This is a genomic window from Pokkaliibacter sp. MBI-7, assembly GCF_029846635.1.
Lineage (GTDB): Bacteria > Pseudomonadota > Gammaproteobacteria > Pseudomonadales > Balneatricaceae > Pokkaliibacter.
In genome coordinates this window covers 1017460-1074947 of record NZ_JARVTG010000002.1, presented here as the reverse complement: position 1 = coordinate 1074947, position 57488 = coordinate 1017460, and the positions used below count along the sequence as shown (strand labels likewise).

At 55.6% G+C, this 57488-nt stretch carries 52 protein-coding genes (2 of these 52 only partly in view); 26 read left to right on the top strand and 26 right to left on the bottom strand.

Annotated features, from left to right (window positions below):
* The 3 genes from serS to kdgR all read left to right on the top strand — a co-directional run.
* Positions 1-561 carry the end of a serine--tRNA ligase gene (gene serS / locus QCD60_RS24615; RefSeq protein ID WP_279789394.1) on the top strand. 714 nt of this gene lie to the left of the window's left edge, so only the last 561 of its 1275 coding nucleotides appear in the window; its start codon lies beyond the left edge, outside the window; it ends in the stop codon at positions 559-561.
* A gap of 193 nt (positions 562-754) precedes the next feature.
* The gene (locus QCD60_RS24610) at positions 755-1723 is read left to right on the top strand and encodes a sugar kinase (protein WP_279789392.1); all 969 of its coding nucleotides are present in this window, start codon (positions 755-757) and stop codon (positions 1721-1723) included.
* A 129-nt stretch (positions 1724-1852) separates the two neighbouring features.
* Positions 1853-2638 carry a DNA-binding transcriptional regulator KdgR gene (gene kdgR, locus QCD60_RS24605; RefSeq protein ID WP_279789390.1) on the top strand — a complete coding sequence of 262 codons (786 nt, stop codon included), beginning with the start codon at positions 1853-1855 and terminating at the stop codon, positions 2636-2638.
* Positions 2639-2698: 60 nt separating this feature from the next.
* Here kdgR and mmuM read toward each other — a convergent pair whose 3' ends face one another.
* From mmuM to sctW, 14 genes are all read right to left on the bottom strand, one after another.
* Entirely contained in the window at positions 2699-3649 is a 951-nt protein-coding gene (gene mmuM, locus QCD60_RS24600; RefSeq protein ID WP_279789388.1) for a homocysteine S-methyltransferase, read from the bottom strand.
* A 119-nt stretch (positions 3650-3768) separates the two neighbouring features.
* Positions 3769-4866 (bottom strand): type III secretion system export apparatus subunit SctU, encoded by a 1098-nt coding sequence (gene sctU / locus QCD60_RS24595; protein WP_279789386.1) that lies wholly within the window; start codon positions 4864-4866, stop codon positions 3769-3771.
* A gap of 36 nt (positions 4867-4902) precedes the next feature.
* Positions 4903-5697 (bottom strand): type III secretion system export apparatus subunit SctT, encoded by a 795-nt coding sequence (gene sctT, locus QCD60_RS24590; RefSeq protein WP_279789383.1) that lies wholly within the window; start codon positions 5695-5697, stop codon positions 4903-4905.
* A gap of 1 nt (position 5698) precedes the next feature.
* A complete protein-coding gene (gene sctS / locus QCD60_RS24585; RefSeq protein ID WP_104154002.1) occupies positions 5699-5959 on the bottom strand; it encodes a type III secretion system export apparatus subunit SctS in 261 nt (86 codons plus the stop codon).
* Positions 5960-5986: 27 nt separating this feature from the next.
* Complete coding sequence (gene sctR / locus QCD60_RS24580) at positions 5987-6643, bottom strand: type III secretion system export apparatus subunit SctR (RefSeq protein WP_279789380.1); 657 nt, start codon at positions 6641-6643, stop codon at positions 5987-5989.
* Entirely contained in the window at positions 6643-7695 is a 1053-nt protein-coding gene (locus QCD60_RS24575; RefSeq protein WP_279789378.1) for a FliM/FliN family flagellar motor switch protein, read from the bottom strand. Before QCD60_RS24575 ends, sctR begins: the two co-directional genes overlap by 1 nt.
* Entirely contained in the window at positions 7685-8212 is a 528-nt protein-coding gene (locus QCD60_RS24570) for a type III secretion system HrpP C-terminal domain-containing protein (RefSeq protein WP_279789376.1), read from the bottom strand. Before QCD60_RS24570 ends, QCD60_RS24575 begins: the two co-directional genes overlap by 11 nt.
* On the bottom strand, positions 8209-8676 hold the full coding sequence (locus QCD60_RS24565) for a hypothetical protein (RefSeq protein WP_279789374.1): 468 nt from the start codon (positions 8674-8676) through the stop codon (positions 8209-8211). The genes QCD60_RS24570 and QCD60_RS24565 overlap by 4 nt, the downstream gene beginning before the upstream one ends.
* Positions 8663-10018, bottom strand: coding sequence for a FliI/YscN family ATPase (locus tag QCD60_RS24560; protein WP_279789372.1), 1356 nt, complete (start codon positions 10016-10018; stop codon positions 8663-8665). Before QCD60_RS24560 ends, QCD60_RS24565 begins: the two co-directional genes overlap by 14 nt.
* A complete protein-coding gene (locus QCD60_RS24555; protein ID WP_279789370.1) occupies positions 10018-10902 on the bottom strand; it encodes an FHA domain-containing protein in 885 nt (294 codons plus the stop codon). The genes QCD60_RS24560 and QCD60_RS24555 overlap by 1 nt, the downstream gene beginning before the upstream one ends.
* 79 nt (positions 10903-10981) lie before the next feature.
* Positions 10982-12133 carry a GGDEF domain-containing protein gene (locus QCD60_RS24550; protein WP_279789368.1) on the bottom strand — a complete coding sequence of 384 codons (1152 nt, stop codon included), beginning with the start codon at positions 12131-12133 and terminating at the stop codon, positions 10982-10984.
* A 22-nt stretch (positions 12134-12155) separates the two neighbouring features.
* Positions 12156-14243 carry a type III secretion system export apparatus subunit SctV gene (gene sctV / locus QCD60_RS24545; protein ID WP_279789366.1) on the bottom strand — a complete coding sequence of 696 codons (2088 nt, stop codon included), beginning with the start codon at positions 14241-14243 and terminating at the stop codon, positions 12156-12158.
* A gap of 61 nt (positions 14244-14304) precedes the next feature.
* Positions 14305-14928 (bottom strand): GNAT family N-acetyltransferase, encoded by a 624-nt coding sequence (locus tag QCD60_RS24540; protein ID WP_279789364.1) that lies wholly within the window; start codon positions 14926-14928, stop codon positions 14305-14307.
* 32 nt (positions 14929-14960) lie between these two features.
* Complete coding sequence (gene sctW / locus QCD60_RS24535) at positions 14961-16088, bottom strand: type III secretion system gatekeeper subunit SctW (protein WP_279789362.1); 1128 nt, start codon at positions 16086-16088, stop codon at positions 14961-14963.
* Positions 16089-16253: 165 nt separating this feature from the next.
* On the opposite strand from sctW, the gene QCD60_RS24530 reads away from it, so the two are divergent.
* The 5 genes from QCD60_RS24530 (at position 16254) to QCD60_RS24510 (ending at position 21755) form a co-directional block, all read left to right on the top strand.
* Positions 16254-17996 carry a GGDEF domain-containing protein gene (locus QCD60_RS24530; protein ID WP_279789360.1) on the top strand — a complete coding sequence of 581 codons (1743 nt, stop codon included), beginning with the start codon at positions 16254-16256 and terminating at the stop codon, positions 17994-17996.
* 245 nt (positions 17997-18241) lie between these two features.
* Positions 18242-19357 (top strand): ABC transporter substrate-binding protein, encoded by a 1116-nt coding sequence (locus tag QCD60_RS24525; protein ID WP_347950256.1) that lies wholly within the window; start codon positions 18242-18244, stop codon positions 19355-19357.
* 26 nt (positions 19358-19383) lie between these two features.
* Complete coding sequence (locus QCD60_RS24520; RefSeq protein ID WP_279789358.1) at positions 19384-20436, top strand: iron ABC transporter permease; 1053 nt, start codon at positions 19384-19386, stop codon at positions 20434-20436.
* Between the two features lies 1 nt (position 20437).
* A complete protein-coding gene (locus QCD60_RS24515; RefSeq protein ID WP_279789356.1) occupies positions 20438-21274 on the top strand; it encodes an ABC transporter ATP-binding protein in 837 nt (278 codons plus the stop codon).
* Positions 21275-21284: 10 nt separating this feature from the next.
* Entirely contained in the window at positions 21285-21755 is a 471-nt protein-coding gene (locus QCD60_RS24510) for a pseudoazurin (protein ID WP_279789355.1), read from the top strand.
* Between the two features lie 315 nt (positions 21756-22070).
* On the opposite strand, the gene QCD60_RS24505 is transcribed toward QCD60_RS24510, so the two are convergent.
* A complete protein-coding gene (locus QCD60_RS24505) occupies positions 22071-22448 on the bottom strand; it encodes a hypothetical protein (protein WP_279789353.1) in 378 nt (125 codons plus the stop codon).
* Between the two features lie 281 nt (positions 22449-22729).
* A complete protein-coding gene (locus tag QCD60_RS24500; RefSeq protein WP_279789352.1) occupies positions 22730-23650 on the bottom strand; it encodes a hypothetical protein in 921 nt (306 codons plus the stop codon).
* A 92-nt stretch (positions 23651-23742) separates the two neighbouring features.
* Here QCD60_RS24500 and QCD60_RS24495 point away from each other — a divergent pair, with 92 nt between their 5' ends.
* Positions 23743-24675 carry an IS5 family transposase gene (locus tag QCD60_RS24495; protein ID WP_279781211.1) on the top strand — a complete coding sequence of 311 codons (933 nt, stop codon included), beginning with the start codon at positions 23743-23745 and terminating at the stop codon, positions 24673-24675.
* Positions 24676-25010: 335 nt separating this feature from the next.
* On the opposite strand, the gene QCD60_RS24490 is transcribed toward QCD60_RS24495, so the two are convergent.
* The 3 genes from QCD60_RS24490 to QCD60_RS24480 form a co-directional block, all read right to left on the bottom strand.
* Positions 25011-25646 (bottom strand): response regulator transcription factor, encoded by a 636-nt coding sequence (locus QCD60_RS24490; RefSeq protein WP_279789350.1) that lies wholly within the window; start codon positions 25644-25646, stop codon positions 25011-25013.
* Entirely contained in the window at positions 25618-27918 is a 2301-nt protein-coding gene (locus QCD60_RS24485) for a PAS domain S-box protein (RefSeq protein WP_279789348.1), read from the bottom strand. Before QCD60_RS24485 ends, QCD60_RS24490 begins: the two co-directional genes overlap by 29 nt.
* A 247-nt stretch (positions 27919-28165) precedes the next feature.
* Positions 28166-28765: a hypothetical protein gene (locus QCD60_RS24480; protein WP_279789346.1), complete on the bottom strand. Its 600-nt coding sequence runs from the start codon at positions 28763-28765 to the stop codon at positions 28166-28168.
* A 249-nt stretch (positions 28766-29014) separates the two neighbouring features.
* Here QCD60_RS24480 and QCD60_RS24475 point away from each other — a divergent pair, with 249 nt between their 5' ends.
* The 11 genes from QCD60_RS24475 (at position 29015) to QCD60_RS24425 (ending at position 36979) form a co-directional block, all read left to right on the top strand.
* Positions 29015-29248, top strand: a complete 234-nt coding sequence (locus QCD60_RS24475) for a hypothetical protein (RefSeq protein ID WP_279789344.1) — start codon at positions 29015-29017, stop codon at positions 29246-29248.
* Between the two features lie 144 nt (positions 29249-29392).
* Positions 29393-30583: a hypothetical protein gene (locus QCD60_RS24470; RefSeq protein ID WP_279789342.1), complete on the top strand. Its 1191-nt coding sequence runs from the start codon at positions 29393-29395 to the stop codon at positions 30581-30583.
* An 85-nt stretch (positions 30584-30668) separates the two neighbouring features.
* Positions 30669-31049 (top strand): type III secretion system inner rod subunit SctI, encoded by a 381-nt coding sequence (gene sctI / locus QCD60_RS24465; RefSeq protein WP_279789340.1) that lies wholly within the window; start codon positions 30669-30671, stop codon positions 31047-31049.
* A gap of 53 nt (positions 31050-31102) precedes the next feature.
* On the top strand, positions 31103-31894 hold the full coding sequence (gene sctJ / locus QCD60_RS24460) for a type III secretion inner membrane ring lipoprotein SctJ (RefSeq protein WP_279789339.1): 792 nt from the start codon (positions 31103-31105) through the stop codon (positions 31892-31894).
* A gap of 42 nt (positions 31895-31936) precedes the next feature.
* Positions 31937-32545, top strand: a complete 609-nt coding sequence (locus QCD60_RS24455; protein ID WP_279789337.1) for a hypothetical protein — start codon at positions 31937-31939, stop codon at positions 32543-32545.
* A gap of 60 nt (positions 32546-32605) precedes the next feature.
* The gene (gene sctL / locus QCD60_RS24450) at positions 32606-33244 is read left to right on the top strand and encodes a type III secretion system stator protein SctL (protein ID WP_279789335.1); all 639 of its coding nucleotides are present in this window, start codon (positions 32606-32608) and stop codon (positions 33242-33244) included.
* A 175-nt stretch (positions 33245-33419) separates the two neighbouring features.
* Positions 33420-33641, top strand: a complete 222-nt coding sequence (locus QCD60_RS24445; protein WP_104153981.1) for a serine kinase — start codon at positions 33420-33422, stop codon at positions 33639-33641.
* 10 nt (positions 33642-33651) lie between these two features.
* Positions 33652-34116, top strand: coding sequence for a hypothetical protein (locus QCD60_RS24440; RefSeq protein WP_279789331.1), 465 nt, complete (start codon positions 33652-33654; stop codon positions 34114-34116).
* A gap of 105 nt (positions 34117-34221) precedes the next feature.
* Positions 34222-36312 carry a type III secretion system outer membrane ring subunit SctC gene (sctC, locus tag QCD60_RS24435; RefSeq protein WP_279789330.1) on the top strand — a complete coding sequence of 697 codons (2091 nt, stop codon included), beginning with the start codon at positions 34222-34224 and terminating at the stop codon, positions 36310-36312.
* 10 nt (positions 36313-36322) lie between these two features.
* Positions 36323-36517 carry an HrpT family type III secretion system protein gene (gene hrpT, locus QCD60_RS24430; protein WP_104153978.1) on the top strand — a complete coding sequence of 65 codons (195 nt, stop codon included), beginning with the start codon at positions 36323-36325 and terminating at the stop codon, positions 36515-36517.
* Positions 36518-36625: 108 nt separating this feature from the next.
* On the top strand, positions 36626-36979 hold the full coding sequence (locus QCD60_RS24425; RefSeq protein WP_279789327.1) for a hypothetical protein: 354 nt from the start codon (positions 36626-36628) through the stop codon (positions 36977-36979).
* A 132-nt stretch (positions 36980-37111) separates the two neighbouring features.
* Here QCD60_RS24425 and QCD60_RS24420 read toward each other — a convergent pair whose 3' ends face one another.
* The gene (locus tag QCD60_RS24420; RefSeq protein ID WP_279789324.1) at positions 37112-37534 is read right to left on the bottom strand and encodes a type III secretion system chaperone; all 423 of its coding nucleotides are present in this window, start codon (positions 37532-37534) and stop codon (positions 37112-37114) included.
* 123 nt (positions 37535-37657) lie between these two features.
* Entirely contained in the window at positions 37658-38047 is a 390-nt protein-coding gene (locus QCD60_RS24415) for a hypothetical protein (RefSeq protein WP_279789322.1), read from the bottom strand.
* Between the two features lie 407 nt (positions 38048-38454).
* On the opposite strand from QCD60_RS24415, the gene QCD60_RS24410 reads away from it, so the two are divergent.
* The 6 genes from QCD60_RS24410 to proX all read left to right on the top strand — a co-directional run bounded on the left by QCD60_RS24410 (position 38455) and on the right by proX (position 48634).
* Positions 38455-42858 (top strand): PilC/PilY family type IV pilus protein, encoded by a 4404-nt coding sequence (locus tag QCD60_RS24410; protein WP_279789320.1) that lies wholly within the window; start codon positions 38455-38457, stop codon positions 42856-42858.
* 166 nt (positions 42859-43024) lie between these two features.
* Positions 43025-44242 carry a hypothetical protein gene (locus QCD60_RS24405; RefSeq protein WP_279789318.1) on the top strand — a complete coding sequence of 406 codons (1218 nt, stop codon included), beginning with the start codon at positions 43025-43027 and terminating at the stop codon, positions 44240-44242.
* Between the two features lie 16 nt (positions 44243-44258).
* Positions 44259-44702, top strand: coding sequence for a hypothetical protein (locus tag QCD60_RS24400; protein WP_279789316.1), 444 nt, complete (start codon positions 44259-44261; stop codon positions 44700-44702).
* Positions 44692-46278, top strand: coding sequence for a sensor domain-containing diguanylate cyclase (locus QCD60_RS24395; protein WP_279789314.1), 1587 nt, complete (start codon positions 44692-44694; stop codon positions 46276-46278). The genes QCD60_RS24400 and QCD60_RS24395 overlap by 11 nt, the downstream gene beginning before the upstream one ends.
* Positions 46279-46377: 99 nt before the next feature.
* On the top strand, positions 46378-46845 hold the full coding sequence (gene bfr, locus QCD60_RS24390; protein WP_279789312.1) for a bacterioferritin: 468 nt from the start codon (positions 46378-46380) through the stop codon (positions 46843-46845).
* A 748-nt stretch (positions 46846-47593) separates the two neighbouring features.
* The gene (gene proX, locus QCD60_RS24385) at positions 47594-48634 is read left to right on the top strand and encodes a glycine betaine/L-proline ABC transporter substrate-binding protein ProX (RefSeq protein ID WP_279789310.1); all 1041 of its coding nucleotides are present in this window, start codon (positions 47594-47596) and stop codon (positions 48632-48634) included.
* A 234-nt stretch (positions 48635-48868) separates the two neighbouring features.
* On the opposite strand, the gene QCD60_RS24380 is transcribed toward proX, so the two are convergent.
* The 5 genes from QCD60_RS24380 to QCD60_RS24360 all read right to left on the bottom strand — a co-directional run.
* A complete protein-coding gene (locus QCD60_RS24380; protein WP_279789308.1) occupies positions 48869-49435 on the bottom strand; it encodes a hypothetical protein in 567 nt (188 codons plus the stop codon).
* A gap of 10 nt (positions 49436-49445) precedes the next feature.
* On the bottom strand, positions 49446-50267 hold the full coding sequence (locus tag QCD60_RS24375; RefSeq protein ID WP_279789306.1) for a PilW family protein: 822 nt from the start codon (positions 50265-50267) through the stop codon (positions 49446-49448).
* Positions 50264-50761, bottom strand: coding sequence for a type IV pilus modification protein PilV (pilV, locus tag QCD60_RS24370; protein WP_279789304.1), 498 nt, complete (start codon positions 50759-50761; stop codon positions 50264-50266). Before pilV ends, QCD60_RS24375 begins: the two co-directional genes overlap by 4 nt.
* Positions 50762-51041: 280 nt before the next feature.
* Complete coding sequence (locus QCD60_RS24365) at positions 51042-53270, bottom strand: methyl-accepting chemotaxis protein (protein ID WP_279789302.1); 2229 nt, start codon at positions 53268-53270, stop codon at positions 51042-51044.
* Between the two features lie 320 nt (positions 53271-53590).
* On the bottom strand, positions 53591-57488 hold the 3' portion of the coding sequence (locus tag QCD60_RS24360; protein WP_279789300.1) for an AvrE-family type 3 secretion system effector. It continues 1571 nt past the right edge of the window; the window shows 3898 of its 5469 coding nt (coding positions 1572-5469); the start codon falls outside the window, past its right edge; the stop codon is at positions 53591-53593.

Here is a 57488-nt window from a genome sequence, read left to right as displayed (position 1 = left end):
GCACGTGATGAAATCATCAATGCCGCAGAGCTGCCAGTGCGTCTGACTGCCCATACTCCTTGTTTCCGCAGTGAAGCGGGAGCCTATGGTAAGGACACACGTGGCATGATTCGCCAGCACCAGTTCGAGAAAGTGGAAATGGTGCAGATGGTCGAGCCTGGCAAATCCTTCGAAGCACTGGAGGAAATGACAGGGCATGCGGAGAAGATTCTGCAGCTGCTAGGTTTGCCCTACCGGGTCATCATCCTCTGTGGGGGAGACATGACTTTCGGGTCTGCGAAGACCTATGATCTGGAAGTCTGGCTACCTGGGCAGCAGAAGTATCGCGAGATCTCCTCCTGCTCCAATATGACTGACTTCCAGGCCCGTCGTATGCAGGCCCGCTGGCGCAATCCCGAAACTGGCAAACCCGAGCTGCTGCATACTCTGAATGGTTCAGGTTTGGCCGTTGGGCGAACGCTGGTGGCGATTCTGGAAAACTACCAGCAAAATGATGGCAGTGTCGTTATTCCAGAAGTGCTGCAACCCTATATGGGCGGTTTGAAAGTACTGAGTATCTGATCAGTCGGGTCAGTACCTGAAGTGAAGAAGGGCAAAATGGTGACATTCTGCCCTTTTTTGTTTTCTGACATTGGCATAGACCCTGATCGGTTATTAGTTCAAAAAAATAAAAAGCTGTTTTGAATAATTTGACACTACTTTCTTGTGTTTGCAGAATGACTCCACTCTAACTGAAGTGGACAGGCCAACAACAATGTCTTCAGCCCAACGTTCTGCTCGTTGCTCATCAGGCGATAACCCGCTGCAAGTAGCCATTATTGGCGAGTGCATGATTGAGTTACGCCATACTGAAACAGGTATTGTTGAAGGGTTTGGTGGCGACACCCTTAACACTGCGGTTTACCTCATGCGTAGCGCACAGCAGCAGCTTGGAGTCAGTTACGTCACTGCTCTGGGTACGGATGGCTTCAGCGACAATATGCTGGCTGCATGGCAGCAGGAAGGTATCGATACTTCCCTGATTCAACGTTTTGACAACAAGTTGCCCGGACTTTACGTCATTGAGACAGATCCCAATGGTGAGCGTCGCTTCCACTACTGGCGCAATGATGCCGCAGCACGTTACTGGCTTGATACTGCTGAGACAAATGCCATTCTTGAAGCGCTGATGAAGATGGATGTGCTGTATCTGAGTGGTATTAGCCTGGCCATTCTGGCACCAGTGGCGCGACAAAAGCTGATTGATGTACTGATCAGTTATCGCTCCCAGGGTGGTAAGGTGATTTTTGATAACAACTACCGACCACGTTTATGGGAGAGCCCTGAAGTAACAAAGCACTGGTATCAGCAGATGTTGCAGGCAACTGACATTGCCTTCCTTACTTTGGACGACGAAGACATGCTCTGGGGTCCGCTTCCGGTGGCTGACGTCATCTCTCGAACACAGGCTGCGGGAGTAACAGAGGTCGTGATCAAGCGCGGAGCAGAGTCTTGTCTGGTGATGTCGGATGGACAGTTGTATGAAGTCCCAGCAGTAAGGGTTTTGCCGCAGCAGGTTGTTGATACCACGGCTGCCGGTGACTCCTTCAGTGCGGGCTATCTGGCAGCCCGGCTTTGTGATGATTCTGTTGAGCAGGCAGCAGCAGCAGGCCATCGTCTGGCCTCGACCGTAATTCAACACCGTGGTGCGATTATTCCCATGCAGTCGATGCCTCAGGTTTGAAGCCGCGCTCATGATCTACGCTGGGGGGCATATTTATCGAAGCCCCTCCGACATTTTCTTTCCTGTCATTCTGAATATACTGAAAGGCCGTTCTACAAATATTAAAACTTGGCGAGGTGCGGCCGGACTATGAGCAATCCTGATACCCAACCGGATTCCGTTTCTTCCGTGATGAAAGTCTTTGGCATCCTGCAGGCTCTGGGCGACGAACACGAGATTGGTATCACCGAGCTGTCGCAACGTGTATTGATGTCCAAGAGCACGGTCTACCGTTTTCTGCAGACGATGAAATCGCTGGGCTACGTCAGTCAGGACGGCGACAACGACAAGTACTCCCTCACACTGAAGTTATTTGAGCTGGGAGCCAAGGCGCTCCAGCATGTTGACTTGATCAGGATCGCTGACAAGCAGATGCGACAGCTGTCTGGATTGACCAGAGAAACCATTCATCTGGGCGCCTTTGAAGACGACAGCATTGTCTATATCCATAAAATCGACAGCCAGTATCATCTGCGCATGCATTCACGTATCGGTCGACGCAATCCGCTACACAGTACGGCGATCGGCAAGGTGTTAATGGCATGGCGTGATCGTGAAGAGGCTCTGGCTATATTGCGCCGCTGTGAGCTGCGTACTTTTACAGCGAATACCATTACTGACCTGTCCCAATTGCAGTTGGTGCTGGATACCGTGAAAGCTCAGGGCTTTGCTGAAGATCGGGAGGAGATGGAGGAGGGCGTCTACTGTATTGCTGTGCCGATATTTGACCGCTTTGGTCATATTACAGCCGCACTGAGTATCTCCTTTCCGGCAGTGCGTTTTAATGACGCTCAACAGGCAGAGTATGTGGCTATGCTGCATGGTGCAGCGAAGGCGATCTGTATTGAGTCGGGTTTTACCGGCTATCCGTTCTGAATATAGCGTAGATCAACAGTTTACCGGCAGTCGCTGGCTAAGCGGCTGCCGGTACTATTTTCAGGGCTGGCGGGCCCAGTGAGCCACTGCACGGATATCTGCGGGAGATGTACGGCAGCATCCACCAATTAGTGATGCGCCGCATTGATGCCACTGCTGTGCCTGTTCGGCAAACTGTTCTGCGTTGGCTGGCCCATGCCAGCATTTGTTTTCCGGGTCATAACTCTCACCGGAATTGGGATACACCATGACTGGCTTACTGGTAGCGGCCCGCGCAGCCTTCACTAACGCAGGGATGAACTGCGGTGCTGTGCAGTTGATACCTACCGCCGCTATTTGTTCAGCACTTTCCAGTGCGGCAACGCAGTTACTCAAAAGCTCACCTTCACTATTATGTGCTTCGTCCTTGCAGCTGAAGCTGATCCAGGCGGCAATGCCGGGGAACTCAGGCATCAAGCGGGCGATAGCCTGTGCTTCGGTGAGGCAGGGGATGGTTTCGCAGGCAAGCAGGTCTGCTCCGGCATCTACCAGCACTTGCATGCGTGGACGATGGAACGCCATAAGCTCTTCTTCAGATTTCCCATAATGTCCCCGGTATTCTGAGCCGTCTGCCAGCATGGCACCATAAGGGCCTACGGAAGCTGCGACCAGTGGACGAGGGCGTGATGCTTGCTGCTCAGCTGAAAGACTATTCCAGAATTCATCGCGTGCTTCAGCCGCCAGAGCGATGGCCTTTGCCATCAGTTCGCTGGCTTGCTCTGCATTCAGGCCACGCTTGGCAAAACCTTCAAAGGTAGCCTGATAGCTGGCAGTCGTAGCCACATCGGCCCCCGCTGCAAAGTAATCGGAATGCACGGCTTTGATCAGCTCGGGCTGCTCCATCAACACTTTGGCAGACCATAAGGAATCGTTCAGATTGCAACCGCGTGCTTCTAGCTCGGTAGCCAAGGCACCATCAAGAATCATTACAGGATATTGCGCCAGAATGGCCGCGATAGGGTTTGCAGACATAACCACCACACCTGAGGCATCGCCTCATCACAGAGTGACACGTACGTCGAGTTTGCTGACGTACTGAAAGAGTGCTGCAGACTACCACAGCTTGCTGTTGTTGTGAGGCTGGAGCTGGCCTAGAGCACTTCAAGATCAGGAATATGCAGTATGCCGTCCTCCATGGCGTCTTCATCCAGCTCCCGAATGACCTGATAGATACGTGCGACATAGCGCAGTGTTTCGCGCGGAATATATCGCCCTGTATCTTCGCGGTATAGCGTTCGGGCCAGCCAGACAAAGCGGATAACAGGAATGTTTCTGGCCTTGGCCTCCTCGATCAGTGCCAGTGCATCGTCATCCATACCTTTACAGACAATGCGTGGCAGTGGCGTCGTTTCGGCGTGATAGTACAGACCGACAGCAAAGTGGGTAGGATTGACCACCAGCGCATCGGCATCTTCCAGTTTGGGCTGCGGCTTGGGCGCCGGACCGCCCCCCATGGCAATCTCCCGGGCTACCTGCCGGCGGTGGCCTTTGGTATGAGGGTCACCTTCGGAGTTCTTGTGCTCCTGTTTGATGTCATCCTTGCTCATCATCAGGCCCTTGATATGGAAGTACTTCTGCATGCCAAAATCGATGGCTGCCAGTACCAGCAGTACCATCAGACAGGTACGTTCAATCTTGATAAACAGCAGCGTGATGCCATGCCAGGTAGTATTGAGATCGGTCAGTGGCAGCTTGATCAGCGTCTGGAGCGCTGGTTTCAACAGCAGATAGAGGATGAAAGTCAACGCCACCGCCTTGACTACACTATTGAACAACTCAAACAGCTTTTTGCCGGAGAACATATTCTTCAGCTGGGTAAAAGGATTGAGCTTGTTGAAGTCGAGCTTGAGGGCTTCAGGCGCGAACAAAAAGCCAAACTGCATCCAGCCGCCTATCAGTCGCATGATCACCGCAATACCCAGCACCACGATCATCATGGAAGCCGCTATCGTCATGCATTGCACCACTACGGCTTTGGCGGCATAGCCAAAAGGTTGCTGCAGCAATGTAAGTGGGATAGCGACCAGATTTTCCATATTGCTCATGCCGGACTCTACCGAAGCGAGCACTACTTCCAGTAACGCTGCAGCAATCAGCAGCTTGGGCACATCCTGACTCTGACCGACCTGGCCTTTCTTCCGCGAGTCCTGCAGTTTTTTGTGGGTGGGTTTTTCTGTCTTTTCGCTCATGGCGTGACTCCGTTATCGGCTCTCAGAGCCACCTGCTCAGGGCGTGGAGAACAGCAACTGCAAAGTATGCTTGAAGCCGACCAGCTGCAGATTACGCTCGCTGGCCAGATAGAACAGTGTCGGCATATAGATGATCAGAAACCCCATGCCAATCAGGCACTTGAGTGGCATAGAAAGCACAAAGGCCTGTAGTTGGGGGCTGTACAGGCTGAGAATCGCCATGCCGAATTCAATAAACAGTAGCAGGGCGACCAGAGGGGCGGCATACAGCACCATGTCGGAAAAGGTCGTGGAGAGGATATCCAGATAGACATCCATACCGTCGGCTGCGGGGGCTGGAAACCACTGGGTTGGCGGCCACACCAGATAGCTGTCCCAGATGACCTGCAGGAGGGTGAGAAAGCTGCCTGACAGCACCATCATCACAATCAGTGTCTGTTTGAACAAAAAGCCTAACGGCGTGAAGTCCTGACCGAGGCTGGGATTGAGCTGCCCGCCCATCAGAGCGCCACGCTGGTTATCAAACAGGGCCCCGACTGATTCAAACAGCCAGAAAGGCATCGACAGCAGAATGCCGAGCAGCATGCCGAGCACGGCTTCCTTGAAGTACAGGGCAAATATCGTCCACCACGAATGGTCGGTGGGCAGTGCAGCATGAATGCCGGGGGATACCATCAGCGCCAGAATGACGACTACGGCATAGCGCATCATGCCTTTTAGTTCATGAAAGGAAAAAATCGGCACCAGCAACAGACAGGGGTACAGTCTGGCCATGGCCAGCGTGATAGCCAGAATCCAGTCATTGAGATGCAGAATCCCTTTGAAAACCATGTCAGCGCCCGGTGGTGGCGATCAGATTGAACATCTGTGTGGTGAACTGAATGATTTCCACCCCCAGCCAGCGCCCGGTCAGCGCCAGGGTAATGCCTACGGCAACCAGCTTGATGGCAAACGGTAGCGTCTGGTCCTGCACCTGCATCAGTGCCTGCAACAGTGACACGATGACGCCAACCAGCACCGCCACCAGCAGGGGCGGGGCAGACAGCATCACCACCAGCACCATGCCTTGTTTGAACAGCGTCAGCGCATCCAACGGCGGCTCCTTCTCGTCAAATTGTCGTTAAGACACATAGGTATAGAACAGACCATCGAGCAGGCGGCCCCAGCCATCCACCAGAACAAACAGCAAGATCTTCAGGGGTAGCGAGATGGTCATCGGCGATACCATCTGCATGCCTAACGCCAGCAGGAGGTTAGAGACGATCAGATCAATGACGATAAAGGGGATATAAATCAGGAAGCCTATCTCCAGACCCGCCTGCAGCTCCGACAGCATAAAGGCAGGAATGGTTATCAGCAGGTCATCCTTGGTGACTTTCTCTGACATCTCTTTTGGCCAGAGTTGCACGGTGTTGCCGATCAGATGGGTCTGCACATCCGGGTTGGAGTTCCGCGCCATAAACTGTTGCAAGGGGCCGATCAGGTGGTTGACGCTGCTCTGCATCTTGTCCAGAGAGCTGAAGTCAGGCGGTGTTTCCTTGATCTTGACGCTGATGTCCTTGAACACCGGCGCCATGACAAACAGGGTGGCGGCCAGCGCGATACCGTAGATGGCCATGTTTGGCGGCACCTGCTGTACACCCATGGCATTGCGTGTGATCAATAGCACCATGGATATCTTCAGAAAGGCACTGCAGACGATCAGCAGGATGGGGAGCAGCGAGAGTGCGCCGAGAAAAAGCGCAAAAATCAGCGGATCGACCTGTCCCAGATTCATCAGAACGCTTCCGGTTCAGCATCGTCAGTCGACATTCCCGGCAGTAATACACTGCTGATCTGCACTCCCAGGCGGCCTTCCACCTCGACCAGCTCACCCCGGGCGACGGGTTGCTGACGATGATAAAGGGTGGCATGGCCTAGCGGTTCACCGGTCGCTATCAGTACGTTGCCTACCTGCAGCTGGCCAAGCTCTTTCAGTGTCATGGCGATCTGCCCTGCCTGCAGGGTCAGGGTGACAGGTGTTTCACTCTCAAGCAGGGCGGCATGAATGCTGGACGGTGCGTTGTCATCGTATTGGTCGTACATGGATTGATCTTCTGCGGTGACTTCACTCAGATAAGTGATCTGGTAGGCGGGCAGGGTTCCTTCCTCGACATAAGCCAATTGCAGGCGCTTTCCTCCCAGCAGCACTGACCCTTCTCCGTGCGCTGTGAAAAACGGCGTTGTGGGTAGCAGGATATCGCCCGCACACAGCCTGCTGATCTGAGACGCCTGTAGCGCTAACGTGCCCAGTAACAACGGACAGCTGCATTGCAGCGATGACAGGTCAAGCCGTGAAAGCGGTTGCCATGGGCCGCGATCAAGCAGCTGATCCAGCGTCGAGTCGGGCAGGGCCACAAGCAGCTGGCCGCTGCTCTCTGCAAACTGCCAGCTGAGTACATAGCAGGGCGAAGGCGGTGTCGGCGATGCAGCCGGGAGCAAATACCCGAACAGGGCCCGCGCAGCGGCAGACAGTAACTGGTTGTAGAGCTGCAGATACCAGGGTGCTTCTGAAGTAATGGACTCTGCCGTGGCGCTGGCAAAGGGAGCTGCTGACAGCTGATTGAGAAAGCGCTCGGCTTCATTGCGCGCAAGACCCATCGGACCGATACCGGTAAGCAGGTCCAGCCAGTCGTTGTCAGCGCTTTTTGGTGCCAGACTCAGGGTCAGGCTGCCCATCGCTCCATCAATGGCTGCAAACTTCAGTTTGCGGCCATGACCCAGCTGTCGGCTGCGTAGTGCCTGTTGTAGCGATACGGGGCGAAGAGAGGCCAGCAGACTAGCCGTCATAGTCAGTGTCCTCGCGCAGAAATAGTCCCAGCGTTACAGGCCGACCAAGGCGTTCACTGAGACGCTGGCTGATATGCGGGTGAGTTCTGCGTGCGTAGGCGAGTGCCGCTGGTTGCAAAAAGGTCAGGTCAATCTGCCACTCATCAGCAGATTGGCGGGCGTTGAGTTGTACTTCACCCAGATGCGGCAGCAGCAAGGTACATTCGATACTGTCAGGCGGAAAAGGCCCAAGCTGGTTAGCGATATGGTTTTCCAGTGTCGTCAGTACCAGCGGTTGTTGTTGCCAGTCGCTGGATGTGCAGTGCTGTGCAGTCTGTATTTTCTCTTCCTGAGGAATAGGTGTACTGACCGCGAGCGAAGCGAACAGCATCGCATCAGCAGTGCTGAATGTCTCTTGCGGTGAAATGGGTTCCTCTGTGGTGGATGAGTCGCTGGCATGAGCAGCGCGGAAGGACGGTGGCTCCTGCTGCTGAGAAGGCCGGGCCTGGGCTTCATGGTTACTGAAGGTCGGGGTCATGTGGCCTCCTCAAGTTCATGGGTGAATATCTGCAGGCGTTCGTTTTCCAGCTGCAATATGTCTACCTGCTGCTTTGCCTGTTGTACCTTTTCCTGCTGTTGCTCCAGTGCCAGATGCAGTTCGTTCAGCTCCCGATTGATATCATCCAGATCGCGCAGCAATTGCTTTTCCTTGCCCATCCAGTCTTTCAGGGTTTCGTGGCTGATACTGCGTGACTGGTGCTCGGCAGCCAGTGCGACACGTCGCTGCAGATGTTCTTCACGGCGCTGCTGTAGCTGTACTTCCTTTTCATCGATGCGGCGCTGAATCTCTGCCAGTGATTGTTTGGCCCGACGCCAGTGACGCTCGCTGGTATGCAGACGATGAGCACGGATGGGCGTGAGTACCTTGAGATTGGCTTTTAGGGTGGCCAGTTCCGGGTCGGTCGGGGTGCTCTCTTCGCTGATAAACCTAGAACGGCGCATGGTTGCTCAACTGCTGCAGAACATGCAGGGTTTCGTCATAGTGCGTGGGGTCATGCATGTCCTGCTGCAGAAAGCGATTGATGTCGCCCTGCAGGGCGACGGCAGCATCGGTAACCGGATCATGCCCCTGCTCGTATTCACCCAGACGGATAAGCATTTCGACTTCTTTATAAGCGGACATCAGATTGCGCAGTTTGCCTGCCGCCTGAATATGGGGTCGCTCGGTGACGTTGGTCATGGTGCGGCTGATGCTGCCAAGGACGTCGATAGCGGGGTAGTGATTTTTCTCGGCCAGCTTGCGTGACAGGATGATATGGCCATCAAGCAATGAGCGCACTTCGTCAGCCACCGGGTCACCGGCGATTACGTCACCTTCAATCAGGACGGTATAGAGCGCAGTGATGGAGCCTGCGCCCTCCATATTGCCTGCCCGCTCCACCAGCCTTGGCAGCATGGTGTACACCGAGGGTGGAAAGCCGCCACGGCCGGGAGGCTCGCCTGCTGCAAGGCCTATTTCACGCTGGGCCCGGGCAAATCGTGTAAGGGAGTCGATCAGCAGCAATACCCGCTTACCCTGAGCCCGAAAGCCTTCGGCAATGGCGGTCGCGGTGGAAGCCGCCCGGGCACGTTCCATACTGGTGCGGTCAGAGGTGGAGCACACCAGAATGGCACGGCTACGCAGTTCGTCGTCGAGTTCATGGTCGAGAAACTCCCGCAGCTCGCGACCTCGCTCACCAATCAGGCCAAACACGATGACATCACAAGGCATGTTGCGCGCCAGCTCTGCCAGCAGGGTGGTCTTGCCGCAGCCTGCACCGGCAAAAACGCCAATACGTTGTCCTTCACCGATGGTCAGCAGGCCATCAATGGCGCGCACGCCCGTCGGCATTGGCGAGCTGATACGGGGGCGCTGGGTTGGTGCCAGAGCGTCGGCGATTACTGGATAGGTAAATTCATCACGCTCCAGAGTGAAGGCTTCTGTTCGCCCCTGCAGATGGCGCCCGAAACCGTCGAGCACGCAGCCGAGCAGGCTGTCATCGATACGAATGCGATGTTCCTGATAGTAAGGCGTAATACGGGCGCCCGCCTCGATACCATCCAGAGCCCCCAGCGCTGACAGCAATGCTGTGCTGTCACTGAAGCCGACGATTTCCGCCAGAACCTGTTTTTCGTCCTGACCCTCAATACTGCACAGGTCACCGATACGGGCGAAGGGCAACCGGCTTTCCAGCAGGATGCCATTGACCTGGACTACCTTGCCCTGTACTTCCACCGCGTTGACCCGAGTCAGACGCTGTTGCAGGCGCTGAGCCCAGGCGTGCAGCTGTGCAGGGCCGGACATTACCAGGTGACCTCGTAATCCTGCTTGCCTTTGAAGGTGACCTTACTGGCCTCAATGGAGACCAGTCGGATGCCGTCCAGCTCATCCCCCACGAACAGACGTCGGCCATCACTGGTTACGACATGACCCATGGGGCCGGAAGTGATCTGTACGATATCGAACGGTAACTTGAGTGACAGGGTGCTGATCTGATTATCGACCAGCAATGGGGTGGTAAAGCGCTTCTGAAAGCGACTGAGCATACGCTTGACGAGATCCTGTTCATCGCGGCTGAGTGCACCCGTCAGCAGCACCTGCTGGCCATGTACCCTGACTTTGACCTTGTCGCCCAGTTCCCGGTCATTGAGCATCTGCTTCAGCTGCTGTTCGACATCCGTCGATGATGACAGCGACATCTTGTTGCTTGCGCTCTGGGTATTCACTGCTGGCTGCTCTGGGGCGGGTGAGAGTGCGGCCCAGGTACTGGTGGCGACAATGGCTGCTGCACTGAGAAAGCCCAGCACAAAGGGAACAACCGAGCGCCGGGCCTGAGCGGGAACCGTAGCCACCTGACTGGCGGCGGCGATGGGCTCATCATCTTCTACTGGCCAGGGGGTATTGGCATCCACTACCGTCAACCAGATGCCATTGATGGCAAATGCCATGTTGGCGCGCAGTGCCTCGATACTTTCGAGTCGGTGCCCTTCGGCATCGGTGACTTTGCCCTGCAGTGCCGTCAGTGCCCAGCTGTCTTCCTGCCACTGCAGACGGCAATGTTCGGGTTTGATGCCGGGATCAAACAGCACCAGATCGGCGTTTTCATCGGCACCGATAAGCCACTGTTCACCAATCAAAGGTAAGGCTGCGCCACGATGTAAGCCGGTAAGAACACGTAATTCATACATGATGACTGTCCCTGTGACTGCGCCCCAAGGGCATGGCAGGTGGTCATAAAGTAAAGCGGCAACAGAGTGCCAATGCTGCTTAAGTGGGCTGCCCGGCAGCGGAGTTCCCGCTGAAGTGTGGATAGCCGATGCGATCACGGCCCTGTTCCTTGGCGGAGGTCAGGGTGCCAGCAGCTCTGGATAATAATGAGCGCAGGTCATCGCGACTGGTGAGGGTGGCAACGCCGATGCTCACCGTCAGACTCACTGCTTCGCCGGAAAAGTTGAACTTCTGCTCAGCCACGCGTGCACGCAGCTTCTCGGCCACCAGTAAGGCGGTGTCGGCGGGTGAGTTTTTCAGCAGCACGATGAATTCATCGCCGTTCCAGCGACAGAGAATATCGGACGCACGCAACGTGGTACGTAACAGCGAGGAAAGGTGCTTGAGCAGGGTATCGCCAGCGTGGGTGCCGTAATTCAGATTGACTCTGGCAAACAGGTCGAGATTGATCAGCAGTACCGACAACTCTTCTTTGGTGCGTTTGGCTTCCTTCAACCCCTGACTGGCAAGCAGTTCAAAACCGCGACGGTTGGGTAGCGTCGTCAGCGGATCGATGATGGACTGCGCCAGACTCTGGCGCTGCCAGTCTTGCAGTGCTCTGTTACTGATACGCCAGACCAGCAGCACCAGAACGATGCCTGCCAGTGTCAGAATATAGACGGGTGAGCTGAGGTCGCTGTACCAGCTGGGTTCGCTCATGTCTGCAATGGCAATCAGACGACCATTGTCCAGCAGCCGGGCAGCCAGCCGGTGTGTGCCATCGTGATCCTGATAGCTGGCGTCAGGGGCGCCCTGGGCCAGCTGTTCCACCGCACTTTTCAGGCCCGGCAGCTGCTCCAGTGATTGTCCACGCTGGGTTTGCAGCGGGCCACCTTGCGGGCCAGTCGCCAGCAAATGTCCGCCGGCGTCAATGATATAGAGGTTGCAGTTCAGGCTTTGCAGCACCTGCGTTTGCAGGGTGGTGAGAAAGGCATAGTCATTTGCCAGATCAGTGGATGCCGATGGCTGACGGAGGTGGGGTTGCAGAGCCTGTTCCAGCAACCATGCCGACATGTGCAGATGTTTGCTCATCTCCTCACTGTTCTGCTCATGTTCACGCTGCACAAGGCTCCAGCTCAGGGCAATGAAACACACCAGCAGCAGGGTAGCCAGTTTGATGGGCAGGGTGGAGGATGAGCGGGCAGGGGGCATAGGCAGGTCTAATCCATAGTCTTCAGGCTTCAAGTGAGATACGTCCCAGTACGTTGACTTGTGAAGTGCTTTGCAGCTCAGAAAACGACAGTACGGGGACGTGGTTGAATTCATCCTGCAGCAGGTTACGCAGAATCCGGCGCAGATCCTGTGCTACCAGCAGGATGGGTTTGGGCGTGGCGAGTACCGGAAAGGCTTCACGTAGCTGCTGCACCAGCATATGGCTGGCCTCCTGTGACAGGGCAAAGAACGATTCGGTCTGGGTCTGACGCAGCGAGTCGCGCAGCAGCTCTTCGGTTTCCGGCGTCAGCAGCCACACATGCATACCCGTCTGCGTGCTGTACTGATGGCATATCTGGGCTTTAAGGCTGATGCGGATAAAGTCCGTCAGGGCACCCACATCGCGCTCGTACTGACCGTGCTCGATCAGGGCTTCAGCAATAGGCCGGATAGCACGCAGCGGAATGCTTTCCGCTGCCAGTCGCTGCAATACGGCAGCAAAGCGTGATGTCGGTACCACGCGTTGCAGCTCCTGCGCCAGTTCAGGCTGCTCAGCTTCTACCCAGCTGAGAATGGCCTTGGCTTCCTGCAGGCCGATAAACTGAGGCCCGGTAGCAAAAAACAAACGCTCCAGACGTTCTATCACCAGCGTGGCAGGTGTAATGGGATTCAGCTCGGTTTCCCGTGCCAGAGGGTGACTGGCGGGGAACCAGAACCAGCGTTCTTCCTCGCGCTCCAGCCGACCTTCTTCTCCTTCCACCTGCTGCTGTTCAGACAACAGACTACGATCAATAGCTACACGATCCGGTGCATATGTTGCTTTTAGTGTGGGGACTTCGTAGACACAGAAGCGGAACTCGTCCTCTGCCAGCTCTTCGTTATAGTCGATGTCGAAGGAGGGTAGGGTAATGCCGTACTGGTTGACGATGCGGTTACGACAGCGGCGCGACAGACGGATCAGTTCGACGGTAAAAGGGTCGTTCGGCATGCTGCGGCAGGGGTGGAACTGCAGCATATAAGCACGGGCAGGATTGAATCGGCGTATGTCTTCATCGCCATTCATCTCTGGCGGTGTATCCGCTGAAACACGATTGGCTTCGCGCATTTGCTGAATGCGTTTTGCTTTGAACAGCTGGAAGATGCCACTGGCCAGTGACAGGCTGGCGAGAATGATAAAAATGGTGGTGGGCATACCCGGCAGCAGGGCAAAGCCAAGCATGCCGAAGGAGGCAATGATCCATGCTTTGGGCTGGCTGGTAATCTGTTCGGCCATCTCGCGGCCGATGTTCGCGTCCAGATCCTGAGCATCCGGCGCCACGCGGGTAATGATCATGCCGGCTGTCAGGGAGATCAGCAGCGCAGGAATCTGTGCTATCAGGCCATCACCGATGGTCAGCACCGAGTACAGGTGCATGGACTCAGCTGCCGTCATGTCGTGTTGCAGGGTGCCGACGGCAAAGCCGCCGATCAGGTTGATCGAGACAATCACCAACCCGGCAATGGCATCCCCTTTAACGAATTTCATGGCCCCGTCCATGGCACCAAACAGCTGACTTTCCTTACCCAGCTGTTCCCGACGAAAGCGCGCGTCACGGGCGTCGATCAGACCTGCACGCAGGTCGCTGTCGATGGACATCTGTTTGCCGGGCATGGCATCCAGTGTGAAACGCGCAGCCACTTCCGCCACACGCTCAGAACCCTTGGTAATAACCAGAAAGTTCACCACCGTCAAAATCAGAAAGATGACCAGACCTACTGCTAGGTTGCCACCCACTACGAAGTTACCGAAGGCTTCAACGATATGGCCCGCATCCTGCTCCAGCAGAATCAAACGGGTAGTGGAGATGGACAGTGCCAGCCGGAACATGGTGGTCAGCAGCAGCACTGCGGGAAATGAAGAGAATGCCAGTGGTCCGGGGAGGTACATGGACAAAGCAATCAGCAGGGATGACAGACTGATGTTGATGGCAATGAGTACGTCCACCAGCCCGGTGGGCAGTGGGATGATCATCATGAATACGATGGCGATGACGAAGGTGGCACCGACGACTTCGGAGCGTTTCATCGCACTGATGGCGATGCGATTCAACAGCAGAAATAACTGGTTCATCAACGAGTCCACAAGTGTTCAGCGCAGGCTGAGACCGGATGGGTGCAGGGCGATGTACGGATCAGGCCAATGTGGTGTGGTGCCGTACAGCTTCTGAGTGGTGAGGTGCTGGCTGTGGTTCCGCGCTGTAGGGTAGCGGACGCGACAGCTTCAGCTCGAATTCCGTCTCGCATTCGGTCACGAAGCCATAGCGTTGATAGAGCTGTAATGCAGGATTGTTCTTGTACACATCCAGTGCCATCGAGCGGCAGCCTGCCTGACTGCAGGTATGGAGTACCCGCTCCAGCAGCAGCACTCCCAGCCCCTGACCCTGCGCAAAAGGGGAAAGCTGCAGGTCCCACAGAAAGGCGGAATGCACGTTGAAATGCAGTCGCACCAGTCCGATTCGAACTTCATTGCTGTCGCCAAGGGCAAAGGGCTGCAGCGCAATACCGGGCGGTAACCGGGCGAAACGCTCGTCATCACTGGCAACGACCACCATGCTGTTATAGGTCTGCTGCCAGTAGTGAAGGAACAGCTCCTCACTCCATGTCACTCCGGCCAGACTGTAATAGCGGTGCATATTCGCGCGTGTAAGACTGGAGGCGAAGGCGAGATCACTGTCACTGGCATTCCGCAGTCGTGCCAGAGTGCGAAGGGGGCTTGGTGATACAGGGCGGGCGGTGCTGATTCGGCTGTCGGACATGTCAGTATCGTTCAGTGAGATGATGTCGGCTGCTACGCTTGTTGCTGAGCTGCCAGCTGCTGGCGTTCGAAGTGTGCATATTCGGTCATCATTCGCAGCATCAGGTTGAGAGTGCCCTGACGCGACTTGCCATCTTTCCAGATGGCCAGCGGCATTTGCTGGATAAGGGGATACAGCGCGTTGAGAAACTGCAGGTGATGCAGCGGCGACTGGCCCACGGTGTCATCACTCAGGGTTTTGATTTCCCTTGGGTAAATATTTGACTGGGTAAACTCCACCAGTCGGCGGGTCAGGCGGGCCGGGCTCATTTGTCGGGCCATGTGTTTGGCCGCCATTTTGTTGAGCAGCTCACGGCTGCCGTTAAGAATATTGCTCAGCTGCTGACTGGCTGTCAGGTCACGCAGTAATACGCGCAGCTGATTGACAGGGAGCGAGGGGAATTGTGAGCGCAGATCATCATCCATGGCGCGCATCAGCGTGTGGATGCCCTGGCTGAAATGATGCTCATCAAACTGGCTGAGCAGGGCATCGAAAATTGCAGCCAGTGATGCCTGACCCACAATGTTGCGGTAATAAAGGCTGCGTATGTTTTGCCGTTGTTGCGGGTCCTGGCTGAACATCGCCAGTGCTTCTGCGGTATTGATGCCCGCCTGCACTTCCGCACCATGCTCGCTGTGCAGTGACTGCACGACTTGCTGGAGGTTATTGAGCAGTGTGCCGTTGCCCTGTGCTTTGGCACGGTGCATGGCATGTTGGGCCAGTACTTCCGCCTTGGCAGGGTCGCCTCCTACCAGATCCAGCAACTGATCCAGCGAGAACTTCTGCTGTCCCATGGCCAGCAGCTTGCGAACCTCCTCATCCAGTCTGCTGTCGGCGTGGCTGTTCAGCAGGGTGTAAAGCGCTTCCAGTTTTTCAATGCGCAGTAACGTCCGTGGCTTCACTGAGCGTTCTTCCAGTGACTTGCTATGGCGTTCCACGCTTTCGCTGAACTTCATGGAAATTTCTTCCATGGAGTCTGCCAGTGCATCTTCAGCAATGCTTTTCAGATCAACCTTTTCTGCCGGGGTAGAGGGGGTCACCGGTGGGGTGTAGAAAGTGCTATCCAGTGTAGTGGCATCGGGCGTGGGGGTGATGCTCATGTTCATAGGATGATCTGCCATTGCAAGGTTCTGTCAGTGTGGGTGGTCATCCCTCAGGCTGAGTTCCCCGGGTTGTGCGGGCTGAGAGATTTTGTTGCTGCGATATGCAACCAGTAAGCGTATAACGGCCACTCACTTCTGGGCCTTCTTCGCAAGGTGATGAGGCTGTTGCTGGGTGGGCATACCATGTTGACGCTGAAGGTTGGGCAAAAATTCTGGCTGGGCAGCGCAGTGATTCTGGTGGGGTTGCTGGTGCTTAGCGGTGAGCTGTTGTTCCAGCAATGGCAGCGCTGGCGCGATCTGGAGCTGAGCAGACTTGATCTCGCTGACTTTCACTCGGCGATGCTGGCATTCAATGCGGTGTCTGCAGAGCGAGGCCCGGCCAATAACCGCCTTACTGCTGCAGGTCAGCAGGCGGAAGGTCAGTTGCAGCTGGATCAGTCCCGGCGGGAGACCAATCTGGCTTTTGATCAGTTAGAGGTAGGGCTGCGTGAGCAGTCTTACCGGTTTGGTCTGGCCGAACAGTTTCAGTACGCACGTCACAATCTGACGGTGGCGCGAGCACGAGTGGATGAAGTTGCTACGATAACCCCCAGTCAGCGTCAGCCGATGGCCATTCAGTCGGCGATCGAGGCCATGTTCGGCGTGATCAATGTACTTCGACCACCTATCAATGAGCTGCAGACCGCAATCCTGCAGCGCAATGCTCATCTGGCTCAGGCTATTCTCACGGCGCGAGTGATGACAGAGCTGCGTGATTATTACGGTCGGCTTGGATCGGCGTTGATTGTCCCACTGAATAGTGGCAGTGCCATTGATCAGCAGCGGCAATGGACCATCTTTCACCTGAAGGGGCGTATCAGTCAGCTTACCGAGCAGGTCGATGTGCTGATCAAGCCGTATCAGGGTGGCTCACAACGTTACGGCATCAACCGCGAACAACTGCGCAATGGTCTGCAGACTGCGCTGGCCATGGTCGACAAGTTGACGACCGAGGGGCTGGTGGCAGGGCGCTACTCCATGACAGCCCGTGAGTTCACCGATACCTATGTGCCCAATCTGCACATGCTGGAGCGCTATCGTGATCGGGTGATGCTGCTCAGTCAGCGTGATGTCATTGCTGCCACTGAAGTGGCATTAGGGCATCTGCTGACGTCAGCTGTCATTTCTGTTGTGGTGACGGTGATCTTGCTGCTAGTGCTCTGGCGCCTGAACCGTACCGTGTTGCTGCCGTTGCTGCGTGCCAAAAATGAGCTGCTTGCGCTGGCAAGAGGTGAGCTTAAGGAGCCAGCAGCTATTCCGCGCAGCTATCGGGGAGAAATTCGCCAGCTCTATGTGGCACTGGATATTTTGCGTCAGGAGTTAAAGGTCAGGGCGCGAGCAGAAGCAGAGCGGGCGGCCTTCAACGCCATGCTCAAGGTGCAGGCAGAAACGGATCCGCTCACCGGGTTATTCAATCGCCGGACGCTGGAGATTGCCGGGCGCCGGCTGGCCGACTACACCATGGACGAACGTGTGGGGCTGATACTGCTGGATATCGATTACTTCAAACGGGTCAATGACGATCATGGCCATCTGGCGGGGGATGAGGTGCTGAAGGAAGTTGCCCAGCGCCTTCGTCAGCGTGTTCCGGCCTCCATGACGCTGGCCCGTTACGGTGGAGAAGAGTTTGCCATTCTCTGTGATGACGCCGGTGAAGATACCTTATTGAAGCTGGCCGATGTATTGCGACTGGTCATTGCCAGTATTCCCATCGACCTGCTGAAAGGCGTGTCGCTGACTGTGACAACCAGTGCCGGCGTAGCAATGAAGCGCGCCGATCTGCGTACCTGGCATGACCTGTTTGCCGAGGCAGATCGGGCGCTGTATCAGGCCAAGGCGAACGGCCGTAACTGCGTGGTGGCTGCAACGCTGATAGAAAAAGTCTGAAGATGACTACACTTCACATTGTTCACAAAAAATTAAAACTAAATTTCCACATACCGTTTCCTTGTGAAAATAATTTTAACAAACCTTCCTTTGTGTAGAATGCGCAACCGTAATGCGATTGATTCCTATTAAATTGCTGTGTCAATCATCATGTTGACAAGGCAACAGGTATCTCAGGGCGAAAATATCCACACTGTGTCGAGTATGGCCAGACCATGCAGACCATCTGTGAAGGGACGGTTCAGATGTTCACCAAGCAATTAAACAACAAGTGGTTAGCCAGTCTGGTGCTGGCGGCTGGTGCGATGGCAGCGGCGGCGCAGGCTGCAGCAGCGACTATCGAGGACGTATTGGGCCGGAAGGTCGAGGTGGAGCTACCCGCTAAGCGCGTAGTACTGGGGTTTTATGCTGAAGATTACATGGCTATCGGCAGCGAACAGGCCTTTGACCATGTGGTGGGGTTGTCACGGGAGACATGGGAAGGCTGGCGTCCTGCCAGTTGGGCACTGTATACCCAGCATCGTCCCGGCCTGAAAGATATCCCTGATGTGGGTGAGGTAGAGGCGCAGACTTTCTCTGTGGAGAAGGTGCTGGCGCTGAAGCCAGACGTGGTGGTTCTTGCTGACTGGCAATACAAGGGGCTTGGGCTCGATGTGGACCGCCTTGAACAGGCAAAGGTGCCGGTGGTCGTGGTTGACTACAACGCGCAGACCGTTGAGCGGCACGTGGCCAGTACCCGCATTATTGGTGAGCTGACTGGACAGCAGGCTCGTGCTGAACAGATAGCCGGAGACTATCAGCAGGCCATTGTGCAGATTCAGCAGCGTGTTAAGGCTGCTAACAAACCCAAACCCCGCATCTATGTTGAGTTTGGCAACAAAGGGCCTGCCGAATACAGCTTCACTTATGGCAAAAACATGTGGGGTGCTATGGCAACCATGGCCGGGGGAGACAATATCGCTGCACCCTATGTGGAATGGTGGGGGCCTATTAACCCGGAGCAGGTGTTGGCTTCTAAACCTGAGGTGGTGGTGTTCTCTGGTACGGAGTCAGGTAAAAGTGCAACCGCAATGCTGATGGGACAGGGCGTTGAGCGTGCCACGGCTGTTGAACGTTTGCAGGGCTTTACCCAACGTGCTGGCTGGAGCGAATTGCCTGCGGTTAAAAATAAACGTGTATACGCTGTTTATCAGGGTGCCTCCCGCACCATTCTCGATGCCAGCATGGTGCAGTTCCTGGCCAAAGCGCTTTATCCTGATTTATTTGCTGACCTGAACCCCGAGCAGAACTATCTCGACTTCTATAAGAAGTATCTGCCAGTTCAACCGCAGGGTACCTTCACCGCCTCGCTGGCTGAGTGAAGTACCTGTGACTGGAATATAAGCTGATGCAAGAATCTTCTCTGGCATCCGCCATGCAAAGCCAACGCCGTCGTGAAGGACGGCGTTGGCGTTTGCTGTTGGTCTGTGCGGTGCTGCTATTTATCTGTGTTGTGCTTGATATTGCTACCGGGCCGTCACTGCTGTCGCCATCGGCAGTGGTGGAGGCTCTGCTGCAGGCTGTTGGTATGGAGGTCGAGGTGGATACCATGACCCGTGCCATCGTTATGGATCTGCGTCTTCCCATTGCGTTGATGGCCTTAGTTGTAGGCGGAGCCTTGGGTGTCGGGGGGGCTGAAATGCAAACCCTGCTCAACAACCCCATGGCGAGTCCCTATACCCTGGGTATGGCTGCCGCAGCCGGGCTGGGTGCTGCGCTGATGCTGTACTGTGGCGGTTTTGGCCTTGATCCGCATCTGGCCGTACCATTGGGAGCCTTCCTGTTCTGCATGCTGGCCGCTGGATTGTTGTTCGCGCTGGCGATGTTGCGCCATATCGGCCCTGAGCAGTTAATCCTGGCCGGTATTGCCCTGCTGTTCCTGTTCCAGTCACTGTTGTCACTGGTGCAGTTTGTTTCCTCGCCGGAGTTGAGCCAGCAGATTCTGTTCTGGCTGTTTGGTAGTTTGTCGAAAGCGACCTGGACGAATCTGGCCATTACTACCGCAGTGACTTTGCTATGTGTCGTGCTCCTGCTGCTTGATGCATGGAAACTAACCGCGTTGCGCCTAGGAGAAGCGCGTGCGCGCAGCTTGGGAGTGGATGTGAATCGCCTGCGTCTGAAAACGCTCATTGTTGTGGCGGTGATGACGGCTACCGCTACCAGTTTTGTTGGGATTATCGGTTTTATCGGGCTGGTTGCTCCCAATATTGCTCGCATGCTGGCAGGTGAGGATCAGCGCTTCTTCTTACCCCTGTCGTTTCTGGCGGGAGCACTTTTGCTGTCGGCAGCCTCCATTCTGTCAAAAAGTCTGGTGCCAGGTGCGCTGTTCCCGGTGGGCATTGTAACCGCCGTAGTTGGAGTGCCGTTCTTTTTCTGGCTGATCCTGACAAGGAAGCGCTGACATGCTTGAAATATTTCGCCTGGGACTAACGCAGGGCAAGCAGGTACTGGCGCAGGAGCTGGATCTTAAACTCGGCGCGGGACAGATCAATGTTATCGTCGGGCCTAACGGAACGGGTAAAAGCTCTTTGCTGCGTGCTCTGTTTGGTGAATTGCGGCCAGATCGTGGTCGGATTGTTCTGGATGGTGATGAACTGTCCTCTATGCCTTTGGCCCTCTGGCGTCGGCGCTTTGGCTATATGCCGCAGGATAGCCGGCTGGATGTTTCCCTGTCAGTGCTGGAGGTGGTGGTGCTGGGGCGTTTGGATCATCTGCGGCTGGCAGTTGATGAGCATAGTCTGCAGCAGGCATTGCTGGCATTGGAGAATGTTGGCCTGTTGCACCTTGCTGATCGCGATGTAGCTACCCTGAGCGGTGGACAGCGCCAGATGGTGTTGTTTGCTCAGGTACTGCTGCGCCAGCCCCGAGTATTGATGTTGGATGAGCCGGTCAGTGCCCTTGATTTGCATTATCAGCACGTCTTGCTTGAGCGGCTGCGTGAGCAGACAAGGGCACGCAGCTGGATCACTCTGATGGTATTGCATGATCTCAATCTGGCCGCACAGTATGCCGATCAGCTGATCGTGCTGTATCAGGGCGGGCTGGCCGGGGCAGGAGCGCCAGAGAAGATAATGACACAACAACTGATCGAAACAGTGTACCGGGTCAAGGCGGAAGTCAGTCATGACCATCAGGGTTGCCCCTTTGTGCGTACATTGCGACATGCCTGGCCTGAAGAGACGGGTTGCAGTACCAAGGTGATTCCTTTACGTACCCAACGATACGATGGACAGGGATAAGGATAAGTCGATGCAGGCAGGTTTGAGCATAGGGTTAAGACGGCTAACGTGGCTGGTATGGGTGCTGATGTTGCTGCCACAGGCAGCCAGTGCTCGCGAATACCGGGTGCAAATGCTGAACTTTGGTGAGCAGGGGTCCATGGTATTTGAGCCTGCTTTTCTTCAGGTACAGCCGGGTGATACCGTGCACTTTGTGGCCACTAACAGTGGCCATAGTGTGAAGTCATACCAGGTGCCGGAAGGAGCAGAGAACTGGGCTTCTGCTGATGGCGAAGACTACAGCGTGACGCTGCAACAACAGGGTGTCTATGTCTACTATTGCCCTCCCCATTTAATGATGGCGATGGTAGGTGTGATTCAGGTTGGAGAGGCGAGTAACTATGCCAGGGTCGAGGCCGAGCTACCGCGGTTGCGCTCTAAACTGGTGATGGAAGGGAAGCGACTTGATCAGTTGTGGCAGCAGGTAGAGCCACCAAAATAGCGGCTGCTGGATACTATCTTCATTCTGACAGGTCGTTGAAAATCTATCTGCGTTGCCGAATACCGCGTCAAAAACAGGCTCACAGCCAAAGGCTGAACGTGCTTTAGCACGGCCCCGAAGGGGCGAGCGGAGCGAGTCAAATGCTCATTGAGTTCACTAAACTCCGCTCTTTCGCCTGTTGCTTGTGCCCTCGGGGTATTTCTTTGTCTCGCTGCCTCGATAACGTTTCTCAACAGCCTGCTCAAGTAGTGAATACGTTCAGACATGCACCTTCCAGAGACTGGGGCAGGAGATTCCGCCCCGGTCAGACTGTACTTAGTTCTTACGCCCGCTGATGATATCGGCGATGTGTTCAATCACCCGTGCAGCCGTCAGTGCTGCATCCTGCTGTAATTCATCCAGCCCTTTGGCGTCATTCACAAAGCGCTCCTCCATTTCGCCGATGTAACGCGAGAAGTCGAATCGGTCTGCCTGTTCTGCCGCCGTAGGTGCTTTGCCCAGAGTAATCTGCAAGCGTTCGATCACCATGGCAATGGCGGCCTCGAAGGCTGCACGTTGAGCAGGAGTGAGGTAGCCATCGCCCTTGTCGAGCAATTCCTGCCAGGAGTCTGGCGTGCTGGTGGAAGTGTTGTCGATTGAAGTGCTGGTGCCTGTGGCGCTGTTGTCAAAACTCAGCAGATCGGTGTTGCTCATTGTGTTGTCCTCTGACGATCCCTGCTGAAAAGGTAAATAACAGGGTGGTTTACGGTGATAGTGAATAGGTTGGCTCGTGCCGTCGGTACTTCAGATATATGGGTTTAAGCCGGTCGGTAACTGAAACCTGCGGATGCCTGCAGGCAGGTGCTGAAAGAAAGTGTCAAACCACAGTGATGCCCTTGCTCAGTCAACAAACCGGTATGGAGAAATGTCAGATGATCCCGGCGACAGGGGGCAACCTGAGCGCATTCAGGTTGCCCGTGTGTATTGAGGCAAAATCAACTCATCTGAATCGACAGCTCAATACTTGGGTTGTTCTGACCGCCACCGGTTCCGCCAAGACCACCCCCCATACCGCCACCGGCCTGACCAAAGGTGCCGGAGTTGTTGTCCATCATTTTGGCAACCAGCTTCAGCAGGTCCTTGAGCAAGTCCATAACCTGACCGCCGCCATCCTGAGTGGGAGAAATGGCGTTGCTGAGTGAGCCTTCGCCGGCGCCTTTCATGAGTGAGTTACCGATGTCGACCAGACTTTTGCCGAGGTCTTCCGAGCTCATGCCTCCCAAACCACTGGCACCACCCAGGCTGTTTCCACCGCCCAGTCCACCCGCTCCCCCCAGACCGCTGTTGCCGCCGACACCGCCGGAACCGCCTCCCATGCCACCACCAGAGCCAATACCACCGACACCGCCCTGACCTCCACCCTGGCCGCCGCCCATGCCGGAGTTGTTTCCACCCTGGCCGCCGTTCATCATCATTTGCATCATGGCCATCAGCAGCATCTTCATCAGGTCTTCCATATTCATCTGACCGTCTGAACCGCCATTGCTGCTGCCACCGTTGCCGGAGCCGCCCTGACCGTTGGCCTGATCAGTGCCGCCGTTTTTCTGCATCTTGTCCATGAGCTCCTTGAGCATGTCGCCCAGCTCTGAGCCCTGACCACCTTGCGAATTACCCAGCCCGCCATTCTGACCGCCGCCCTGACCACCGGATTGTCCGCCCTGGGCACCCTGACCCTGCGCCATCTGAATCAGCGCCTTGACCAACAGCTCGACCAGCTTTTCCAGGCCGTTGCCGCCCTGACCTGAACCTTGCAGACCCTGACTCTGACCATTCTGGCCAAGACCTGACGAAAAATCGGAATTACCCAGCGGGCTGAAGCCGCCAATGGAGTTGGACTGTATGCTCATCGTGGACATAACGTTTCCCTTCCTGTGCGTAATCAAATGTCCGGCCCTGCATGGCTTTGTTGCACAAATCGGAACAGGCTCCCGTGTTGTAGAATGAAGGCATGAACAAGCCTACCTCCCCGAAGTACAAAACAACGAACTGGAAGTCCTACAACGCCGCGCTCAAAGCGCGTGGGGCATTGATGATCTGGCTGGACAGAAACATGACCTGGCACGGAACACCGCGCGGCCAGCGAGGGCGTACGCAGCGCTTCAGCGAGGCGGCCATTCAGTTCTGCCTGACGATCAAAAACCTGTTCGGCCTGGCCCTGCGTCAGGCGGTGGGCATGGTGCAAAGTCTACTCCGCCTGGCGGGACTGAACTGGCCTGCGCCGGACTACAGCACGGTATGCCGACGTCAGAAGTCGCTACAGGTGGTGATTCCTTACCGCCCCAGTACGTCGGGGCTGCATCTCCTGATTGATAGCACAGGGATCAAAATGCTGGGTGAAGGCGAGTGGAAAACGAAAAAACACGGTGCAGACTACCGCCGCCAGTGGCGTAAAGTGCATATAGGTATTGATGCGCAGACGCTGGAAATTCGGGCCATTGAGGTCACCGACAACACCGTGGGTGACGCCCCGATGCTGCCAAAGTTACTGAGTCAGATTCCGGCGGAGGAAAAGATCGCCTCCGTCAGCGGTGATGGTGCCTACGACACCCGAGACTGTCATGAGGCGATCGCTCAGCGAGAGGCGGAAGCGGTGATTCCCACGCGCAGGAATGGGAGGCCGTGGAAGGAGAGCCGAGCGGGAGCGAAGGCCCGTAACGCGATTTTGCGGGTGACGCGTTATCTGGGGCAAGGGCTCTGGAAAAGGTGGAGCGGTTACCATCGGCGTAGTCTGGTAGAAACCAAGATGCGGTGTTTCAAGCGACTGGGTGAGCGGATCATGGCGAAGGATTTCGACCGTCAGGTGGCCGAACTACAGGTGCGAGCCGCCATTCTGAACCGCTTCACGTCGCTTGGAACACCGGTGACGGTACGTATGGCATAAATTCGTCTGGGGAAAGGGGCTTTGTATGCTGAAGCCTATTTATGCAACAAAGCCGCCCTGCATGAAGGTCCGGGATAGATGATGGTAGGGAGCGACCCTTGTCACGGTCGTTGGTCTGAGGTGCTGCGAGATAAGAGGTAGCTCCGCGCCATTCCGCTGAATGAGTGGTAGGCACCTGGCTGGGGTTCCCACCCGGAACGGGGGAAGGGTGAAAATGCGCAGCAATTACGCAAATGCGGACAGTAATAACAGTAGGGGGATAACCGGAAACGGTTCCGGGCAATGTGCCGGTGAGGGCCTGGTGCTGCTCAACCGGCTGCGCATGGGGGCTGTGGCTACTTGATCAGGTTGTGGGCGAGGGCATAGCGCACAATTTCGGTATGGCTGGTAAAGCTCATTTTCTGCATCAATCGGAACTTATGAGTGCTGACCGTTTTGTTGCTGATGCACAGCTCCTCAGCGATCTCATTGACGCTGAGGCCGCGTGCCAGCAGGCAAAAAATATGAAACTCCCGCTTTGACAGGCTGTCGTGCTTGGGGGTATCGATGGCTTCGTCAAAGTCGAAGGCCAGCTTTTCGGCCACGTCAGACTGGATATAGCGTCCGCCCTGAGCTAGCTTGCGAATCCCGGCAATCAGGGTATTGGCATCACAGTCTTTACTGAGATAGCCGCGCGCACCGGCGCGAATGGTGCGGCGGGCGATCTGTGTCTCGTTATGCATGCTGAGTATCAGGATTGGCAGATCAGGGTAGCGTTTGGCGATGGTTTCAATCAGCGGAATGCCACTTAGTCCGGGCATCAATATGTCCAGTGTCAGTATATCTGGCTGCTGCTGTTCCAGAATGGTCAGCAGATGGTCACCGTCGACGGCTTCTGCCATCAGCTCAATATCGTCATACAGTGCCAGCAGTTGTTTCAGTCCCTCACGAACAATCGAGTGGTCATCTGCAATCAACAAGCGAATCTTCATCGATGCCTCTTCTGGTGTTACCAAGGGGAATATGGAGTTCTATATAGGTGCCCTTACTGGGGGCGCTAAACAGATAGAGCTCTCCGCGGATCATGATGGCTCGCTCCTTGATACCCATCAGACCGAAGGATTCTTTGTGCTGACGTTTACTGTCGAATCCACAACCATTGTCACGGATGCCCAGCAGCAGATGAGAGTCGAGCTCGTGCAGCAGGATATGCACCTGACTGGCATTGGCATGGCGAATAATGTTCGTCAGTGATTCCTGCACTATACGAAACACCGCGGTGGCGATGTCTTCAGGCAGATTGACGTCAGCGCAATTCAGCGTCAGGCGGCATTCGCAGTTGCGATTACGTTGTTTGAAGTCTTCTACCAGCCACTCCAGTGCGGCAATAAATCCCATATCCAGCGCGCCGGGGCGCAGGCGTGACACCAGATTGCGGGTAAAGGATATGGTGTGCTGCAGCTGTTTGCGGATACGCCCCAGTTGTTGCATGAAGGCTTCGTCAGATTTGCCGTAGCGCACACTCATGCTCTGAATTTCCATGCTCAGGGCGGTGAGCTGCTGGCCAAGCTCGTCATGTACTTCACGGGCAATATGTTTACGCTCGCCTTCGCGGGTACGTTCGCGATGAGCGACCAGTTCTCGCAGCTGGCTGCGTGAATGCTCCAGATCCTGACGAAAGCGCTTGAGCAGGGTGATGTCGCGACCAATGGCCAGCACGCTGTTGATACGACCATCAGTGCCGCGTTCAGGCACCAGATTGATCAGCGAGCAGGCCGGGCCTTTGCTCGACATCCAGTTCAGTTCAAATTCGAGGCTCTCGCCGCTGCAGATCACTTCCTTGATCTTGTTGTGATACATCAGGCCTTCTTCGCCACCGGGATATTCCAGCGGGGAAGAGTTGATGATGACCCGCGACAGGCCGCCCGACATCTTGATGATCTTGGGGTTGATGTAGATACGGCGGCCATTGAGTTCGTGACGGCAGATTGTGTCGGGGGAGTTCTCCACCAGCGTACGGAATTCCTGTTCGCGCTTTTGCAGCGCCAGCTCGGCATGGCGACGCTGGGAGTAGTCGCGACCAATACACAACACACTGCATACCTGCTGATGGCTGTCGAATTCGGGGATCAGATGGGCTTCATAGCAATATTCCATGCCGTCATCGGTCCAGATGATATCCAGCTCCTGCGCGGTGCCGGAGTTCACAACGTTCTTGATCTTGTCGTACAGCGCCTGATCGTTGTGCTCGATCACTGAGCCTTCCAGTGGTGTCTTGTACAGCACCTCTTCCATCTGGCTGGCATGAGCGATCTTCAGGTAAGCCGGATTGGCGTAGGTTCTGCGACACTCGGTGTCATAACGGATCACCACATCACGCGAATGCTCTACCAGGGCTCTGAATTCCTGTTCCCTGAGCAATTTCTCCATTTCCTGTCGTTTCTTCTCGGTTATATCGCGGGATATACCGGCAATCCGGTACACCTCGCCCTGATCATTAAAGATAGGAACTATGGTGGTGTCGAAGATGCATGCGGTTCCGTTAAGTAGCACATTTTCTTCGTAGTGATAGGGCTGGCCGGTGTCGGTACAGATGAGTTTTTGTGAGTAGCAGCTGGCAACCTTCTCCGGCGGGAGAAAGGTATCGAGATAGCGTCCGACGATCTGCTCGGCGGGTAAACCCAGTCGCTGGGCTGAGATTTTATTGATATCGACAATCAGCAGGCGGCGTTCGGGAGTGATATCGAGCAGATAGAAATCATCAGTCAGGTTATCGAAAACCTGTTTGTACTGTTGCTCGATTCTGAATCGCTGCTGCAGGACATGCTCGGCCCGGCGACGGCGTTCCTCCTGACGGCGTTCGGAAATATCACGGAAGTAACCCACGATCAGGCTTTTACCATTGTGCTCGAAGTAATTGACGATGATCTCGACGGGGACATGGCGCCCGTCCGGCAACGCATGCTCAGACTCAAAGGTGTGGGTCTTGTGAAGCGCCAGATAGTTTTCCAGCTGCAGTAACTGGTTGGGGTCGTAATGAGGGTCGATATCGGCCGGGCTCCAGGTCAGCACGGTTTCCCGGCTTACCCCAAAATGCCGGCAAACCGCTTCGTTGACCAGAATAAACCGATAGCCCTGATCCGGGTCGGTAACGAAAATGGCAGGATCGCGAGTGGACTCGATCAGAGCACGCAGCAGGCTGTTTTCCTGTAGCAGGGTTTCGGCATTGATGTTCGGGAAGACGAGTGCACTAAGGTTTTCCATCGTAAAGACTTGCCCGTTATAAACCTCAGAAAACAGCGTATTAGCACTGCTAATAAAACGGTTAAGTTACTTGATTGACTGGTTTGGCGCCAGAGGCAACGATCTGACGAGGACGCAGGCTGGCAGTGAAGTATGACAATTGGTCGCATGTGCGACAGTTTTTTGCCGAAAGTGGCTGAGGTGACCTTGCCATGAAAGTGCAAACGGCCAGCGTTGATGCTGGCCGTATACAGCGAGGTGCATATAGTCAGAAATTAATGCCTTTGCCACTCTGGGTATTGGCATTATTAGCCTTGTTGGCTGAGTCCACATAGCCATTCGAAATGGCATTTTTGGTGTCGACTACTAACTTCTGTGACTGAGCAATGCTGGCCTGCACGGCTGTCTCGGCAATGGTGCGGTCCATCAGTTCCATTGCTTCAAGATTGGCCTGCAACATGCGCTGATTGCGCTGTTCCAGATCGCGATTAATGCTGTCGAAGTCGTTATTGCCCGTGCCGCCAGTACCGCTATTGCCTTGCGTATTGCCATTACCGCTGGTGTTGCCCTGGGGGGCGGTATTCTGGAACTGGCCCGGGCTGTGGCCAGTCCCTCCGCCTTGCCCGCCATACAGATGGCCATCGTTGAATGCCAGTGGATTACCCTGAGCATCAAAAAGATTGCCGCCGGTTTTACTCCCGTGCCCGCTGTGGGATCCGTTGCCCTGAGCGGTGCGCGGGTCGTCATCTATGGTGATGCTCAGTGTGATTTCCAGTCGTTTTCCACTGCCTGATGCCTGATTCCGGTTATCGCTCACTGGCTGTTGTGGAGGTAAAGAGCCTCCATGGCAGCTGGTTGAAATAGTCATTATTGATCTCCTCTGGTGCTGCGTTCTTCGACGATGTCGTCTGCGGCATATCCGCTGCAACGTGGGTCTGCCGAAGCTGAGTGGGGAGGGGATGAGTCCAGTTCCGGCTATTTTTTGTACTGAGCATCAGTCAATAAAAAGTAAAGAAATTGTCGGAACCGGACGTGGGAGGCCACCACTTAACCAGCGAGACATGCATCAGCGTGTCCGAAAACCAGAACACATTCTTCTGACTAAAAGGTGAAAATTATGAGTTCTTCTCTCGGTGGTCTCGGTGGTCTCGGTGGTGCAGGTCTGCAGGCTTCTCAGGATGCTCTGCAAATGCTGGATAAAACTTCAGCAGAGACCACCAAAATGAACGCAGAAGCGCAGTCTAAGAAAATGAAGACTGACACTATCAACAGCATCATGAACGGCTATGTAGACTCTGCCAACAAAGCTAACAACGCCGCGACACAGAGCGGCAAGGCGATCAACTACTAAGATCGTTTTTGATTCCCAGGGATGGCAGGAGTCCGGTCTGGACGTTTGTGGTGGCTCCTGCCATTCGTGGTTCTGCTCCGGAGATAGTTTCCCGAAGCTCACTGGTCGTGGTTGCTATCTGCCGACTTTCAAGGAGAAAAGTGAATGATTAATGCAACCCTGACCATCAGTATTCCTCTTGATAATGCCGGTGGTTTGCTGCAAAGCGGTGCCAGTAAAGGCGCTACAGCACCACAATCAGGTACACAGAATGGCGGCGGCACCAATGCACTGGTGGACATGCTGGCTGACGCGCTGATGCAGGCGCTGTTTCAGAAAAAAGGCGACGGCGCCACCTTCAATAATCCAGGCAACAATCCTTTGATGGATCTGATTGCCAAATTTATGGATCAGCACAAATCGAACTACGGTAGCCCTCAGAATGCCACTGGAAATGTCAACAACTGGCAGGATGAGATGCATGAAGACAACTATCTGGATAAAAACGAATTACAGGACTTTTCCAAAGGTCTGAAAGATGCGTTGTCCAGTGTGCTGGGCGGTGGCTTGCAGCAGGTACTTGGCGGGGTAGGCAACCTGGTGAGTGGTGTCGGCAATGCTATCAGTGGGCTGGGTGGTATGGCTGGCAGTCTCGCTGGCGGTGCCATGGGTGGTCTGGGTGGCAGCATGATTGGTGGCGCGCTGGGAGATGCGCTGGGTTCGGCTATCGGTGGCACAGTAAGTGGCCTGGGTAGTCAGATTGGCGGCTTGGGAAATAGCCTGGGCGGCGGTTCCGGTGGTCTTGGCGGTTTTGGCGGTACAGGTGGCTTTGGTGGTACCGGTGGCTTCGGCGGTACCAGCGGATTTGGTGGTGCGGGCTTCGGCAGTGCTTCGCCAGTGGGCACGGGTTTTGGTGGCAGTACGCTGGGCAATATGAGTCCTTCTATGCAGTCTGGATTTACCACTGGTGGTAATTTCGCAAGTCATGTCGGTAAGACCGCAGTCGATAGTATCGACTTTGAAAAAACCGGCCACCGTAAGAATGAAGAGAAGGAAAATGGTGGAGATCGCTTCTCCATCAGCAAAGAAGACAAGGACATGGCCAAGGATATTGCCAAGTACATGGATCAGCACCCTGAAAAATACGGCCCTGAGCCCAAAAATGGTGGCTGGGCTGGTCGTATAGAAAAAGGTAAGGACTTCAATCAGGGCGAAATGGATCGCTTCAAGCAGGCTATGGGTGATGTCAAAGGTGTGATGGATGGTAAGAGTACCGGCAACCAGCAATTGGATATGGATGCGATGTTGCTGGCCAACTCACTGGTCAATGAGGCTATGCACAAAGTAGCTGCGTGATCTGGCGATGTGCTGAAGGCGGATGATCACCGGGAGATCGTCCGCCTTTATTCATTGCCGTCGATAGTGTGGGCAGGAGGTGTTTATGTCAGTTAAAGATATTCAGGGGCTTGGTCAGGTCAATATCCCTTCCGCTGCAGAGTCGGGTGAGCAAGGCAAAGTAAAGGCGCCTTCTCAGCAGGACGTGCATTTTTTCAGTGCGGCGATGCAGGCTCCCCAGCAGGATCAGAGCAATACCAATGTAGCTGAGCGTATTGTTGATCAGCTTTCCGGTTCCTCAGAACATTTGCAGGAACTGTCAGACAAGGCTAACAAGGCGTTACGCAAAGCGTCCAAATCTTCCAACCCGGAAGACGTCATTGCCGCCAACCGTTCGTTATCTTCCTTCTATCTGGAAAGTCTGCTGACCACCAAGCTGATCAGCAAAGGTTCGCAGGCAATAGAAAAACTCACCAGTCTGCAGTAAGGCCTCGGCAGGTGAGTGTTAAAGCAGTACTGAGCAGTAGAGCGGGAGAGGGTATGGGGCACTACCTGATGGTGGTTTTACTGACGGGCGTGCTGGCGTTGCTGGCTGGCTGCCAGGAGCAGGTGGAGCTGAACCGCAATCTGACTGAAGCGGATGCCAACGAGGTGATCGCTGAGCTGGCATCGAAGCATATCGAGGCGGACAAAACGATCACCAAGGAAGGTGTCACGGTTATCGTTGATGGGCAGGACATGGCGCGTGCAGTGCGCATTCTGGATGCTGCCGGATTACCGCGTAAGTCCCGCGAAAATATGGGCGAGGTGTTCCGTAAGGAAGGCGTGATTTCCTCTCCGCTGGAGGAGCGTGCACGTTATATCTACGCCCTGTCACAGGAGCTGGAGTCGACGCTGTCGCAGATTGATGGCGTGCTTGTCGCCCGTGTGCATGTGGTGCTGCCTGAGCGGGTCGCGCCGGGAGAGCCTGTACAGCCTGCTTCGGCCGCCGTGTTTATCAAGCATCGGGCTGATCTTGATCCTGATGTTATTCGCCCCCGCGTTGAGCGTCTGGTACGAAGCAGTATTCCCGGTCTTACCGACAAGGAAGACAAACTGGCGGTGGTGTTTGTTCCGGCTGAGGAATATCACGAGCAGCAACGGCTGGTCAGTTTTGGTCCGTTTCTGGTGCCAGTAGAGTCGTTGCGCTTCTGGCAGTGGAGCCTGATCACCGGGGCGTTGTTTTTTCTGCTGATACTTATTGCCCTGTGTTTGTGGCTGAAGCCGGAATGGCGCAATGCCGTGCTGGGGCGCATAGGTCTTGGTGCAACGGTAAAGGCTCCCGGACGATGAGCTGCTTTCCTTCCTGCTATCCTGTAATCCGGTAATCGTTGCATGGCGGCTACTGCTGAGCAGTTGTTGACCTGGTTGCAATTCTGGCAGCAACCCTGGCAACAGATGCATGACTCCTGGGTAGCGGTGTCCATACCGGCCAGCCTTCATGGTCCTGGCAGAGGGCTGGCGCACCCGCTCTGGCAGCATCTGGACGGTACGCAATTACGGCAGATGTTAGACCTTGCTGACGAAGCTCCCTCCATGCCGGGCGACGTGTTGCTGCAATGGGTGGTGTTGTCCCACGAGCAGCGACGGCAGGTGCTCAATCTGGCGGCGGAAGTGGCAGTCCGCCAGTCCGGTGCCCATGGCATATCGCCTTCTGATGTCAGCTGGTGCCGGCATCTGGCCAAGGCACTGATGCCGGGCAACTGGTCGGTAGCCCAGCATCCGCACCTGCCCGGCGAGCAGGTGGGGCTGGCATTACTGCAGCAGTGGATGTCTGTCGCTACCTGGAGCCGGGCACGACTGTGCTTTCCTTGTGAGTGGGTGGAGGCATTGCAGCATCTGGGCCTGGAGCCCGTGCCTGCCAATCGTCTCAATCAGTTATGGCATGCGGTGATGTGGCGAATCGCCAATAGTCAGGCGGAGGAGATTGGCAATGGCGGTTGATCGCCTGCATTGCACGCTTACCTCTATCTCTACCACCTACCTTCAGGAGTGAAAGCCCCGATGTTCGTTAGACGACGGATCTCCCTGCAGGGCGCTGAAGATCTCGCATTACTGCCCGTCATTACTGCCCGGCAGTTACAGCTATGTACTACGGTAGAGCAGATCACTGCGCTTGCCGGGCAGCAGGCTGCATTGTTGCTGGAGCAGGCGGAGCAGCAGGCTGAGAGCCTGTTGAACGAGGCCCGGGCGCAGGCCGATGTGCTGGCAGAGCAGGCTCGGGCACAGGCACAGGAGGAGGTTTGGCAGGAGGCGAACGGATTGCTGCAAAGCTTGCAGCAACAGCGTGATGAATTATGGGACGGGGTAGAGCAGGTTGCCGAACAACTGGTGCAGCGTGCATTGCAGGCGGTACTGGGAGAGATGCCAGCGGAGCTGCGAGGGCAGAGTCTGGTACGCCAGCTGGTGGCTACGCAACGGCAGGTTGTGCCCGCCGTGCTGCGCTGTACCACGGCGCTGCAACCTGTGCTTGAACAGGCGTTGCAGCAGCAGGGGTTGCGTCACTGGCAGCTGGAAGCTGACCCCTTTGTTGCAGATGACAGCGTCATTCTGGAAACTGACGCCGGTGTGTTCCGCTGCTCCTGGTCAGCCATCTGTGAACAACTGAACAGTACGCTGACGTCCCCGGCTGAAGACTATTGATTTTATCTAAGGACGTCAGTGCCATACCTTCGCTGTTAGTCTGGCATGATGCTGCCTGACTTTCCCCGCTTTATCGTCTAATCGCCCTTTACCGCCTCTCTTGATTTGTGCCGGGAACCTTCAGGCATAGCGAACCACCCATAGGTTACTGATTACATGTCAATGGGAGGTTCCTATGTCTTCGGTAGATTCCGTCCGTCATCGCCTCGACACTCAGTTCGAGCGCAGTCAGAAAAACATGGATGACATTGCCACCAATCTGGATGGCGCATCGCTGGATGATATCTATGCCTTTAACTCGGCCATGCGGCAGAACGCCACGGCCAGCTGGGCAGTGAATCAGGAGCTGCAGGTCAAGCACAGTCTGGCCAAAGCGATCATCAACGAGATTCGTTGAGGTGCCTGCCATGCAGGAGACCAGGGAAGGTATCGCCCGCTGGCTGGCAGCGTCAGACCAGCAACTGCGACTGGATATTGATCGTTTCAGCTGTGTCCTGAGTAAGCAGCACGGGGGAGTTGGCTGTGCATTCGAGTTTGGCATGTCCCTGCACGATGCCAGTTTCAACCCCCGCTTGTTGTTGCAGCTGGCGTCCGCGGGTCTTGGACGTTTTATCGGGGCTCTGGCACTGAATCCGGACGATGGGCAGTGTGTTCTGGTGAAGTGGGTTGCCTGCCAAGGCGAATCCGCTCAGCAGGACAGTGCCGAGGTGCTGAGTGTAGTGGAACAGCTCGCCAATCAGGCCGAGGTGTGGAATGACATGCTGACCAGCCATCAGTCACGTCATCGAAGCCGTCGCAACCAGAGTGTTGTGTCGCGTAGCTCCAGTGTCCTGCCCCTTTCTTTGTCTCAGCAGTTACGAGGCTTCCGTTAAACAAAAACAACTACAAGCAGCACCTGCGGCTGAGTCGGTATCGACTTGGTTGAGCTTTCTCTACCCTGCGGGAACGATGAACAGTGCGAATAACATGAGGGTGTTATGCGTCGAATTACCATGATTCTGGCTTTGCTCGGCCTGCTGTACGGCGGTTCATTGTATGCAGCGGTTCCAGCTGCCTGGAAAACCACCGCCTTTGCCTATGATGCGCAGAATACGCCGCTGGAGCTGGCACTATCAGACTTTGCCCGTACCTTTGGGGTCAAGCTGGATATGGGGAATGTTTCTGGCACGGTGGATGGAAAACTACGTGCGAACAATGCTGAGGAGTATCTGGACAGGCTGGCACTGGAGCATCAGTTCCTGTGGTTTGTCTATAACGGCACGCTGTACGTCAGCCCGCAGGATGAGCAGACTTCGATCAGCCTTGATGTATCGGAAGATGCGGTCTCTGATCTCAAGGACGCACTGACCCATGTGGGTTTGCTGGATGAGCGCTTTGGCTGGGGTGAGCTGCCCGACGAAGGGGTGGTGATCGTTTCTGGCCCTCAGCAGTATGTAGAGTTCGTCAAGGAGCTCAGCAAGAAGAAAAAGAAAGGCGACGACAAACTGGAGGTCATGGTCTTCCCGCTGAAATATGCCTTGGCCGATGACCGCTCCATCAAGTATCGCGGGCAGTCCATCGTGGTACCCGGCGTGGCGTCCATGCTCAGTGGCCTGCTGGAGAAAAAGGGTGGCAATGAAGTCCCGCTGGGCTTCAATACCGCCGACATGACCATGCAGAGCAGCCTCAATGCACTGGATGCCATGCAGGAGCAGGCCACCACCCGTATTCAGAATGGTGTCGACAACCGCAGCCTGACGCAGGAAGAAATCAACCAGAAACTGCAGAACAATCGCAAGAAAGGCGGTTCAAAAGTCAGTGCCGATATTCGTAATAACGCGGTGCTGATTCAGGATGATCCGGAAAAGGAGCCGATGTATCAGGCGCTGATCGACAAGCTGGATCAGCCGCGCAGCGTAATCGAGATCGATGCCATCATTCTGGATATTGATCGCAGTAAAGTCGCAGAGCTGGGCATTAACTGGCGAATCGGCAGTGGCAGCACAGAAGCGACGTTCAATGCCTCCGGCGTAGACCCTTTTATTGCCAGTGGTTCTTCCGCCACGGTCCTGATTCAGGATTTCGGCCACTTCTTCACACAGATTCGTGCGCTGGAAAGCAAAGGCGATGCGTCACTGATTGCCAATCCGTCGATTCTGACCATCGAGAACCAGCCAGCCGTTATTGATTTCAACGATACCGCTTATATCACCGCCATCGGTGAGCGGGTGGCCAATATCACCCCCGTCACCGCGGGCACCAGCCTGCAGGTGATACCACGCTCCATCGGTGATGGCCCGCAGCGACTGATTCAGCTGTCACTGGATATTGAAGACGGCAGTATTGAGCAGTCAGATGGCAGCACCACGCCCAGCGTCAATCGCGGCACCATCAGCACTCAGGCGGTGATTCGTGCTGAGCGCTCACTGGTAGTGGGCGGTTTTAATGTCGAGCAAAGCCAGAACCAGAACAGCAAGATTCCGCTGCTGGGCGATCTGCCGGGGGTGGGTGGTCTGTTCAAGTACAAAAGTACCAGCCATTCCAACCGCGAGCGGCTGTTTATCATCACGCCGCGTCTGGTCGGTACGGAGGTCAATCCGATCAAGTATGTCTCCGATGAGAATCGTCACGAAGTGGATCAGGCGCTGCGTAAACAGAAGGAGCGCAGCAGCAGTGCGCAGCATCATGTCACCCGTGGCGAGGTGGAGGATGCCCTGAGTGCCTTTGCTGACCATTACGTGCCCAAGGGTTTTCAGGCTGCGCCGCCTGTCGCGGTCTATGGCCCGGAGCAGATTTGTCATGCGGAAAATATGCTGTTCCTCAAGGACAAAGTGCAGTGGTACGCCAATGACCGCTTTGCTGTGGTGATCGGAGCGGTGCGCAATAACAGTGCTGAGAGCCGTCGATTTGATGAGGCCAGTTGTGACAGCCGGGAGACGCTGGCTGTTGCCATATTGCCAGGCGCAGCACTGAAGCCCTGGCAGCAGGCGGAGGTCATGGTGGCGGTCAGAATTCCTGATCCTGCTCGTCTGCAACGGCCTTCCCTGATTGAGCCCGCGGCATCATCTAACCAGTCCATCACACCTTGAGGAGCACATTATGCGCTTATTCATTCTAATCGCTGTGGTGCTGGGGTTGGCCGGGTGTGTGGCTGCAGGCAATAAGGCATGCACCACAGACAGTTGCTCACGCCCGCTGTCTACGCCGGAAAAACTGGTGATCTGGTGGTCGCCGTCCATGCGTGACGGTCTGCCTCAGGATCAGGACACCACCTCCCATTCGTTCACCAATTAATGGCTGTATATCGGGCGAACGGGAGTCTGTTCCTTTCTTTGAGGGCGGTAGCAGCCTTCTTTCGCGGCCTTGCCCGGACAAGCTATCGCCATATTGAGGGAGTAATGGATGCTAAATAACACTGCGTTGGAGCAGCTATTACAGCAGGCCATGATCGGTCGCTCCATGTCCGTGCCTCTTGCCATGGGGATGACCCTGGCCTATCGGGAAGACCAGCAGAGGCGAGGGCTTGAGCTGGCAGTGTCACGGGCGGAGCAGAGCCCGAAACTGCTCAGAGCGATGCTGGAAAGGCGCTTCCGTGATATGGCCGTTTATGAAAACTGTTTTCCCTGCACTAATGACAAGGGTGACTGGCTGGTGTGGTTTCCCTTGCCGACTACTGATCAGGGCAGCCAGTACAGTCAGCTGGCTCAGGGCGCAGAGCAGTTGCTGGCGCTGGTTGGGCTGGATTCTTTGCGGTAATGACAAAGGTGCGTAACGGCAGGCTGGAGAGGCAGGTGGTAACCGGCCTCCTCATTGACTCAGTCTTGCGATGGGGTAGATAGCGCAGATGCGTTGTGCAGACCGGCTGTGCTTTCAGGTGAGCCTCCGCTGTCAGGCAGCATCAGCCTGACGTAATAATTCCTGGGTGAAGGCGCGAACGTCTTTGGTCTGTTCGATAAAACCGGTCAGGCTGTTGCTGAAATGCTGCTCATCGGATTTATCCAGCGGCAGTACATGACACAGGCAGAGGTTGTCGCGTTCATCGACTGCCAGCCAGCAACCCTGCATGGCGCTGATTTCAAAGTTAAGTAACAACAGTTTGCGCAGTTTTTGCGGCGACACGTCACTGGACAGTGTTAAGAGCGAGCAGTGAAAAATAGCGCTGTCGCTATGATCCGGTACTTCAATCACCGTCACTTCCTGATCTTCTGCGTCGTACAGCGCACAAACCCCGTCTTTTAGTTGCAGTGATGCACGGATACTGGTGCCAAAATGCTGAATAAATTGGTTGGCTTTGAGTTGGTGAGGAGTCATGGTCAATCCCTGCCAGTGGTACTGAAAAGTGAGTGACGGCTGTGGTCACTGTCTGGCTGAGTGGACTGCGTTGTCGGGGAAGTTCCCTGATGCTCTCATTGATCTGTCAGGCGGGATGATAAATCACTGACGCTTGTAGGACTCAATCAGCTTGCGCGTGTCGTCATTGTGATCGACTACCCCCTGATGTTGTTGCTGCCACTGTGCGGCGCGCATTTCCTGTGCTTTTTGCTGATGCTCCAGAGCATCTGCCATGAGCAGAATCTGCTGCAGCTGGAGCTGTCGACTGCCGTGGCGTTCATCCGCAGTGATAGTGGTGTGCTGTTGTTGCTGCACGCACTGCTGATGAAAGCTGCGCAACTGATGCTGAAGTTTTTCCAGTTCGGCACTGCTCAGATGCTGCGGTACCTTGGTTTTACCGGAGTCAGTACGAAACAGGCCCAGTGCTGCATTAAAAAAACGCTTGATGGGATCTGTCACGACGCTGGCCTGCTTGAGCAATCTGACACTCATGGTGCCCAGCATGCCCGTTCTATTACTGGCCGAGGTTGTGCTCGTTGCGGGGGGCGCTTGGGGTTGCCCCGCTGCCGGATGATGTGGTGCGCATGGTGTGAACTCCCTCTCCCTGGGCCGATACGATGCTCTAACCGCCCGACGTCTCACAATGCACCGGGCAGGGCGCATCGGGCGGACCTAATCCCCTGCTGGGTGGCTGTGAGTGATTGAGAGTTCCTCAATGCGGTGGTCTCAGGCGCAATGTAAACCGCCAGCAGGGAACCCCGAGCCGTCACGGCGCCACAGACAACCTGATTATCTGGTTGTTGGGGCATTATTGAATGCAGTGGCTGAAGCCTGTTCAGTCTGTCAAAGGGAAGGGCAGATCTCTGATTCGCAGGATAGGGATTGTCTGGGTGCTGTTAATGAGCTGTCTGCCTTATACAGGCTGGGCGGCACTAGCCAGCAAGCCTTTTGCCAGTCAGGTGTCGGCTACGCCCAAGGTTATGCTGCTGTTGTCCAAGGCGCATGAACTGTTCAAGAAGGCCTACCCTGACTACACCGACCTCAATGGTGATGGCGCGCTGGACACGACCTACGACAACAGTATTACCTATGACGGTTATTTCAATTCCGCGCTTTGCTACACCTACGATGGCACTATGTTCACGCCATCGGCAGCCGCCAGCAATCATCTGTGTTCAGGTGCCTGGAGTGGCAACTTCCTCAACTGGGGCACCATGTCGAGGATGGACCTGATTCGTAAGGTACTCTACGGTGGCCGTCGCTACAGTGATCCTACTGCCAGGGGATCATACACCGTACTTGAACGTGCCTTTCTGCCGGACGATGTGCATGCCTTTGCCAAGGTGTTCCGCAGTACTAGTAGCGTCGCCGTCAGTCAGGTGTCACCGTATTCGCAAACGGCCATCACCCTGTGTAATGCATCCGATGTGTGGACACTGGAAACGCGCGGCAGCAAAAGGTATCCACCCGCCAGTAAAAACGCCCCCCTGATTCATGTGGCCAAGGGCGCGTGGCCATTCTGGGCCACACAGGAAAGCCGTCAGTGTCAGTATGCCGGCGGGGAGCAGCCAAGCAGCAGCGATAAAATCAGCAGCAGTTCACCGTTCAAAGCACGGGTGCAGGTATGCAATGGCGGGCTGGATAACCGCAGTGGCTACTGTGAGCAATATCCCTCCGGCACGATCAAGCCGGTGGGGTTGCTGCAGCGTTATGGAGAGACTGGCCAGATCGAGTTTGGTCTCATCAGTGGCAGCTATTACAAATACAAAAAGGGCGGAGTGTTGCGTAAGCCGCTTGAGGCATTCAACACCACCGACAGCAGCGGCACCGAAACAGATACCGACACTGGCGTGCTGCTGAAGACCGACAAGAACACCAGTATGGGAACGAATGACCGGTCAATCATCGGCATTCTCGACAGTCTGCAGATCATTGGCCGTGATGACAGCTCCTACGTGACGTACAGCTGCGGCTGGAACGGCGGCAAGGACAACGACGGTGATTGTGTCGACTGGGAGAACCCACTGGGTGAAATGTATCTGGAGGCGCTGCGCTATCTGACCATCGACGATGAAAGTCAGCGTACCCCGTCATCTGACTTTGCCATTGGCAGTAATGACCAGACCTACTTCACTCTCAATTTGTTCCGCTCCACCAGCTGGGGGGCTGACCCCTGGCCTGCGGCAGAGCGTTGTGCCAGCTGCTCGATACTGATTCTGTCTTCCGGGGTGAATACCTACGATGCCGACCAGATGTTTCAGGATGACAACTTCGCCGGCTTATCCATCAACGCCGCTGATCTGAAAAGCTATATCGACAAGATCGGTAATGCTGAAGGCATTAACGGTGGCACCTACCTCATCGGTGAAGCCAGTGGTGGCACCAGCAAGCGCTGTGACAGTAAAACCATCACGGCCTTATCGGCGGCCAGAGGCATTTGCCCTGATGCCCCGGCAGCACAGGGTAGCTATGGACTGGCCGGGCTGGCGTATTACGCCCATACCCAGGATTTGAAAACAGCGACAGGCTTCGACGACAGCCAGACTGTCAAAACCTATGGCGTGGCTTTATCGGAAGCACTGCCGCTGTTTTCTTTCAAGACCGATTCTGGCTCAGTCACGCTGGTGCCGCGTTGCTACAACCAGTCAGGTGGCAACGACTGCAGTATGAATGATGTGGTCATTGCCGAGCAGCAGTTTGACAGCAAGGGCAATATCAGCCATATGCGCTTTTTCGTCGCCTGGGAAGACGGCGTAAAGGGCGGTGACTATGACATGGATATGGTCGAGGAGTTTGACGTCTGTGTCGGCACTGCCTGTAGTGACGGAGCGACTGCCAGCAATCAGTTGAAAGTAACGGTAGGAGTACCGTACCGGGTGACCTCTCAGACGGTGACCGCCGGGTACCTGGTGATAGGTTCCACCGCCAGCAGTGCTGAGCAAAACGTGGTAACGGTCAGTACCACCGTCAAGGACTGGGTAAACCTCAATACCTACACCAGCAAGTATTCCGATGGCGATGCTTCAACCACGCCGAGCTATGCCTACGGCACTTCACGCTTTGTGGCTGCGGCTTCCAGTGCTATCACCACGCCACCTTCACCCTTGTATCTGGCTGCCAAATACGGTGGCTTTAATGATCACAATGGTGATCTGCTTCCTGGTAGCCGAGATGAGTGGGACAAAGACGGCGACGGCTCACCGGACAGCTATTTCAAGGTCAACAACTTCAGTGAGCTGGCTGATTACCTGAACGATGTCTTCTCCAGTGTGGCTACCAGTAACGGTTATACGCCACCGATTTCCAGCAGCAGTGCGGTGCGTGATGGCAGCTATATCTTTGTCTCTACGTATGACAACACCTATTCGTGGAACGGTGATCTGGTGGCGTATCAGTTCAATGACAGCCTGATACTCAACAAAAAGTGGAGTGCTGCTACTCAGCTGGAAAACATGAGCGAGTCGAGCCTGTCCAGCTCCCGACAGCTGCTGAGCTGGGATAATGAGAATCTGAAAGGTGTGGCATTCCGGTCGGGCAATACGACCTGCGGCAGTGATCAGACCATGCTGAACTGCGCGCAGCTGACCCGGCTGATTGCGGGGCAGACGGTGTCTGGCAATGCGGCTACGGTGCAGCAACGCGCTATCGAGTACCTGCGTGGCAGTCATACTCAGGAGGTGGATCGGGGTGGGGTGTTTCGCAACCGCAAAACTAAAGAAGGCAAAACTACCCGACTGGGGGATATTGTTGACTCGGTGCCTGTCTATGTGGGCCCCCCCAACTTTGGTTATGCCGATGCCCTTGAAGGCAGCAGCCACCTCTACAGCCGTTTCCGTAGCAGTCACAGTGACCGCAGTGGCATGGTCTATGTCGGCGCCAATGATGGTTTACTGCATGGCTTCAGTGCTGCCACCGGCAAGGAAGTGTTCGCCTATGCACCAAATGCAGCGCTGGATGCCATGGCCGCCATGCTGGACCCTGACTATGACAGTGACCACAGCAACGATCAGCATCAGTACTCGGTGGATGGCTCGCCAACGATTGTCGATGCCTTCTTCAATAATGACTGGCACACGGTACTGACCGCCGGGATGCGTGCTGGCGGCAAGGCAGTGTTTGCACTGGATGTCAGCTCGCCTGGGTCCGTCAATGAAAGCAATGCCAGCCAGCGTGTGCTGTGGGAGTACGATGAAGCCGTCGATAAAGCCTTGTTCGCCGATGCCAGCTCTCCTTCCACGTTGGGGTACACCTTCTCCAAACCTGCGGTGATCCGCCTCCATAACAACCGCTGGGCTGTTGCCTTTGGCAACGGCTACGAAAGCAGTGCTGGCAGCGCGGTGCTCTATCTGGTGTATCTCGATGCCATGCAGGATCACCGCTGGAGCAAGACCGATGTGGTACGCATCGATACCAGTACCGTCAGTGGTATTGCCTCGAGTGCCAAAACGGGCAATGGTCTGTCTAATATCGCGCCAGTGGACTACGACGGCGATGGCAACGTGGACTACATCTACGCAGGTGATCTGAAAGGCAATCTGTGGAAGTTTGATCTGCGCTCCAGCGATAGCCGTGACTGGCAGGTGGCGCAGAATGCACCGCTGTTTGTTGCGACTACCACGGCCAGTACAAATACGGTTCAGCCAATCTTTGCGCAGCCAGAGCTGGGCTTCACCCGTCAGGGGCTGATGGTCTATATCGGTACCGGCAAGTATCACGATGTGGGCGACAATCTGGCGAGTAACATTACCGCCAACAGTCTCTACGGCATCCGTGATGACAGCATGAGCAACAGCAGCTTCAGCTTTCCTGTCAGCCGCACCCGTCTGACGGCACAGAGTTTCACCACATACAGCGAAAGTGGCAGTACTTACCGGCAGATCAGCAGTAATGCAGTCGGCAGTTATGGCTGGCGGCTGGATCTGGACAGCAGTGCCGGGGAGATGGTGATCAGCACACCATTGCTGCGGCGTGGGCGCATTATCTACTCCACCCTGATTCCTAACCCCAATCAGTGTGGCGCCAAGGAGTACGGCTGGCTGATGGCTCTGAAGGCTAAAACCGGTGGCGGGCATAACTCGCCCATCATGGACACCAACGGTGATGGTGCCATAGACAGCCATGACTCCAATGCAGCAGGCGTACTGAATAAAGACTCGACCGGTGCGCTGATCATGGACAGTGGTAAAGGGGCAGTGTCCGCTTACGCATCGGATGGCAGCGGTGGCCTGAAGGAATACCAGATTGGTGAGGAGACTTATCGTACGGGTAGGGTGAACTGGAAGGAGGTTTATCCTGGCCAGTAAGGTGCGTACTGGTCTGCACTGTCTATCGTGCCAACCTTGTCTGAACTGCGGGAACTGAACGGCTCACAGGACACTTAATAACTAAGTCAGTGTAGTAGCACTGACTCAGGTAACAGGGTTCCCGTGAGCCTGTTTCAGACCTTGTAGCAGAAAAGTGATTCTCCCCATGACAGCAGGAATCCATTGGCCTCAGGCGCGTGCACTGATGGCTGCACTGGTGTTTGTACCTGCAGCGGGCCAGGCAGCATCCTGGCAGGACTGGCAGTTTAACGGATTTGGTACTCTGGGCGGTGTTTATCACCATGAAGACGGCCTTGAGTATCGTCGTGATGTAACACAGCCACACGGTGCCCAGAGCGGCAAACTTGACCTGTCTGTAGACTCCAGCCTGGGCGGCCAGCTCAGTGGTCCACTGACAGACAAGCTGTCGGCCACATTGCAGCTGGTCAGCAAACTCAACGACAGTAATAACTGGAGTCCCCGGCCCACCTGGGCTTTTCTCAAGTATCAGTTTGAGGGCGACAGTAGTGTGCGGGTAGGACGACTGTTGCTTGATTTGCAGATGCGTAGTGACAGCAATGGTATTGGCTATGCCAACACGCCCATTCGGCCGGCGCTGGAAATGTACGGCAATATTCGCCCCGAGGTGTATGACGGTGTGGATGTCACACTGGTACGTCCGCTCGGGCAGGGGCTTGGCCGCGTTAAACTGATGGCAGGTGATCTGTACGGCGATTTGACGCTGGCTCCCGGTACTGTCCTTGATATGCGTCACAAGCCTTTTGTCAGTGCTTATGTGGAGTATCAGCAGGGCGCCTGGACCGGGCGCTTCAGTGCTCGCCATCTGGCGATGGGAGATGCCACCGGAGCGGCTGAGCTGCGCGATGTGCTGCGTCAGGCGGGGGCCGCTGATGCGGCTGCGGTGCTCGATAGCGCCAACCAGACCATTAACTTCTATGGCCTCGGTGTGGCCTATGATGAAGGCAACCTGCAGGGCAGCGCGCAGTATTCAGTCTGGGGCTACAACACCCGTCTTGGTGGGCCTTATACCCACTCGCTGCTGCTGGAGAGCAGTTACCGGCTGGGCGACCTGCAACCCTATGCCGCCGCCTCCTGGGCCTGGTCAAAACGTGACTACGTGGCCACTGGTCTGGCGGCGGACAATCCGCTCAATCAGGTCGCACTGGCCGTGCAGCAAGGCTTCTTCAGCAACCAGTTCAGCTTCACGCTGGGCAGCCGGTACGAACTGACGCCGCAGCTGGCAGTGAAAGCACAGGTCGACTACCTCGATGTGAAAGACCCGATTGTCCTGCTGGAAACCACGCCCAGTTCGTCTCGGCGCCGTTTCAATGTCTACAGTCTGTCACTTGATTTTGTGTTCTGAGGGGGGAGGCTGGAGCATGTTGATCAAACCATTCGCGTTAGCCTGCCTGATGTGGAGTACCACTGCAGCGGCAACCAGTGCTGTTGCTCCGTCTGGCGGTGATGGACTGGTGGTCGTCGTCAGTACTCAGGCGGCCATTACCCAGCTGGACCGCTATCAGCTCATCAATATATTCATGGGCCGCTATCGTCGACTGCCTGATGGCGGCGAAGCCATCCCTCTGGATATTGGCAAACAGTCCGAACAGAAGGCGCTGTTTTATAAGCAGCTGGTCGGTAAGCCGCTGGCGGACATCAATTCCTACTGGGCACGACTGATCTTTTCCGGCAAGACTCGTCCGCCGCAGCAGGTAGACAGTACCGAACAGGCGTTACAGCAGGTGGCAGATAATCCCACCATGATTGCCTATGTCCAGCGTTCACAGGTGGATGCCCGTTTCAGGATCGTCTATGAGTTTTAAATTATCCGCGTTGCGCAATGCCTGGCGCAGCATCGCCATTCGCACCACCATCATCATTCTCGGTCTGGGCGTCATTCTGTCGTTTGTGTTTGCCTGGCTGGGAGCGCCGCTGCTGTTCAGCTATGAGCAAAAACGCACCCATGACCAGTTTGAAGACATACTGTCCACTGTACAGAGCACGGTCAGCATTGCCTGTTTTACCGGTGACTCCACGCTGGCCATGGAAATTGCGCGGGGCTTGATGACCAATAAGCCGGTAGCCGCCGTCCGTGTGATTAGTGATGACAAGGTCATTGCGGCCTTGCCTGAACTGCAGTCAGGAGAGCGCTGGCCAGCGGCAGAGCCGATCAGCCGGGTGATCCCATCACCCTTTGATGACCGGCAGATGGTCGGGCGTATTGAGCTGGTGCCGGATGAAAGCTTTATCCGCTATCAGGCTGGCATCTACAGCGGCTACATCACCGACTTTCTCAAGCTGCAGATTGTGGTGGTGTCACTGATCGTTGCGCTGGTGGTGGTGCTGTCTATCGTCAGACCGATCAAGCGCATCTCCGATGAACTGCACCATCTGGAAGCAGATCATGGCGAAAGACTGGCGCTGCCTGCAGGCAACGAACACAACGAAATCGGCCGGCTGGCCGAAGACGTCAACGGTCTGATTGGTAAGCTGGTGGGGCTGCTGAATTCGGAGCAGGATGCCCGCCGTGAGCAGGCACTGAGTGAGCGCAAGTTCCGGCTGATCGTCGAGAACGCCGAGCTCGGCATTCTGGTGCTCAACCAGCAGGGCGTGGTGGAGTCACTGAATCCGGCAGTGGAACGTATGTTGTGCTCTAACCATATCGGTATCGGCAGCCAGCTGCCGCTGGATGACTTCATCCGGCAGAAGATCAGTGCAGGCCAGTCGCACCGGGAAGATATTCCGATTCAGGGTAGTGATCGCTGGGTGCAGCTGGTCCTGCACGCGCTGGGTGACGGGCTGACGCTGGGCATCCTGATAGAGATTACCGAGCGTAAACAAAAAGAAGCCCATGCCCTGACCATGGCAGAGCGTGATTTGCTGACCAATACCTATAACCGCCGCGGTGTTGATCACCGTCTGCAGTGGATGTTCAGCCAGTACCAGCAGGCGCTTCGGGACTGGCAGGTGAGTCATAATCAGTTTGCCTTGCCAGAGCCGTCGCCCTTTGCCGTCATGCTGATTGATCTTGACCGTTTCAAACAGGTTAACGATACCTACGGCCACGATGCCGGGGATGAGGTGCTCTGTCAGGTGGTACGTCGCCTGGAGCTGCTGGTCAGGCAGGGCGATGTGATCGGCCGGTTGGGCGGTGATGAGTTTGTCCTGTTACTGCCCGACATGCGCAGCATGCAGGCGGCGGAACAGTTGCGTACGCTGCTGGTGGCCGGAATCTGTGAGCCGATGGTGCTGGCATCCGGTGTGACAGTGGCCATCGGTGCCAGCGTCGGTATTGCCATCGCATCGGTAACCGATGACAGTTCAGCCGTCGTGCTGCAGCGTGCCGATCAGGCTATGTACGGTATCAAGCATCAGCACCATGCGATGGGCAGCCAGTGAATGGCCTTCCCAGCGTAAATGATGCAACAGGCTTGTATCTGGACACAGCCGGTGCCATGCTCGCTGCGCTGTTTTTCTCTGAATTGATAAGGACTCATTATGAAAGGTCATCCTGATGTCATTGCTGCCCTGAATCGCCTGCTGGCCAGCGAGCTGGTTGCGATGGATCAGTACTTTATCCATTCACGTATGTACGAGGATTGGGGACTGACCAAACTGTATGAACGCATCGGCCACGAGATGGACGATGAGCGTGGCCACGCTGACGTGCTGATCAAACGCATACTGTTCCTGCAGGGGCGTCCTGATCTGGTTACCCGCGATCCTATCCGGGTGGGCCATGATGTCCCCAGCATGTTGCGGAATGACCTGCTGCTGGAAGAGGAAGTGGGAGCGGCTCTCAAAGAGGCTATCGCTCTGTGTGAACAGGTTCGTGATTATCAGACCCGCGACCAGTTGCGTCCGCTGCTGGAAGATACCGAAAACGACCATGCCCACTGGCTCGAACAGCAACTGCGTCTGATCGATATGATGGGGCTGGAGAACTACCTGCAGGCTCAGGTGTAACCGCAGACATATCCTCTCCTGCGCTTGAAGGTCACCGCTGACTTTCGGCGCACAGCCGCAAGGCTCTTTATCCAGACCGCATCTTCGCCCTGAGGATGCTGTTTCCTCTGTTGTGCCGGTCTTCACCGGCAGCTCTGTCGTTAACGATCCGTATGTAATTGGACTGAATTGTCGGTCCAGGGTTTGTAATGGCCCTTGGCCGAGCGCGCTACTGTTCGGCCAGGTACTGCTGGCCGTGGCCGGCTACTGCACTGTTTTCTTCCCTGACCTGTTCAGGCTAGGGCGGCTTCTGCGCAGATGCACAGGCGCCGGATAGCCCACGCACACACTCATTGCGGTACATGGCCATGGCCAGTCAGTCAAAGCACTTGCTCGCTGTGCAGTGGATGAGGTCAGTGAAGCATGCCGCTTGCCAATATCGGGCAGCGTCTGCGGAATAGCCACAAAAGTTCGCCACCCAGTCGAGAATACCGATCTCTTGAAGTGAGTTAGATTTTTCCCGGTGGGTGGCGGCTAGTTGTATATATGCGACGTTACTGGAAACGTCGGGTTGTTTAACTAGCGTATTTTGGTATTGGCCATCATGGATAGGTATGGCTGCAATAAATCTACGCTCTGTTTATGCCGGTTTTCCACGGATTGCCAGTGCATATGCCGGAGTCTTCTATTGAGTGGATATGTTTAAAAAAATGAAGTAGTCCATTGCTGACAAAAAATGAAGTGGTTCGCTTCAGGAGGAATGATAAATATGAAAGCTGGCAATAAAAAAATAATATTTGGCTGTAATGTAACACTTGTTGCTTTTGCTCTGGTCGCACCACTCAGTATGAGTGTTCATGCTGATAACAATTTACCCGGACAGGGAATAAAAATTACGCCTGTCTTTGCTAATGTTGGCGAAGAACGCTTTCGGGGCGAAATTGCAATCGCTGGCCTTAAGGCTCTTGGCTACGATGTGCAGGAACCTAAAGAGACTGATTACGCTACTATATTTGAGACTCTTGCTCAGGGGAACGCCGATTTTACTGTGCATATGTGGGATAAATTACATCAGTCTTATTATGAAAAAGCAGGCGGCGACACGGTGCTTATTAAAGTGGGTACTGTGATTCCTAGTGTATTGCAAGGTTACCTGATCGATAAGAAAACAGCCGAACAATATAATATCCACTACCTGACTGATCTGAAAAATCCGGAGTTGGCTAAGCTATTTGACATCGATGGTGACGGGAAAGCAGACCTGACAGGGTGTGATGCTGGCTGGGGATGCCAGCTTGTTATTGATCATCAACTAAAGGCTTATGGCCTGGATGAGACAGTGACCCATCATAAGGGGCCATATTTTGACCTGATGGCGAATACCATTAACAGATACAAAGAAGGAAAACCTGTTCTTTACTACACATGGGTACCTCAGTGGATATCAGGTGTGCTGGTTGAAGGAAAGGATGTTGAGTGGTTGCAGGTGCCTTATGTAAGTCTTCCAGATGGAAAGAATGATGTAGATACCACCTTTCAGGGTAAAAATCTGGGCTTCCCGGTTGATCAGATTAAGGCTGTGATGAACAGGAACTTCGCGAAAAAGAATATCGCAGCTTCTTCGTTCCTTTCCTATTACCTGATTTCGGCAAATGACGAAAGTGCTGAAAATTTAAAGATGCGTAATGGTGAAAACTCTGAGGCAGATATTAAACGTCATGCTGCAGAGTGGATCGGCTCGCATCAGTCACAGTTTGATAAGTGGCTGGAGCAAGCGCGTAATGATGCAATGCTGTTAGCACCTCAATAAAGTGGCTTGATGATTTTTATAGCTCATTGAGCTGTCTGTTCTGGAAGCGTATGCCAGCTAATTATGGATTGTTTAACATTAGCTGGCATTTTTTTTCTGTCTGAAGGTCGTTTTTATTGAGAGGCTATGTTTTTTATTGAGATATTCTGCAGGCAGTATGTGGCTTATCGATAGCCTTTTTGAGCTATAGCTCTGACCTGCAACGCATGATGTATGTGTGTATTTTCTGCATCACTAACGGTTAACGATCCGTACGTAATTGGACTGAATGTATCGGTCCAGCGTTTGTGATGGCCCCGTGCCGCGTGCGGTGATGCGGTACTGTTCGGCACGGTCCTGCTGGCCGTGTCCGGTCACCGCACTGTTTTCTTCCTTGAACTGCTCAGGCTCTGGCAGCTCTTCAATGATGTAGAGCGGCGCCGTGCTGAGGCGCTTGTCGATGTCAGCCACATCCTTGCCATAGGTGATGGTTTTGCCGTCCTCCTGCCAGAGATTCTGAGTTGTGGTGACCTGCCACTTGGCGGTATCGCTGTCTGTTACCTTGTAGACGCCACTGTTGAGCTTGCTGGTCATCATGGCGTCGTCACTGGCGATGGCCTGCTCGGCCTCACGCAGAGCAGATTCCGCCACGATGCGAGCCAGGTGACTGTCCTCTTTATTGGCCTCCAGCTTCTGACTGAAACTGGCCAGCTTGAAACTGCTGATACCAATCACCACCAGCAGCGTCATCAGTACCAGACTGACCAGCAACGACGCCCCTTTTTGTTGTGCAGGGGAGTGGGCGGGCGCGTGTGCCATCATAGGATTACCTCTAGTCTTCAGTACTGAGAGCTACATTAGGTAGCCAATAGCTGGACTCAAATGCCTGACGCAGGCGCGAGCTGTTGCTGGTGCTTACTGTTGACTCCAGCAGGGTAAAGTCAGGAGCACTGGCACTTAGAGACACCTGTGTGATGGAGCTGATCACCAGCCCCACCCGTACGCCGACAACATAGGGCGATAGCAGCGGGGCGATCTGTAGTTCGGCCGGTGTCAGCCACTGCTCGATACTGCGATCCTGATCGGCATCCACACCAAACAGCAGATGCATATTTTCCACCCCTTCCACCAGCGGCTGTGTGCTGTTTCGGCTGGCGTCACTGTGACCCAGCGTCTGGCAATACAGGGTGCGGCTGGCATCGATAAAGAAGCGCATGGTGACCGTCTCGCTGCTGGAAAGGGTATAGCCGAGACAGTCGAGCAGGGGGTCTTCACTGCTGCCCTGCAGCCGCAGATAAAGTTCATCCGGTGAGCCACTGATGCTGTTGTCAGTACTGACATTGATAACCTGGCCTGCCTCCCATGCCGGGCTGGCACTGCTGTCGGCACTGAACTCAGTGCTCAGGGCGCTGAGTGGCTGGTCGGTATAGCCTGCATGCTCAATCTGCTGACCGAGAATGTTCTGCACATAACGGGCAGTGTCCTGCAGCTCACTGCTGGCAGTGACGCTGGCATAGGTCTGGCGGCCGCTGAGCAGCACATCGGTCGCCGCCAGCACCAGCACGATACCTAGGGCCAGAGAAATCATCAGCTCAATGAGGCTGACCCCCGTCTGGCGATGACATGCAGGTGGCCGGAAGACAGGGCGGCTCATAGCTGTACCACCAGCTGATAGCAGGCCAGACGACTGGCATTGCTGCTCGTGAAGTCGCAATCGGCGGTGGTCGCACCATTGCGCTCTTCATCCCACAGCACCTGTATCTGGTAGAGGCCGTTGACGTTTTTAGTCAGCAGAATACGCCCTGAAGGCAGCTGCTCAGCGGCTGTGCTGCGCCATGTATTTTGCGCGGTCTGAATAGAGCTGCAGCTACTGCTGCAGCCTGACTGACTGCTGTCGAACAGGTAGCTGCTGACATTGGCACGGTCCATTTGCAGGCGGCCTGCTATATCGTCGGCCAGTGCCGACGCGTGCAGGCGCTGATTGACCAGCTGGGACTCGCGCAGGGTATTGAGATGCATGGCGGCTGCACCAAACATGCCTGCAGCCAGTACCAGCAGGGTAATCAGCACTTCAATCATACCGACACCGCCCTGAGAGGCGGGCAGGTGGGGTAGTACTCGTGATGGATGCGATGAATTACAAGCCAAGGCTGTGCACCTGAGTATAACGACACCGAATATCAGCCCTGCTGCACGTTACCAGTAAGCTGACCGTTTACTGCTGATGTAGCCTCAGTGCTGAAGCAAACGGTGCCGTTACGGAATAGCCCTTCGTACATGCAAGGCTGACGACGATGTTCCGGGAATCTTTCTGACCAGCTAAGCGCACGCTGATGCTGACAGAGGCGTCGGTCAGGGCGCCTGCTGAGGCTGCCCTGACAGGGTATGGGTGGGAAGAGAGCTGACGCTGGTTCCGTTATCACCGCAGTCAGACCTTAAAGCGGCCAATCAGAGCATCAAGATTAACGCTCAGGTGAGACACCTGCTCACTGGAGCGGGCAATCTCTGCTACCGCCTGTTCTGTCTGCAGTGAGCTGGCGCTGAGGGATTCCAGATTCTGGCTGATTTCCTGTGCGACCTGCGCCTGCTGTTCGGATGCCGTGGCAATCTGCAGGGTCATCGTGTTGACCTGCTCCACCAGCGTCATGGATTCACGCAGCTGCGCAGCAGTCTGGCTGGCCTGTATCGACAGCTGTTCGGTATTACGCACACTGGCCTGCATTTCCGCCTGAGCCTCCTGTGCTCCCTGTTGCAGTGTGGTGATGATGTGTGTGATGTGCTCAGTCTGGCGCTGTGTATTCTGCGCCAGCGAGCGTACTTCATCGGCCACTACCGCAAAGCCACGGCCACTGTCGCCAGCCCGTGCCGCCTCGATGGCGGCATTGAGAGCCAGCAGATTGGTCTGGTCGGAAATACTCTGAATGCTGACTACTACCGTGGAAATATCGTTGACCCGCGAAGTGAGGATATCGACTTTCTCACCGGATTTTTGCATCACCGCTGCCACGTCATGCAGTACGGCAGCAGACTGGCTGACCTCGGCGACACTGCGGGCTACCTGTTCACTGGTTAATGAGGCGGTGGACGCCACTCGCTGAACATCAGTGGACACCTGCCCGGCTGTCGCGGTCAGCTGCTGCACCGCCGTGGCGATCTGGCTGGTATTGGCATGTTGTTCGTGCATGGTGACGGTGGTTTGCTCAGAAATGGTGGCCAGTTCCTGAGCTGTCGCCGCCTGAGTGGTCGCCGCCTTACTGATTTCACTGACGAGCAGTTTGAGATTGTCAGCCATGCGTGCCATGGCACCGTACACACTGGTGGGGCGGGCTCCACTGAAGTGAACGGAAAGATCATTGTCGGCAATGCGATTGGCAATGGCGCGCATGACTTTGGGCTCGGTACCGAGGGGCGTCAGTATCATGCGTGAAGCGCCGAAGGCGGTCAGTGATATGGCGACAACAGCTAGCAGTAGCACCAGCGCACAGAGCTTGATCAGGGTATCGCGGCTGGCCAGTGCTTCTGCTTTGTCCATCTCGGCGATAATAGCCCACTGCAGTCCCGCAAAGGTGAAAGGGGCGTAGGCAGACAGCACCGGATTACCGTTGTAGTCGCTGATGATCTCTGTACCGCTCTGGCCTCGCAACGCGTTATCTGCTGCACGGGTGTCAACGCTACCCTGATCAGGGTGAAGGAATGAGCCGCTGACGCTGTGATATTGCTGATCCAGATAGGCATCAGAGCGCATCAGATGGTCGGGCCCTACCAGATAGGTCTCTCCGCTTTTGCCCAGTCCCTGACGTTCAGACATGATGCTGTTGAGCTGGTCAATGGGAAACTGTACCGCCAGCACCCCAAGCTTGTTGCCCTGTGCATCAGTAATGGGGGTGGCCATAAAGCCTGCCGGTTCATCGTAAGACGGGGTATAAAGCGCAAAATCAGTCACCGCATACTGCCCTTTGTTCATGCCCATTGCCTGATGAAAGGCAGCGGCCAGGCCAGACTGGGCATAGGGCCCAGACACCAGTGACGTCGCGAAGTCGATCTCTTTGAAGACGGTATAGACCACATCACCCTGCGGGTTAATCAGAAAGATGTCGTAGAAGCCAAGGCGTTGCTGAGCGCTCGACAGATAGGGGTGGATCAGCTGGTGAATCTGGTTGTAGTCGGACTGGCCAGCGGCGGTGAGCAGTTTGTTCTTTTCGCCCACCGGGTTGGGATTGCTGGCAATGTAGTTGAACTGCAGCCAGGTGGTGGTCGGCGATAACTTGCTGAAAAGGGTGTCGACAGCCTGCTGGCTGGCATGGTCATTGTGCTGCTGCCAGAAGTGCAAAAACTGAGTTGAATAGAACTGCTTCAGGCTGCTTTGTGACGTGCTGAGCTCGTCAGCGCTGGGGACGGCAGCCTGATAGGCTTTATCGAGCTGAGGGTATTCCTCCTGGACCTCGTGGCTGTCTGCCAGAAGCAGCATATTAGCCACCAATGCCTGCAGGTAGTCCTCTGCAGCGGCTGACTTGCTGGCTCTGATTGAGGTCAGCTGCTGGAACGTCTGCTGCTGCAGGGCATGGGCGGAATACCAGCTGGCGATGCCGGTCAGCAGCAGACTGGGAATCACACCCACGAGGAAAAGAATCAGCGTTATCTTGCGTTTGAAGCCCATGATCCGTGTCTTGCTTAGTTTCTTTTAGTGATGTTAAGACCCGACAGCAATCACGCATTTGTGCCTATATCAGCGCGAATGCGTGCAGGCGACCGCAGAAACCTCATCTGCGGCGCTAAGCTGCCTTGCCTCCAAAAAGTGACAGGAGTTCACTAGTGCGGTGGTGAATACACCCGGGCTGAGAAACGAGCCGCTATGGCTGCCTTTACCCTGAGGTGCCACCGTATGGTGCTGCTATGCTGGGTGCAGTTCCGCTCCGCTGAGGGTTATATCCCGGTCGCTGCTGAGTGGCGACCGGGGGCGTTGGGTTCCAGATGCCACTAACTGCGCATTTCCAGCCCCTCCGCTTTCAGCCCGTGCAGGGCCGTGGTCAGGTTATTGCGATGGCGTACCACATCACCTTCGATGGTGTAGCCACGGGGTGAACTCTGGTCACTGCCGTATTTGAAGTTGACCTTGCCCAGCTGCTTCTGCAGCACCACGGCGGCATTGCTGGTGCCACCAACGATGACTGAGGGCGGGGTAATACCTTCTTTCTTTGCCACGATTTCCGACACCTCGATGCTGGCAATCCGCCGGTTGGCCGGATCCATCAGCAGCCGGGCAATATCTTCACCATGCAGGGTACCGCCTACCAGTGCCTGTTCGGCTTTTTCCCGTGCGGCGTCGGTCAGTTCGATGGCGATGGTTGCCAGACCATTGGCGTTGTGCTGCAGGGAAGTAAGCATGTCATGAAGGGCCGGATCTCTGGCCATGAACTCGTGTATCTGTCTGGCCGTCGAGGGCTGGTCGCCGGGTTTTAGGTGGGCCAGCAAATTATCCAGCAGGCTGTCATGGTCGATACGGCCGAGGTTGGTGTGAAACGCCATGTAGTTGGCACCGCCCAGCACCAGACCGTGTTTGTCGCTGGCTGCAAGCTCCATGCTGGCCTTGTGCAGCTGACGCAGCGCCGCGTACTGGTCATCGTTGACGGCAGCTGAACGTTGCAGCAGGGGTTGCAGGGCTTCCAGCTGGGTTTCCAGCGTGGCCAGCCCTTTGGCTGCCCGCAGTAACTGTTGGGTGCTGCTGTCCTTGAAATGCTTCTCCAGGCTATCGAATACATCTTTAACCGTCGTGGAGTTGACCGGCTCCGCCTGTTTGATGGTGACTTCTGTCTGTTTCAGTGTCACGGAGTCGACGGTCAGGCCCACAGAGGCGCTGGCCGAGCCAAAAATCGGCAGGGTACCTACGGTGTTGCCGCGCTCATCTTTCTGATCCAGCACTATGCCTGCGGCAATGCCCATATTGATGTTGGCATTGGCGGTATTCAGCAGGCGCATACGGTTGTCGCTGGTCCACTGGTTTTCCGAGTGCTCATTGCGGGTGGTCTGGCGCTCCCGGGTCGCGGAGGCCAGATTGACGGAAAGTGCGGGCACCGCGATGCTGACCCTGAAAATGGCGCCGGGGTTACTGCCTGCTTCGGTAAGGTCGAAACCTGCCCGCAGCTCCAGCGCCAGATTAGCATCGCCGCTGGCGGTCCAGCGGCTGCCCTCGCGAGTGCTGTGCTCAGTCCCCATCTGCAGCAACTGCAAGGGTGTCAGTTCACCGCTGGTCAGTCTGGCAACGAAGTCAGGAATCTGGTGTTCGCCGAGGGTGAAGTTAACGGCATTGAGCTGAGTGTGCTGCACGGAGCCGCTGACGCTACCACCCAGGCGCAGATCGGGGCTGAGCTTGCGGTCGTGGCCGATGTCGGTTTTGAATACATCCGGGTTTTTGTGGCCTGACAGTTTGGGCATGAAGTCATAACCGGTACCGAGGCCGACGGTGCCTTTCTTGCCATGTTCGTTCTCGATGCTGAAGGTAATGCCCTGATCCGTACGCAGGCAGATCATATTGAAGCCATGGCTGACCCCCATACTGCCGTTGGGCACCAGCGGTATGCTGATTTTTTCTGGCAGTGCCGGCACATAGGCACTGCCTGCGGCGCCACCATAACCACGGACGAAGGTCAGGAGTTCACCTGGTTCCAGTTCCAGCAGGGCATTGCTGAGGTGCGCTGTCAGCTGCTCCTGACTGCCCGCGCTGAAGACCGTTTTAGCGGTCATGTTGAGGCCATGATCTTCCTTTTTGAAACCATTGAGGAAGGTTTTGATGGCATCGTAGCTGTTCTCCAGCGCCTTATGATTGATGAAGCCCATGTCGGTAAACTGCTTGACGGGGTTATGGGCGTACTGACGGTCACGCAGCTGCGACAAATCCTTCTCCAGCGTCTGCAGCTGATCCGGGTTGTGCGGATGGCCCGACAGCAGCTCCAGCTTGTCGACCAGCTGGTGCAGCTCCTGCAGGGTAAGGGTGTCCAGTGCCAGACGCGCCTTGCTCAGGGCGGTCCGGTCATTGATATCACGCTGACGGCCAAGGGGGATGTCTGTTTTCTGGTGGCTCATGTCGACTTTCAGCCGGACAAAGGCATCCAGCAGCCGGGCGGTACGGCTATCGGCACTGGGTGCAGCGGCCTGCCAGGCCGTATGCAGCTCCTCGCTGAGGTTGTGACTGGAACGATTAAGATTGAGGCTCTGCTTAATCGCCTTGGTGTGGGAAGGCCGGTACGACTCGTTGACATTACCGTGCTGGTCCAGCACACCCTGACGGCGGCCAAGTGTAATCAGCTGTTTCTCAGCACTGTGTTCCAGCTCTGTCGTGAAGTGATCGAGTGCCGCCAGCAGAGGTTGTCCGGCAGAGCCCAGCTGCAGGGTTGCCAGCCGGCTGCGCAGATCCTGCGGCTGAGGCGGTGTGTCGCCATTGCCTGTAACAAGCTGACGACCACCGGCAGAAGCACGCTGGGTATTGCCTGCCTCAAGCTGCTTGAACAGGGCATGCTCCATTTCATACAGCGGCTTAAGACCTTCACGTCCCTGCCACTGATGCTGTACAGCATACGCCATGGCTTTGATGGGTCGTGGCGTTTCCAGTGTGGGCTTGAACAGGTGGGCGCGCAGTTTGTCGAGAAAACGGCTGCTGATCCGGCTTTCGAGGTTGGTGACCCCTCCGGCATGGGCTTCAAAGCGCGCTGTTGCACCGGTATTGCCTATTTTTTTACCTTTGTCAGCTTTGCGCAGACGCTCATAAGTTGCCTGCAGGCTGCCGCTGACCGCTGGTGTGGCAGGTGCAGTGAATTCACCGGCGTCGGTCAGCTGCTGCCAGCTGCCTTCTGCAGTGCGGGCCTGCACACCGTACTGGGGGCTCAGCCTCAATTGCTGCAGTGTCTGTCCATCCGGTAGCGGCTGCCACGATTGCTGCTGACGGTTAGCGATGGCGGGCTTCCACGCCTGCTCAGGCAGCCTGAACAGCCCCTCATCAGTCAGTGCGAACAGGGTCAGATTCTTATCCAGCAACAGCTGTTTGGGCTGGCCTGTTAAACCTTCGGTATGGATGGTCTGTGGCGGATGCAGCTGGCGCTGGGTGCCGGGGACCAGATTATGAAATGCCAGCTGGCCATCACGATCAGCACAGACGTACTGGTTACTGTTAATGACCGCCATGGCTGTCAGCTGCTGGTCTTTACCTGTGCCAGCCAGCTCTGCCCCCAGCGTCGGTTTATTGCGCAGATGGGGCAGGGCAAACACGTTATCGTGGTTATGACTGACGGTGGCGGAGCTCTGACTAATGTTGAGTTTCTTTACTTTGCCTTCGTGCAGCACGTAGGCCTGACCATCCAGCCCCTGTTGCAGGCTGTCGATATTGCTTTCCGCTGCTTTCCAGGTAGCGGTGCTGTTGTCTTTGTACAGCAGGGTGCCTTCGCGCAGGGCGTGTTGCCCCAGTCTGCCAAGATCGACGACATCGTTTTCCGCGGGCAGCAGAGGGTCGAGGCCCAGTCGGTTATCAATAACCAGACTGTCGGAGAGGTTCCAGCCGGGCTTGAAGGTTTTACCGTCGTTGTCCAGCGGGCAGGCATGCAGCTGCTTGAAGCGATCCTTCACCAGCGCTGTCAGTGAGCCCTGGGCGTCAGTCATAAATCCTTCGATATGTGCGCCATGACCAAAAGCGGCTGTCAGCAATGGCTGGGGCAGGCAGTGCATATGCAGTTCTGTTTCACCGGCTTGTGGCACACGGGCGTTGAACAGCTGGCCATGGCTGTCGGCGATAAAGACCTGCCGCCCGTGCAGACCCACCGCCAGTCCTTCCACCTGCTGGCCATGCTGATCATCGCCCCCGGTGGTTTTGATGGTAAGGACCTGACTT

Excerpts from the sequence above, each read along its gene's own strand:
- QCD60_RS24610 (WP_279789392.1), top strand. The coding sequence starts at position 755 with ATGTCTTCAGCCCAACGTTCTGCTCGTTGCTCATCAGGCGATAACCCG.
- kdgR (WP_279789390.1), top strand. The coding sequence starts at position 1,853 with ATGAGCAATCCTGATACCCAACCGGATTCCGTTTCTTCCGTGATGAAA.
- mmuM (WP_279789388.1), bottom strand. The coding sequence starts at position 3,649 with ATGTCTGCAAACCCTATCGCGGCCATTCTGGCGCAATATCCTGTAATG.
- sctU (WP_279789386.1), bottom strand. The coding sequence starts at position 4,866 with ATGAGCGAAAAGACAGAAAAACCCACCCACAAAAAACTGCAGGACTCG.
- sctT (WP_279789383.1), bottom strand. The coding sequence starts at position 5,697 with ATGGTTTTCAAAGGGATTCTGCATCTCAATGACTGGATTCTGGCTATC.
- sctR (WP_279789380.1), bottom strand. The coding sequence starts at position 6,643 with ATGAATCTGGGACAGGTCGATCCGCTGATTTTTGCGCTTTTTCTCGGC.
- QCD60_RS24575 (WP_279789378.1), bottom strand. The coding sequence starts at position 7,695 with ATGACGGCTAGTCTGCTGGCCTCTCTTCGCCCCGTATCGCTACAACAG.
- QCD60_RS24570 (WP_279789376.1), bottom strand. The coding sequence starts at position 8,212 with ATGACCCCGACCTTCAGTAACCATGAAGCCCAGGCCCGGCCTTCTCAG.
- QCD60_RS24565 (WP_279789374.1), bottom strand. The coding sequence starts at position 8,676 with ATGCGCCGTTCTAGGTTTATCAGCGAAGAGAGCACCCCGACCGACCCG.
- QCD60_RS24560 (WP_279789372.1), bottom strand. The coding sequence starts at position 10,018 with ATGTCCGGCCCTGCACAGCTGCACGCCTGGGCTCAGCGCCTGCAACAG.
- QCD60_RS24555 (WP_279789370.1), bottom strand. The coding sequence starts at position 10,902 with ATGTATGAATTACGTGTTCTTACCGGCTTACATCGTGGCGCAGCCTTA.
- QCD60_RS24550 (WP_279789368.1), bottom strand. The coding sequence starts at position 12,133 with ATGCCCCCTGCCCGCTCATCCTCCACCCTGCCCATCAAACTGGCTACC.
- sctV (WP_279789366.1), bottom strand. The coding sequence starts at position 14,243 with ATGAACCAGTTATTTCTGCTGTTGAATCGCATCGCCATCAGTGCGATG.
- QCD60_RS24540 (WP_279789364.1), bottom strand. The coding sequence starts at position 14,928 with ATGTCCGACAGCCGAATCAGCACCGCCCGCCCTGTATCACCAAGCCCC.
- sctW (WP_279789362.1), bottom strand. The coding sequence starts at position 16,088 with ATGGCAGATCATCCTATGAACATGAGCATCACCCCCACGCCCGATGCC.
- QCD60_RS24530 (WP_279789360.1), top strand. The coding sequence starts at position 16,254 with ATGTTGACGCTGAAGGTTGGGCAAAAATTCTGGCTGGGCAGCGCAGTG.
- QCD60_RS24525 (WP_347950256.1), top strand. The coding sequence starts at position 18,242 with ATGTTCACCAAGCAATTAAACAACAAGTGGTTAGCCAGTCTGGTGCTG.
- QCD60_RS24520 (WP_279789358.1), top strand. The coding sequence starts at position 19,384 with ATGCAAGAATCTTCTCTGGCATCCGCCATGCAAAGCCAACGCCGTCGT.
- QCD60_RS24515 (WP_279789356.1), top strand. The coding sequence starts at position 20,438 with ATGCTTGAAATATTTCGCCTGGGACTAACGCAGGGCAAGCAGGTACTG.
- QCD60_RS24510 (WP_279789355.1), top strand. The coding sequence starts at position 21,285 with ATGCAGGCAGGTTTGAGCATAGGGTTAAGACGGCTAACGTGGCTGGTA.
- QCD60_RS24505 (WP_279789353.1), bottom strand. The coding sequence starts at position 22,448 with ATGAGCAACACCGATCTGCTGAGTTTTGACAACAGCGCCACAGGCACC.
- QCD60_RS24500 (WP_279789352.1), bottom strand. The coding sequence starts at position 23,650 with ATGTCCACGATGAGCATACAGTCCAACTCCATTGGCGGCTTCAGCCCG.
- QCD60_RS24495 (WP_279781211.1), top strand. The coding sequence starts at position 23,743 with ATGAACAAGCCTACCTCCCCGAAGTACAAAACAACGAACTGGAAGTCC.
- QCD60_RS24490 (WP_279789350.1), bottom strand. The coding sequence starts at position 25,646 with ATGAAGATTCGCTTGTTGATTGCAGATGACCACTCGATTGTTCGTGAG.
- QCD60_RS24485 (WP_279789348.1), bottom strand. The coding sequence starts at position 27,918 with ATGGAAAACCTTAGTGCACTCGTCTTCCCGAACATCAATGCCGAAACC.
- QCD60_RS24480 (WP_279789346.1), bottom strand. The coding sequence starts at position 28,765 with ATGACTATTTCAACCAGCTGCCATGGAGGCTCTTTACCTCCACAACAG.
- QCD60_RS24475 (WP_279789344.1), top strand. The coding sequence starts at position 29,015 with ATGAGTTCTTCTCTCGGTGGTCTCGGTGGTCTCGGTGGTGCAGGTCTG.
- QCD60_RS24470 (WP_279789342.1), top strand. The coding sequence starts at position 29,393 with ATGATTAATGCAACCCTGACCATCAGTATTCCTCTTGATAATGCCGGT.
- sctI (WP_279789340.1), top strand. The coding sequence starts at position 30,669 with ATGTCAGTTAAAGATATTCAGGGGCTTGGTCAGGTCAATATCCCTTCC.
- sctJ (WP_279789339.1), top strand. The coding sequence starts at position 31,103 with ATGGGGCACTACCTGATGGTGGTTTTACTGACGGGCGTGCTGGCGTTG.
- QCD60_RS24455 (WP_279789337.1), top strand. The coding sequence starts at position 31,937 with ATGGCGGCTACTGCTGAGCAGTTGTTGACCTGGTTGCAATTCTGGCAG.
- sctL (WP_279789335.1), top strand. The coding sequence starts at position 32,606 with ATGTTCGTTAGACGACGGATCTCCCTGCAGGGCGCTGAAGATCTCGCA.
- QCD60_RS24445 (WP_104153981.1), top strand. The coding sequence starts at position 33,420 with ATGTCTTCGGTAGATTCCGTCCGTCATCGCCTCGACACTCAGTTCGAG.
- QCD60_RS24440 (WP_279789331.1), top strand. The coding sequence starts at position 33,652 with ATGCAGGAGACCAGGGAAGGTATCGCCCGCTGGCTGGCAGCGTCAGAC.
- sctC (WP_279789330.1), top strand. The coding sequence starts at position 34,222 with ATGCGTCGAATTACCATGATTCTGGCTTTGCTCGGCCTGCTGTACGGC.
- hrpT (WP_104153978.1), top strand. The coding sequence starts at position 36,323 with ATGCGCTTATTCATTCTAATCGCTGTGGTGCTGGGGTTGGCCGGGTGT.
- QCD60_RS24425 (WP_279789327.1), top strand. The coding sequence starts at position 36,626 with ATGCTAAATAACACTGCGTTGGAGCAGCTATTACAGCAGGCCATGATC.
- QCD60_RS24420 (WP_279789324.1), bottom strand. The coding sequence starts at position 37,534 with ATGACTCCTCACCAACTCAAAGCCAACCAATTTATTCAGCATTTTGGC.
- QCD60_RS24415 (WP_279789322.1), bottom strand. The coding sequence starts at position 38,047 with ATGAGTGTCAGATTGCTCAAGCAGGCCAGCGTCGTGACAGATCCCATC.
- QCD60_RS24410 (WP_279789320.1), top strand. The coding sequence starts at position 38,455 with ATGAGCTGTCTGCCTTATACAGGCTGGGCGGCACTAGCCAGCAAGCCT.
- QCD60_RS24405 (WP_279789318.1), top strand. The coding sequence starts at position 43,025 with ATGACAGCAGGAATCCATTGGCCTCAGGCGCGTGCACTGATGGCTGCA.
- QCD60_RS24400 (WP_279789316.1), top strand. The coding sequence starts at position 44,259 with ATGTTGATCAAACCATTCGCGTTAGCCTGCCTGATGTGGAGTACCACT.
- QCD60_RS24395 (WP_279789314.1), top strand. The coding sequence starts at position 44,692 with ATGAGTTTTAAATTATCCGCGTTGCGCAATGCCTGGCGCAGCATCGCC.
- bfr (WP_279789312.1), top strand. The coding sequence starts at position 46,378 with ATGAAAGGTCATCCTGATGTCATTGCTGCCCTGAATCGCCTGCTGGCC.
- proX (WP_279789310.1), top strand. The coding sequence starts at position 47,594 with ATGAAAGCTGGCAATAAAAAAATAATATTTGGCTGTAATGTAACACTT.
- QCD60_RS24380 (WP_279789308.1), bottom strand. The coding sequence starts at position 49,435 with ATGATGGCACACGCGCCCGCCCACTCCCCTGCACAACAAAAAGGGGCG.
- QCD60_RS24375 (WP_279789306.1), bottom strand. The coding sequence starts at position 50,267 with ATGAGCCGCCCTGTCTTCCGGCCACCTGCATGTCATCGCCAGACGGGG.
- QCD60_RS24365 (WP_279789302.1), bottom strand. The coding sequence starts at position 53,270 with ATGGGCTTCAAACGCAAGATAACGCTGATTCTTTTCCTCGTGGGTGTG.